At 51.5% G+C, this 52,237-nt stretch carries 47 protein-coding genes, 1 tRNA gene and 1 pseudogene; 15 read left to right on the top strand and 34 right to left on the bottom strand.

The genetic code is table 11. From position 1 onward, the window contains the following. The 3 genes from C162_RS35470 to C162_RS18060 all read right to left on the bottom strand — a co-directional run. A partial coding sequence (locus C162_RS35470; RefSeq protein WP_268748808.1) for an amidase family protein occupies window positions 1-915 on the bottom strand: 915 nt, incomplete at its 3' end. 491 nt (window positions 916-1,406) lie between these two features. After that, a complete protein-coding gene (ggt, locus tag C162_RS18065) occupies window positions 1,407-2,984 on the bottom strand; it encodes a gamma-glutamyltransferase (protein WP_036696177.1) in 1,578 nt (525 codons plus the stop codon). 218 nt (window positions 2,985-3,202) lie between these two features. Further along, window positions 3,203-3,580, bottom strand: a complete 378-nt coding sequence (locus C162_RS18060) for a PH domain-containing protein (RefSeq protein ID WP_036696174.1) — start codon at window positions 3,578-3,580, stop codon at window positions 3,203-3,205. A 457-nt stretch (window positions 3,581-4,037) separates the two neighbouring features. Between C162_RS18060 and abc-f the strand changes: the two genes are divergently transcribed. Together abc-f and C162_RS18050 are read left to right on the top strand one after the other, a co-directional pair. Then, complete coding sequence (gene abc-f / locus C162_RS18055; RefSeq protein ID WP_036696172.1) at window positions 4,038-5,981, top strand: ribosomal protection-like ABC-F family protein; 1,944 nt, start codon at window positions 4,038-4,040, stop codon at window positions 5,979-5,981. Between the two features lie 94 nt (window positions 5,982-6,075). Continuing rightward, window positions 6,076-6,549 carry an ASCH domain-containing protein gene (locus C162_RS18050; RefSeq protein ID WP_036696170.1) on the top strand — a complete coding sequence of 158 codons (474 nt, stop codon included), beginning with the start codon at window positions 6,076-6,078 and terminating at the stop codon, window positions 6,547-6,549. 103 nt (window positions 6,550-6,652) lie between these two features. On the opposite strand, the gene C162_RS36000 is transcribed toward C162_RS18050, so the two are convergent. From C162_RS36000 to C162_RS18040, 3 genes are all read right to left on the bottom strand, one after another. After that, a complete protein-coding gene (locus C162_RS36000) occupies window positions 6,653-6,808 on the bottom strand; it encodes a hypothetical protein (RefSeq protein WP_156949647.1) in 156 nt (51 codons plus the stop codon). A gap of 202 nt (window positions 6,809-7,010) precedes the next feature. Beyond that, window positions 7,011-7,628, bottom strand: coding sequence for an NUDIX hydrolase (locus tag C162_RS18045; RefSeq protein WP_036696167.1), 618 nt, complete (start codon window positions 7,626-7,628; stop codon window positions 7,011-7,013). A 50-nt stretch (window positions 7,629-7,678) separates the two neighbouring features. Then, complete coding sequence (locus C162_RS18040; protein WP_235218463.1) at window positions 7,679-8,641, bottom strand: TRM11 family SAM-dependent methyltransferase; 963 nt, start codon at window positions 8,639-8,641, stop codon at window positions 7,679-7,681. 303 nt (window positions 8,642-8,944) lie between these two features. Here C162_RS18040 and C162_RS18035 point away from each other — a divergent pair, with 303 nt between their 5' ends. After that, window positions 8,945-10,300 (top strand): dipeptidase, encoded by a 1,356-nt coding sequence (locus tag C162_RS18035; RefSeq protein ID WP_036696163.1) that lies wholly within the window; start codon window positions 8,945-8,947, stop codon window positions 10,298-10,300. Window positions 10,301-10,439: 139 nt separating this feature from the next. On the opposite strand, the gene C162_RS18030 is transcribed toward C162_RS18035, so the two are convergent. The 3 genes from C162_RS18030 to C162_RS18020 form a co-directional block, all read right to left on the bottom strand. Continuing rightward, window positions 10,440-10,513, bottom strand: a tRNA-Gly gene (locus C162_RS18030). Window positions 10,514-10,590: 77 nt separating this feature from the next. Further along, complete coding sequence (locus C162_RS18025; protein ID WP_036696161.1) at window positions 10,591-12,714, bottom strand: putative bifunctional diguanylate cyclase/phosphodiesterase; 2,124 nt, start codon at window positions 12,712-12,714, stop codon at window positions 10,591-10,593. A gap of 187 nt (window positions 12,715-12,901) precedes the next feature. Further along, complete coding sequence (locus C162_RS18020; RefSeq protein ID WP_179090501.1) at window positions 12,902-13,861, bottom strand: aldolase catalytic domain-containing protein; 960 nt, start codon at window positions 13,859-13,861, stop codon at window positions 12,902-12,904. Between the two features lie 218 nt (window positions 13,862-14,079). Between C162_RS18020 and C162_RS18015 the strand changes: the two genes are divergently transcribed. The 4 genes from C162_RS18015 to C162_RS37345 all read left to right on the top strand — a co-directional run bounded on the left by C162_RS18015 (window position 14,080) and on the right by C162_RS37345 (window position 16,802). Continuing rightward, complete coding sequence (locus C162_RS18015) at window positions 14,080-14,322, top strand: FeoA family protein (RefSeq protein WP_036696155.1); 243 nt, start codon at window positions 14,080-14,082, stop codon at window positions 14,320-14,322. After that, entirely contained in the window at window positions 14,319-16,331 is a 2,013-nt protein-coding gene (gene feoB, locus C162_RS18010) for a ferrous iron transport protein B (protein ID WP_036696153.1), read from the top strand. The genes C162_RS18015 and feoB overlap by 4 nt, the downstream gene beginning before the upstream one ends. Before the next feature lie 36 nt (window positions 16,332-16,367). Further along, complete coding sequence (locus tag C162_RS18005) at window positions 16,368-16,559, top strand: FeoB-associated Cys-rich membrane protein (RefSeq protein WP_235218462.1); 192 nt, start codon at window positions 16,368-16,370, stop codon at window positions 16,557-16,559. Window positions 16,560-16,670: 111 nt separating this feature from the next. Next, window positions 16,671-16,802 (top strand): hypothetical protein, encoded by a 132-nt coding sequence (locus C162_RS37345; RefSeq protein ID WP_256707444.1) that lies wholly within the window; start codon window positions 16,671-16,673, stop codon window positions 16,800-16,802. A gap of 105 nt (window positions 16,803-16,907) precedes the next feature. Here C162_RS37345 and C162_RS18000 read toward each other — a convergent pair whose 3' ends face one another. The 5 genes from C162_RS18000 to leuB form a co-directional block, all read right to left on the bottom strand. Then, window positions 16,908-18,440, bottom strand: a complete 1,533-nt coding sequence (locus tag C162_RS18000) for a leucyl aminopeptidase (RefSeq protein ID WP_235218461.1) — start codon at window positions 18,438-18,440, stop codon at window positions 16,908-16,910. Window positions 18,441-18,570: 130 nt separating this feature from the next. Then, window positions 18,571-19,674, bottom strand: a complete 1,104-nt coding sequence (locus C162_RS17995) for an ATP-binding protein (RefSeq protein ID WP_036696151.1) — start codon at window positions 19,672-19,674, stop codon at window positions 18,571-18,573. 334 nt (window positions 19,675-20,008) lie between these two features. Next, a complete protein-coding gene (locus C162_RS17990) occupies window positions 20,009-20,416 on the bottom strand; it encodes a hypothetical protein (RefSeq protein WP_036696149.1) in 408 nt (135 codons plus the stop codon). A 321-nt stretch (window positions 20,417-20,737) separates the two neighbouring features. Beyond that, window positions 20,738-21,277 carry a peroxiredoxin gene (locus tag C162_RS17985; RefSeq protein ID WP_036696146.1) on the bottom strand — a complete coding sequence of 180 codons (540 nt, stop codon included), beginning with the start codon at window positions 21,275-21,277 and terminating at the stop codon, window positions 20,738-20,740. Between the two features lie 236 nt (window positions 21,278-21,513). Further along, complete coding sequence (gene leuB / locus C162_RS17980; protein WP_036696145.1) at window positions 21,514-22,596, bottom strand: 3-isopropylmalate dehydrogenase; 1,083 nt, start codon at window positions 22,594-22,596, stop codon at window positions 21,514-21,516. 227 nt (window positions 22,597-22,823) lie between these two features. Here leuB and C162_RS17975 point away from each other — a divergent pair, with 227 nt between their 5' ends. Next, window positions 22,824-23,804 (top strand): aldo/keto reductase, encoded by a 981-nt coding sequence (locus C162_RS17975; protein ID WP_036696143.1) that lies wholly within the window; start codon window positions 22,824-22,826, stop codon window positions 23,802-23,804. Between the two features lie 117 nt (window positions 23,805-23,921). Here the strand turns inward: C162_RS17975 and C162_RS17970 are convergent, their stop codons facing one another. The 4 genes from C162_RS17970 to C162_RS17955 form a co-directional block, all read right to left on the bottom strand. Further along, window positions 23,922-25,013, bottom strand: a complete 1,092-nt coding sequence (locus C162_RS17970; RefSeq protein WP_083678098.1) for a LiaF transmembrane domain-containing protein — start codon at window positions 25,011-25,013, stop codon at window positions 23,922-23,924. A 19-nt stretch (window positions 25,014-25,032) separates the two neighbouring features. Continuing rightward, complete coding sequence (locus tag C162_RS17965) at window positions 25,033-25,530, bottom strand: hypothetical protein (protein ID WP_036696139.1); 498 nt, start codon at window positions 25,528-25,530, stop codon at window positions 25,033-25,035. A 61-nt stretch (window positions 25,531-25,591) separates the two neighbouring features. Then, window positions 25,592-26,062: a zf-HC2 domain-containing protein gene (locus C162_RS17960; RefSeq protein ID WP_036696137.1), complete on the bottom strand. Its 471-nt coding sequence runs from the start codon at window positions 26,060-26,062 to the stop codon at window positions 25,592-25,594. Then, a complete protein-coding gene (locus tag C162_RS17955; RefSeq protein WP_036696135.1) occupies window positions 26,059-26,601 on the bottom strand; it encodes an RNA polymerase sigma factor in 543 nt (180 codons plus the stop codon). The genes C162_RS17960 and C162_RS17955 overlap by 4 nt, the downstream gene beginning before the upstream one ends. 212 nt (window positions 26,602-26,813) lie before the next feature. Here C162_RS17955 and C162_RS17950 point away from each other — a divergent pair, with 212 nt between their 5' ends. After that, the gene (locus C162_RS17950; protein ID WP_051493657.1) at window positions 26,814-27,962 is read left to right on the top strand and encodes a response regulator; all 1,149 of its coding nucleotides are present in this window, start codon (window positions 26,814-26,816) and stop codon (window positions 27,960-27,962) included. Between the two features lie 154 nt (window positions 27,963-28,116). Here the strand turns inward: C162_RS17950 and C162_RS17945 are convergent, their stop codons facing one another. The 5 genes from C162_RS17945 to ilvB all read right to left on the bottom strand — a co-directional run bounded on the left by C162_RS17945 (window position 28,117) and on the right by ilvB (window position 37,546). Continuing rightward, on the bottom strand, window positions 28,117-32,022 hold the full coding sequence (locus C162_RS17945) for a collagen binding domain-containing protein (protein WP_036696132.1): 3,906 nt from the start codon (window positions 32,020-32,022) through the stop codon (window positions 28,117-28,119). A gap of 459 nt (window positions 32,023-32,481) precedes the next feature. Next, window positions 32,482-34,023 carry a 2-isopropylmalate synthase gene (locus tag C162_RS17940; RefSeq protein ID WP_036696128.1) on the bottom strand — a complete coding sequence of 514 codons (1,542 nt, stop codon included), beginning with the start codon at window positions 34,021-34,023 and terminating at the stop codon, window positions 32,482-32,484. Window positions 34,024-34,129: 106 nt separating this feature from the next. Next, window positions 34,130-35,122, bottom strand: a complete 993-nt coding sequence (gene ilvC, locus C162_RS17935; protein WP_036696125.1) for a ketol-acid reductoisomerase — start codon at window positions 35,120-35,122, stop codon at window positions 34,130-34,132. Between the two features lie 187 nt (window positions 35,123-35,309). Then, on the bottom strand, window positions 35,310-35,789 hold the full coding sequence (gene ilvN, locus C162_RS17930; RefSeq protein WP_036696181.1) for an acetolactate synthase small subunit: 480 nt from the start codon (window positions 35,787-35,789) through the stop codon (window positions 35,310-35,312). 5 nt (window positions 35,790-35,794) lie between these two features. After that, entirely contained in the window at window positions 35,795-37,546 is a 1,752-nt protein-coding gene (gene ilvB, locus C162_RS17925) for a biosynthetic-type acetolactate synthase large subunit (protein WP_036696122.1), read from the bottom strand. 623 nt (window positions 37,547-38,169) lie between these two features. Here ilvB and C162_RS17920 point away from each other — a divergent pair. After that, entirely contained in the window at window positions 38,170-38,616 is a 447-nt protein-coding gene (locus tag C162_RS17920; RefSeq protein ID WP_036696120.1) for a GNAT family N-acetyltransferase, read from the top strand. Between the two features lie 22 nt (window positions 38,617-38,638). Here the strand turns inward: C162_RS17920 and C162_RS17915 are convergent, their stop codons facing one another. The 5 genes from C162_RS17915 to C162_RS17895 all read right to left on the bottom strand — a co-directional run bounded on the left by C162_RS17915 (window position 38,639) and on the right by C162_RS17895 (window position 44,019). Continuing rightward, a complete protein-coding gene (locus tag C162_RS17915) occupies window positions 38,639-39,007 on the bottom strand; it encodes a hypothetical protein (protein WP_036696179.1) in 369 nt (122 codons plus the stop codon). Window positions 39,008-39,193: 186 nt separating this feature from the next. Beyond that, window positions 39,194-40,150 carry an ABC transporter permease gene (locus C162_RS17910; protein ID WP_036696117.1) on the bottom strand — a complete coding sequence of 319 codons (957 nt, stop codon included), beginning with the start codon at window positions 40,148-40,150 and terminating at the stop codon, window positions 39,194-39,196. Beyond that, window positions 40,151-41,227 (bottom strand): ABC transporter permease, encoded by a 1,077-nt coding sequence (locus C162_RS17905; RefSeq protein WP_036696116.1) that lies wholly within the window; start codon window positions 41,225-41,227, stop codon window positions 40,151-40,153. Further along, window positions 41,220-42,758, bottom strand: a complete 1,539-nt coding sequence (locus C162_RS17900; RefSeq protein ID WP_036696113.1) for an ABC transporter ATP-binding protein — start codon at window positions 42,756-42,758, stop codon at window positions 41,220-41,222. Before C162_RS17900 ends, C162_RS17905 begins: the two co-directional genes overlap by 8 nt. Window positions 42,759-42,936: 178 nt before the next feature. Next, window positions 42,937-44,019, bottom strand: coding sequence for a BMP family lipoprotein (locus C162_RS17895; protein WP_036696110.1), 1,083 nt, complete (start codon window positions 44,017-44,019; stop codon window positions 42,937-42,939). A 308-nt stretch (window positions 44,020-44,327) separates the two neighbouring features. Between C162_RS17895 and C162_RS17890 the strand changes: the two genes are divergently transcribed. Next, entirely contained in the window at window positions 44,328-44,870 is a 543-nt protein-coding gene (locus C162_RS17890; RefSeq protein ID WP_036696107.1) for an acyl-CoA thioesterase, read from the top strand. Window positions 44,871-44,954: 84 nt separating this feature from the next. Here C162_RS17890 and rplT read toward each other — a convergent pair whose 3' ends face one another. The 4 genes from rplT to C162_RS17870 all read right to left on the bottom strand — a co-directional run bounded on the left by rplT (window position 44,955) and on the right by C162_RS17870 (window position 47,627). Then, a complete protein-coding gene (rplT, locus tag C162_RS17885; protein ID WP_036649386.1) occupies window positions 44,955-45,314 on the bottom strand; it encodes a 50S ribosomal protein L20 in 360 nt (119 codons plus the stop codon). A 31-nt stretch (window positions 45,315-45,345) separates the two neighbouring features. Then, window positions 45,346-45,546, bottom strand: a complete 201-nt coding sequence (gene rpmI / locus C162_RS17880; protein ID WP_036696104.1) for a 50S ribosomal protein L35 — start codon at window positions 45,544-45,546, stop codon at window positions 45,346-45,348. Window positions 45,547-45,603: 57 nt separating this feature from the next. Then, window positions 45,604-46,101: a translation initiation factor IF-3 gene (infC, locus tag C162_RS17875; RefSeq protein ID WP_036696103.1), complete on the bottom strand. Its 498-nt coding sequence runs from the start codon at window positions 46,099-46,101 to the stop codon at window positions 45,604-45,606. Between the two features lie 284 nt (window positions 46,102-46,385). Beyond that, on the bottom strand, window positions 46,386-47,627 hold the full coding sequence (locus tag C162_RS17870; protein ID WP_036696100.1) for a glycosyltransferase family 2 protein: 1,242 nt from the start codon (window positions 47,625-47,627) through the stop codon (window positions 46,386-46,388). Between the two features lie 410 nt (window positions 47,628-48,037). On the opposite strand from C162_RS17870, the gene C162_RS17865 reads away from it, so the two are divergent. Beyond that, the gene (locus C162_RS17865; RefSeq protein ID WP_036696099.1) at window positions 48,038-48,565 is read left to right on the top strand and encodes a phosphatase PAP2 family protein; all 528 of its coding nucleotides are present in this window, start codon (window positions 48,038-48,040) and stop codon (window positions 48,563-48,565) included. 54 nt (window positions 48,566-48,619) lie between these two features. Then, the gene (locus tag C162_RS17860) at window positions 48,620-49,759 is read left to right on the top strand and encodes a UDP-N-acetylglucosamine--LPS N-acetylglucosamine transferase (RefSeq protein ID WP_036696097.1); all 1,140 of its coding nucleotides are present in this window, start codon (window positions 48,620-48,622) and stop codon (window positions 49,757-49,759) included. Between the two features lie 80 nt (window positions 49,760-49,839). Here the strand turns inward: C162_RS17860 and trmB are convergent, their stop codons facing one another. Both trmB and C162_RS36645 read right to left on the bottom strand, forming a co-directional pair. Then, window positions 49,840-50,556 (bottom strand): tRNA (guanosine(46)-N7)-methyltransferase TrmB, encoded by a 717-nt coding sequence (trmB, locus tag C162_RS17855; RefSeq protein ID WP_036696096.1) that lies wholly within the window; start codon window positions 50,554-50,556, stop codon window positions 49,840-49,842. 201 nt (window positions 50,557-50,757) lie between these two features. Then, a complete protein-coding gene (locus tag C162_RS36645) occupies window positions 50,758-50,931 on the bottom strand; it encodes a hypothetical protein (RefSeq protein WP_179090500.1) in 174 nt (57 codons plus the stop codon). Window positions 50,932-51,177: 246 nt separating this feature from the next. On the opposite strand from C162_RS36645, the gene C162_RS17850 reads away from it, so the two are divergent. Both C162_RS17850 and C162_RS17845 read left to right on the top strand, forming a co-directional pair. Then, window positions 51,178-52,134, top strand: a complete 957-nt coding sequence (locus tag C162_RS17850; protein WP_036696094.1) for a TIGR01212 family radical SAM protein — start codon at window positions 51,178-51,180, stop codon at window positions 52,132-52,134. After that, a pseudogene (locus C162_RS17845) lies at window positions 52,134-52,237 on the top strand (SAM-dependent methyltransferase); the annotation flags it as partial. The gene C162_RS17850 and the pseudogene C162_RS17845, both read left to right, overlap by 1 nt.

Raw genomic sequence — 52,237 nt, 5'->3', positions numbered from 1 at the left:
CACCCCGGCTTCAGCAGCCTGTAACGAAGCGCCTGCCTGAAGCTTGTCCAGCCCCCGCCTCAGGTAGTCTGCACAGTCCAGCTCCACAAGCGCCCAGCCTTCAGGCGGGAAGAACATCCGGGATATTCGAAGGTCACCGGCAGACTTATCAACCATCTCACCGCCGCTCTGCTCCATACTATTCTGCATGCCCTGGGCAATGTCGCCTCTGCCCACAGACCCGAGTAGCTGGCCCCACTTCTTCCTATTCTCACCGCCTTGGGCATGACCGCTGCTATCCGCAAATCCGAGCAGATCGCCCGCTTTCTTCTTGTCATCCCCGCCCCGGGCATCGCCGCCGCTGTCCACAGGCCCGAGCAGAACGCGTCCTGTCTTCAGCAGCAGCTCCGTGCTTCCCGCGATCCAACCCACCGTGTCAAAAGCAGGGGCCAGCGGAATAACTCCCTCCAGAGATACCGCGCCGTGAGTCGGACGATAACCGAACACACCGCAATAAGCGGATGGAACCCGGACAGAGCCGCCTGTATCCGTCCCGAGGGCAAAATCCACACTCCCCGAGGCCACAGCTACCGCTGACCCGCTGGACGAGCCGCCGGGAATCCGGTTCTCCCCGTGCGGATTCACCGGTGTGCCGTAATGATAGTTCTCTCCGCCAAGGCTGTACATCAGCTCATCCGTATGGGCAGCCCCCCGCAGCGTAGCTCCGGCTTCCAGCATCCTGCGTACAGCAGTTGCATGGGAGTCCGCCGGTTCGTGGCTGCGCAGCCAGTCCGGGTTACCGGCGGAAGAGCGGTGCCCGGCCACTGCGAAGACATCTTTTACCGTGAAGGTCAGGCCGTGCAATGTCCCATGTCCGCTGCCGGGAATCTCCAGCTCCAGGACCCGGAATGCACCGTGCCGATTATCAAGAACCATGCCGTTCCACCCTCTCCCTCCCGTACAAAACCGGATTATTCTATCCTTATCTCCTTAATCACCCTGCCTTCTCCTCTTCTAGTAGAACAAGTAAGGGATGAAGCTACGTTTAAGCCGAGCATTAGGCGATAGTTGTATTCTGTACATCTAAATACAGTGAAAAGAAAGGTTTTCCTCTTCTAACTGCACTCTGTACAACTAAATCTGCCCGAATGGGTGAAAATCCAAGTACAGAGGTATTTTAATTGTACGAAATACATCTAAACGGAGATTCGGCGGCACATTCGAGGATTTAGTTGTACGGATTACAATTAAGCCTTCTTTAAGCATCCCCTTTACACCCTTACCGGGGCGCGGCAAACCTTCAGTAAGCGATTAGTTAAAGTAATTTTCACAAGCTGAAATCTGTTGCTCTATTAGTCTTCCTGTATTCCTGTCTTCCTAACTTCCTGTTCCCCTTATTTCCTTACTCCTGCCACGAATTCATTCCTCTACCACCCGATAGCCGCTCCATCAGAGCGGGGATCTGTCCCTCCGCTGCGGTAGCCGTTACCGTCAATGGAGATAGCATGGGCGTGCCCCATCACCCCGTCATAGCTCTCTGCCTCACGGACAAGATGCCCCGCCTCCGCCAACTCTGCCCGCACAGCTTCCGCTACCCGGTTCTCGATCCGCAGCTCCTGAGTCGGCTCCCCCCAGGTTCTGCCCCAGACGAAACGGGGTTCACTCACCGCAGTCTGCGGGTCCATCCCGTAGTGAAGCATGCGCGTGAGCAGCAGGGTCTGCGTCTGCGGCTGGCCTTCACCACCCTGTGTGCCATAGAGATAAGCCGGCTTCCCGTCCCGGCAGGCCATCGCCGGCATCAGCGTGTGGAAGGTGCGCTTGTGGGGCTCCAGCGTATTGACATGGGTAGGATCAAGCGAGAAGAAGGACCCGCGGTTCTGGAGCAGAATCCCCGTATTCCCAGCCACAACCCCCGAACCGAATTCGAAATACAGACTCTGGATGAACGAGACTGCATTTCCCTCTTCATCCACCACCGCTGCGTAAGCCGTATCCCTTCCAACCGGTTCGCTGCTGAGAGCAAGCGCCTTACGGGGAGAAATCGCCGCCGCGAGTTGTGCCGCATAGGGCTTACTCAGCAGACGGTCCAGCGGAATGCTGCTGAAGGACGGGTCGGTGAGCACCTGGTCGCGGTCACGGAAGCTCAGCTTCAGCGCCTCCACCATCAGATGATAATACTCATAGGAGCCGTGCCTGATCTCCGCAAAATTAGAATGCTCCAGGATATTTAGCGCCATGAGCGCCGTGAAGCCCTGCGAATTCGGCGGAACCTGATAGACGGTATGCCCATGGTACACCGTCTGGAGAGGCTCTTCCCAGCTACCCTGGTGATCCGCGAAATCATCGCGGGTCAGGTACCCGCCGGAAGCCTGCATATAATCACTGATCTCTTCTGCAATACTCCCTTTATAAAAAGCATCCCGGCCTCCCGCCGCAAGCGCCCGCAGCGTCCCGGCCAGCTGCCGCTGCACAAACCGCTCGCCCGCCGCCGGTATCCGGCCGCCGGGAAGATACACCGCCGCCGCTTCGGGCGACAGCGCGGCTCCGGCCAATACGCTGCCGCCATGCTGGTCCGGCGACAGCGGAAAGCCCCCGGCACTGTAGCCGATAGCCGGCTCCAGCACCTCGGCCAGGGTCAGCCGTCCATACTCCCGCTGGACAGCCTCCCAGCTATCCGCCATTCCGGGCACCGTAATGGCGCTGCGCACCCCCCGCCGGGGAATGGCTTCCTCCCCGGCATAGCAGTCCCGGCGGACGGCGTAGCCCGAGCGTCCGCTGCCGTTGTAAGCCCGCACGCGCCCTTCACTGGCGCTGTACCCCAGCCAAAAGGCGTCGCCGCCGAGCCCGGTCATATGCGGATAGACCACTGCCAGCGCCGCGCTGACTGCAACCGCCGCATCATAGGCGTTGCCGCCTTTGGCCAAAACTTGCGCGCCCGCCGCCGAGGCCAGATAATGCGGGCTGACCACCATCGTTTTCGTTCCGGTCACCGGTCCTCTCCTCATGTTCCGCCTCCCTTCCCTGCCGCTTAAGTTAGTGTCATTTAACAGCAGGCCCGGAGCCCCTGTCAACGGTTTCCGCAGGACCGTACATTTGCTGCCGCTTATTTTGTGAGCCATGCACAAATTTCAGGAAGGAGGCCTAGGCGTGGCATTCGTTCTATCCGTCTGTTATATGGAGCTGCCGCAGGCTATGGCCTTAGTACGCCCTCTACGCACACCCCTTATTTCAGGATATATTGCGACAGCACAGCCTGCACTTCATAGATATCGACCGATTTGTTGAAGGTTTTCTTCAGCGGCAGCCCCGCGCCCGAGATATATAGGCACAGCTCCGCATCCAGGTCGAAATGCCCCGCCGTCTCCACAGAGTAATGGGTGATGCTTTTGTAAGGAACAGAGTGGTATTCGGTTTTTTTGCCGGTCATCCCCTGCTTGTCTACAAGAATCAGCCGCTTGTCTGTAAAAATAAACATGTCCCGGACCAGCTTATAGGCGCGCTCAATCTTTTCATTCGGAGCCAGAATCCGTCCGTATTCCCGCTGCACCTCCCCCAGCTCCACCTGAGTTGCATTGCCGAGCAATCCGTTAAAAATCGCCATAGCTCTCCTCTTTTCCCGTAGCCGTTATAAGGGCAACGCCCCTTCACCACACTCCATACTACTTGCAGTGCCATGTATTTATGTCTCTGCGGGAACAATTCTCCCTTGCTTATTTCGGGATTTTTGGTTACACTAGCTTTAAATTTATCAAAAAGGAGGTGTAGGAGAATGGATCACAATCGGACCAACAGTGTTAGCAGCCGGCTGATTAATATTATGGCGGGCATCGTTCATGTAAAATCGGACAACGGGAGAAGTCTGTCCATTTACAAGAACTTAATAACACTACAACATTGTGAAATGCCTTTCTCGCCTACACTTCAACGGATGTCTTAACCCGAAGAATTCTCAGGCCGCAGGGAAATTTCCCTGCGGCCTTTTTATGTGCTTTTAACCGGATATTTCGGATAAATTGAAGTGGCAGAGCAAAGAGCATTCTAATAAAAGGAGCCTAACGATGATTATCTCATGTCAAAATATCCAAAAATACCACGGTGCCCAGCTCGTCCTGAGCGATGTCACTTTCGATATCCGCCAAGGCGAAAAAATCGGCCTGATCGGCCGCAACGGCTGCGGCAAAACCACCCTCTTCCACCTGCTGGGCGGGGAGGAACGCCCAGATCAAGGGCAGCTCTCCATCCGCCGGGGCAGCGTCATCGGTCTGCTTGCCCAGATTCAAGAGGTGAACGAGAGCGACACAGTCTACGCCGTACTTCAGCGCAGCTTCGCGGAGCAGCTTGGCTGGCAGCGCCGCCTGCGGGAGCTGGAGCAGGAGATGTCATCCTCCGGCGCGGGCGACAACGAGCAAGCCTGGAACCGGCTGCTTAAGGAATACGGCACCCTCCAGGAGAAGTTCGAGGCCGCAGGCGGCTATGAGCTGGAAGCCTCGATCCAGCGTGTAGCCTCAGGACTGGGGATTGGAACGGAGCAATATGACCGCAGCTTCTCTTCCCTCTCCGGCGGAGAGAAGACCAAGGTAGGGTTGGCCGAGCTGCTGCTGCGCCGTCCCGACATCCTGCTGCTCGATGAGCCGACCAACCATCTGGACATGGAGGCTATCGAGTGGCTGGAGCAGTTCCTCCAGAGCTATGACGGCACGGTGCTCGCTATCTCCCATGACCGTTACTTCCTGGATGCCGTGGTGAAGAAGGTCATCGAGCTTGAAGACGGGGAGGCTTTCACCTTCCATACGAACTACAGCGGTTATCAGGTGGAGAAGGAAGCCAGGCTCCTTCAGCAATTCGCTGACTACCAGGAGCAGCAGAAGAAGATCAAGCAGATGCAGGAGAGTATCAAAAGGCTGATTGAATGGGGCAACCGCTCCAATCCGCCGAACCCTTCCTTCCACCGCCGTGCGGCGTCCATGCAAAAGGCGCTGGACCGGATGGTCAAGGTCAAACGCCCGATCCTGGAGCGGAAGTCGATGGATCTGCAGCTCCAGCAGGATGACCGGACCGGCAACCAGGTGGTTATCCTGGACCGCATCAGCAAGTCTTACGGGGAGCGCAGGCTGTTCTCGGCCGCCAGCGATATTCTGAGATACGGCGAGACCACGGCACTGATCGGCGGCAACGGAGCAGGCAAAAGCACCCTGCTGAAGATCATCCTCGGCCAGGAGACACCGGATAGCGGGAGCTATACGCTTGCTTCCCGGGCTGTCGTCGGTTATCTGGCCCAGGAAGCTGTACCGGAGGAGGGCGGCCACTCCGTGTTGCGTTATTTCCGCGAGGAGGCCGGACTTGAAGAAGGCGAAGCCCGCGGCCAGCTGGCCCGCTTCCTTTTCTACGGCAGCGATGTCTTCAAGAGCATCACCAACCTCTCAGGAGGAGAATGGACCCGGCTGCGCTTCGCGATCCTGATGCACAAGAGGCCGAACCTGCTGATTCTGGATGAGCCGACCAACCATCTGGATATCGATTCCCGCGAGGCGCTGGAGGAGGCGCTGGAGGAGTTCCCCGGCACCGTGCTGGCGGTATCCCATGACCGTTATTTCATCAACCGCTGCTTCGGCAAGCTCTGGCATATTGACGGCGGACGCTTCTCCTCCTTCCCGGGCAACTACGAATACTATAAGGAAAAGCAGGCCGAAGCCGCCCAGCGGCAAGAGGCCACGCAGCCGGAATCTTCCGGGGGCAGCACCGGCAAGCCCCGCTCTGTAAGCGGGCGGGCAGAAGCATCCCCATCCGGCCCTGCCAGTCCGAACCGCAAGCCGCGTCCGGCGGCTTCGTGGGAGCAGGACATTGCCGCAGCGGAAGCACAGCTTGCTCTTATCGATGCCGAAATGCTGAACCCGCAGCTGTCGAGCAATGCAGAGAAGCTGGCCGGGCTGCAAGGAATGAGAGATGCTGCGCAGCAGAAGCTCGATGAGCTGTATAGCGGCTGGTTAAGCGAAGCGGACTGATCTGCACTGCTCTCCCGTCCTCGCCCAACTGGAATCGGCTTTGCTTCACAATCAATGAATATACACTTACAAATCTAAGGTAGAGGTGACCGTAATGACATTAACCCCGGAAATTGCAAAATATTGGGAGGGTTATCTGGTAAAGCACCCGGAAGCGGCAGACAAATTCGACAGCGCCTGGGCGTTCGGCGACAATCCCCGGCTGGCAGATGAGCTGCTGGATCTGGTTCTGAGCGGAATCAAGACCGGGACCGCGCAGAATTATGAGCTGATTAAGGCTCAGGGGCTGAGCATGCCTTTTACAGGCGGGTTATCCGTCCTGCTGGATAGCACAGGGCAGCCGCGCGCGATCATTGAGACGACGAAGGTGGAGGTTGTTCCGTTCGCTGAGGTAACCGCTGAATTCGCCTACTCCGAAGGGGAGGATGACCGCAGCCTTGAATCCTGGCGCTACGAGCATGAGGTGTTCTTCACCAGGGAGCTGGAGCGTGAGGGTAAGCCCTTCGACCCGGAGATGAGGGTGGTCTGCGAGAGCTTCCAGCTGGTGCATATCAACAACGAATCGTAAATCAATCCGTATAAAAAGGCTGCTTCTTCACTTCGAAGAGGCAGCCTTCATTGTATATGTGCAGTTAGTAGTAGCGGGACTTAACTATGGCTGCGGACGGGTCTTAGAATTTCCAGATGCCCATCATCCAGCCGATCAACGAGATCCATAAGGGAATACTGATCAGGACACCCCATACCAGGCCCGTGGCGATATTGCCCTCTGTAGGCCGGGTCATCCCCTCCTGCGCAAGCGGGAGTCTTAGCTCTTCTTGTTCCATGCGATCCCCTCCTAAAATTCTTATCGTCAAAGCAGAGGAAAAAATGTAGACCGCCAGGCCCAAAAAGAGATGTTTTCGATAATTTTTTTAGATATAAAGGCTCAGCGGATCATCATTGTAAAGGCTTACATAAATTATATTAACCAAAAAATGTATTCATAAAACTTATATACACTCTTGGTTATCTATAATATGCAGTGCTTTAGTCCAATATTACTTCTTTTTCGGGATGATGTAAATATTGGAATAGGGTGTGCAGCTGCTCGGCCGTGTTGCGTTCTTCAGACAATTCGGGCAAGGCATCCTCGGCAAAAAATCCCGCACCGCTCGTCTCCACGCCACCTGCCGCTTCCCCGCCGGTAATTCTGCACAGGATGAACATTTTATAGGTATGGTACGGCTCCGGCGGATGATGATGGAACTTCTTATCCAGCACGGCAAGCAGACGGACCGCTTCCGCCTGGTAGCCGGATTCCTCGGCAATTTCCTTGACAGCTACCTCGCTTGGTGACAGGCCGATATCTGCCCAACCTCCGGGCAATGCCCATTTTCCGTCGAGCTTCTCGTGTACGAGCAGAATTTTATCATCCTGAAAAATAACTCCCCGGATATCCACCTTAGGTGTGCTATACCCGTCTTCGCCCGCGAAGGAGAGCCGGATACGCTCCTTGCTCTCATACGTATAATTCGCCAAAATATCCACGCTCAGCTCGCGCAGTGCCTGATAACGTTCAATATCATATACATCCTTGGCATACGCCAGCCCTGTCTGGGCAATCCCTTGAATTTCTTTGGCCCAGGTTAACCATTTTGGTTCCATAAGCACACCGCCTTCACTCGGATTTAGTTACGCTCTTCCTTCAAGGTGCTCTACTCGCACAGCATCAGATGACGGGAGAACGCACCTTTTCGTGCCACACAACGGTCTACAATCGTAAAACCGGCCGCAGCAATCATCTCATCCACCGCCTCAATCGCCACAATGACCACTCTGTCCGCAATCCGCCGCGTATGGCTCAGAATCGCAAACTGCTCTTCGGGGGTAATCCGTGAATACAGATTATAAGGCATATCCACGATGGCCGCATCATAATGCTCCTGGGTGTCTGCAATATCTCCGAGCGTAACAACACTCTCGAAGCCGAAATGGGCGATGTTCGTCCGCGCACCTGCCGCTATGAGCGGATTAATATCACGGCCGACGACATCGATTCCCATCGACAGAGCTTCCACCATTACTGTGCCAATTCCGCAGCAGGGATCGATCAGCTTCACACCGGGTATTCGCGGAACTGCCATATTGACCGCTGCCCGGGCTACCCGTGTGCTGAGCGCTATGGAGTAGCTGCGGGGCTTGTGCATCTGCCTGAACCAGGTTGCATTGTTCTTATGATAAGGGCCGAAGTACCAGCGTCCGCCGAGCGTTACAATCCCGTACACGAGCTCCGGATGGTTCACATCCGCCTCTCCCTCAATCCGCAGGCCGATTTCCCGCTCAATCACTCTGCGCTCACCGTATTCAATTTTATCCTCAGGAGCCAGATCATTAGTCTTCACAAAAATAACCTTGAAGCTCCGCCCCACCAGTTCTACCTGCTCTGTCTGTTTGTAGATCTCCGGGAGCGTGTCCCCTTCGTACATCACATCTATCCGTTCTTTGATAAAAGGACTGCGGCTGACATCCACCTCTACCCCGCTTGCGAATATAGCCGGAGGGATCTTCCGGCCGAACAGGCAGCGCAGCTCCATTCCGCATAATGAGGTCTCATCCGGTGAATGGGCATACGTATAAATATATATCGGTTCAACACTTGCAGGTATGTTCGTTGACACTACAATTTCGCTCCTGTCGCTTCCGCCGTGCCCGGCGGTTCCTTTGCTTAAACTAAGTAAGTCTATCACGGTTACTGCCAGTAATCAACAGCCTGCAAGGAACTGTCTCCTAAGCTACGCAGTTCCAGTCACCCTCTGCTCTAGCGATGGACAATCCTTTTTTGATCCCTCGGGATATCTCCAGTATAATGAATGCATTACACTGCCGACCTGAGCCGCAGAGACCCTCCGTTATGCATGTTGCCGCATAATACGGGTAGCTGTGGTATTAAGCAGCGAATTCCAAGGAGGTACATACCTACAATGTCATACGAAACTTACTTTCAGGCTGAGCGTGAAGCCCAGCTTGGCGAACTCAAGCAATGGCTGGCGATCCCCAGCATTTCAGCCCTGTCCAGCCACAAAGAAGATATTAATACCGCAGCCGGCTGGCTGGTAGAGACCCTGAAGCGTGCGGGTCTTGAGAATATCGAGCTGCACCCTACCGCCGGTCATCCGGTGATCTATGCAGATTACCTTCATGCCCCCGGCAAGCCGACCATTCTGGTCTACGGCCATTATGATGTACAGCCGGTTGATCCGCTGAACCTGTGGACTACGCCTCCGTTTGAACCGGAGATCCGTGACGGCAAGCTCTATGCCCGCGGCGCTACAGACGACAAAGGCCAGGTATTCATGCATATCAAAGCCATCGAGGCTATTCTCAAGCAAGAGGGCACTCTGCCGGTCAACATTAAGCTCTGCATCGAAGGGGAAGAAGAGATTGGCAGCGTCAACCTGCCGCCATTCCTGGAAGCTAACCAGGACAAGCTTGCGGCAGATGCTGTTCTTGTCTCGGATACCTCCCTGCTGGAGCGCGGACGCCCTGCCATCTGCACCGGGCTCCGTGGTCTCTGCTCGATGGAGGTTACAGTGAACACTGCCTTGACTGACCTGCACTCCGGCTCCTACGGCGGCGGCGTTCCCAATGCGCTGCATGCGCTGGTCTCGCTGCTCAGCACCCTTCATGATGACAAGGGCCGCGTATCTGTAGAAGGCTTCTACGAAGGCGTGCCTGCCCTGTCCCCGCTGCTGCGCGAAGAATTCGCCAAGCAAGGCGTAGATGAAGACAAGATCCGGGCCGCCCTCGGCCTGGAGCAATTGTACGGCGAAGAAGGCTACACCTTCGTGGAACGGGTCGGCGCGCGTCCAACACTGGAGCTGAACGGTGTATACGGCGGCTTCCAAGGCGAAGGCAGCAAGACGGTAATCCCGAAGGAAGCCCATGCCAAAATTACCTGCCGCCTGGTCGGCGACCAGGACCCGCAGCACATCCTGGATGCCGTTGAAGCCCATCTGAAGGCTAATATTCAAAAGGGTGCCAAAGTTCAGGTGAAGCAGATGGAGAAGGCACGCGCCTTCAACATCGATCCGTCGCACCCGATCCTCCAGACCGCTGCTGATGCTTACGGCAAGGTCTACGGCACCCGCGCCCTCTTCACCAAAGATGGCGGCTCCATCCCGATCATGGAGAGCTTCGCCCGCATCCTGAAGGCACCGGTCGTCCTGATGGGCTTCGGACTCGATGACGAGAACCTGCATGCACCGGACGAGCACTTCAACCTGGAGAACTTCGACAAAGGCCTGCTGACCCTTGTAGAGTTCCTGAAGACCGTCTAACGTCCAAGACAGTCTTACCTGTCATTTCATAAAGCCAGGCCCCCGGAGGATCAGGGGGCCTGGCTTCTTTTTGTTTATTTTTGCACGTGCGATACACAACAAAAAAACCCTTGCGGACAAGGATTTCGGAAGTTAATTATGGAGCGGGTGATGGGAATCGAACCCACGCTATCAGCTTGGAAGGCTGAAGTTCTACCATTGAACTACACCCGCAACTCAAATTGAGTACAAGAAACATTGTAGCATCACTACGAATAAATTGCAACCCTATTAAATTCACATACCGGAGATTACGACGGCATTTCCAGCAGAGGCCTGAGGAAGGACTGCTCGAATTCAGCCGCCTTCACCGGCTTGCTGAACAGATACCCCTGGGCCTCATGGCAATGCTGCTGGCGCAGAAAGTGCAGCTGCTCCTTGTTCTCCACGCCTTCGGCGGTAACCTTGAGCTTCAAATGGTGGGCCATCGAGGTAATCGTAGAGACAATCGCGGCATTGTTGCTGTCCTCCATGACATCCGATACGAAGGAACGGTCGATCTTCAAGCGGTCAATCGGCATATTCTTCAGATAATGCAGCGAGCTGTAGCCTGTGCCGAAATCATCGATGCTGATGCATACGCCAAGTCTTTTGAGACGGTTCAATTGGTCGAAGGCGGTCTCCTTGTCCAGGGTCATGCTCTCGGTAATTTCCAAATCCACGTAGCAGGGATCTAGACCGATATCCTTCAGGATAGCATCAATTTTGCCCGCCAGATTGGGCTGCAAGAACTGGCGCATCGAGAGGTTAATGGACACGCAAATCGGATGATAGCCAGCATCCTGCCACATTTTATTCTGCATACAGGCCGTCTTAAGCACCCATTCCCCAATGGGAACAATTAGCCCGCTCTCTTCAGCGATAGGAATGAAATCTACTGGAGAGACCAAGCCGCGTTTGGGATGGTTCCAGCGCAGCAGCGCCTCCATACCGACAATCTCTTCTGTCTCAAGCAGTACCTGGGGCTGATAGACCAGATAGAACTCCCCCCGCTCCAGCGCCCGGCGCAGATCGTTCTCCAGCTTGAGGCGTTCCTTCGCCTTCATCTGCATAGCCGGAATATAGCGGCGGATCTCCACCCCCTGCTCCTTGGCATTGTGCACCGCTGTGTCCGCATTTTGTATCAACTGCTCAGCCGTATCTCCGTCCCCGGGATAGATGCTTACCCCCAGACTAAGCGAGATATGGTATTCACCCGACTCCAGGCCTACCGGTGTCTCGAACAGGCGCAGCAGCTCACCCGCGCGGACCAGACAGTTCTCCAGCCCCGTCCGCTCCGTCATCAGAAAAGCAAACTCGTCCGCCCCCATACTAAAGAGCTCTTCATTGACTCTAACCTCGTCCCCGATCCGCCGGGCGACCAGCTGCAGCAGCAGATCTCCTGCATAATGACCAAGGGAGTCATTGATATTCTTGAAATGGTTGATGTTCATAATGACCAGCCCGGAGAAGCCGCGGCTTTTGTCCTGCTCACTCTGGAGCACCACCTCTTCCATGCGCTGCATCAGGCGGCGTCTGTTCGGAAGACCTGTCAGCTCATCGTGGTACGCCAGATAATTAATCCGCGCTTCCGCCTGCTGGTTCTCCTGGAACGGCTCCTCAATCGTCAATCTGTAGACTCCCGTCAGCAGAAGATAATACGCCGCTGCGCTGCTGAGCATCCCGAAGAGATAATCCAATTCTCCGACACTGAACAGATTCATGAAGAAGACCTGAGCCAGTGAGAAGAATACAAGGGAACGGATAATAATCAGCAGAGAAGCCGACTTCTCGCTTTTGCCAGGATAGATGATAATCGCAGCGCCAAGCAAATAGACGAACAGTATCGCCATATTCATCAGATCTCTTGCCGTTTCTGCCCATGGTTCGTCCGCCAGCCCGGGGACAATCAGGTTGCCGAGACCAAGTACCGCCAAAGACAGCAGAATCACCACAAATGCATTCCTGAATACCTTCCCCTTGCTGCCGGTTCCAACCAGCTGGTCTTCTCTGCTAAAAATAAGCATAATTCCCAGTGCACTGGCCAAGCGGGAGAACGTCAGGAGCCATAAGGACTGCCCCTGGCTGATATAAGGGGTGATTCCGGGAATACCTACAAACCCGAGTACATGCAGGAAGTCAAAAATACTCACCCCCAGGAACAATGCAGAGGTGTACAGCCTGGCCTTGGATAAACTATTGGCGAACAGCAGCCAGCCCTGGGCGAAAATCGCAAAACCGAATGCGATAGTACAGCAGCCCAAAATAAGGTAAAACGCCATCAGCAAATCCTTGTCCTCTATTTGTCCCAGCGGTGTACGAAAAATCTGGATCAGAAGGAATAGCGCAGCCCCCAGAATAGCCGCATGAATCGTCTTTCTCTCTTCTTGTCTCATAAGTCCCTCGCGTCTAAAAATAATATCTATAAAGTCAGATGGATGTGTATGATGTCCTATGTATAAATATCGGCCAGACGGCTCTGTAAAGTTACATTGATCATCTAGAATATTGCAAGGAAGCAGTTCCGGCAGAAAAAAAGCACCTGCCTACAAATAGAGGCCAGTGCTTTCTCCTTCCAGACGGTTATTTGTCCCCGAAATTGACTTCAGGTGTTGTTAGTGTGTCATAGAAGTCAACCGCCTTATCTTTATCGGCCGAAGATCGCAGCGCCATTGCCGAGCGGGGATGCTCATCCAGCGTTCCTGTAATCATATACGGAATGATGTAGCCCCACTCTTCCTTCTCCCGCAGAGGGATCATCAGGTTCTCAACGATATCCAGCACAGGACGGAGCGTATAATTCGTGTTCTTCAGATGGGTAACCAGCAGCTCTGTAGGACAGTTGCCTGCAGCGCGGCCCATTCCATAGCAGGAAGCATCCAGAAGCTCTACCCCCTTCTCGGCTGCAATCAGCGTATTGGAGAAGGCCAGCTGAAGATTGTTGTGGGTATGCACACCGAGCCGCTTCTCCGGCAGATGTGTCTTGAACTTCTCTACCAGGTAATGAAAGTCATTATGATCCAGGCTGCCGTAAGAATCCACGATATAGACTACATCAACTACACTCTCACGAATCTGCTCGAAGGCTTCCAGCAGCTCATTCTCCATCACGTTGGACAGGGCCATAATATTAATGGTCGTCTCATAGCCCAGGTCATGGAACGTCTGCACCAGTTGAAGGGCCTTGTCCACATCCTTGCTGTAACAAGCCACACGGATCAGATCGAGCATGCTCTCACTGCGGGGCAGAATATCATTCTCGTCCACACGCCCGATATCGACCAGAGCCGACAGCTTCGTATGCCCCTTTTGCGGAATTACCTTGCGCAGGAAGTCATCATTCAAAAAGCGCCAAGGACCTGCACCCTCTGCCCCTTTGAGCAGCTTCGGCGAGTTTTTATATCCGATTTCCATATAATCAACACCGGCTTCATTCAGTCCGGCATATAATTTCTGAACAAATTCAATACTGAAATCCCAGTTATTCACCAATCCCCCATCACGGATGGTGCAATCGACAATTTTACTATGATTAGTCTTCACAATCTGTTCTCCCTTCGGGGTATCTATTAAGTACTATGCTTATATTATCGTTCAATCATACTTTAATGAAGAAGATATTGTAAAGAAAATTTCAGCAATCTTCATATCGATTTTCGCAAACAGAAACAATGACATTAATCACAGAAAAAATGGGAGTAAAATGCTACATTACAAGAAATCATTGAGATTGATTATCAGTCTCTTTCGGAGGGATAACAATGGCTCTAACATCCTGCTCCTTGCTGCGTCTGCAACCAGGCACTACCGGCTCCATTCAAAGAATTGAAGGCATGAATCCTATCTTGCGCCGCCGTCTGGCCGATCTGGGAGTATCTGAGGGTGTAATGATCCGTCTCAAGGGCAAAGGGCCTTTCATGGGTCCGATTACGCTTGAATGCAACGGTCAGTTATTTGCTATCCGGCGTAAGGAAGCATCTATGATAGAGGTGAAGGTGTCATGAGCTCTATCGCACTTGTGGGGAACCCCAACACAGGGAAAACCTCGCTGTTTAATACCCTGACTTCTTCCTACGAATACGTAGGCAACTGGGCAGGCGTTACGGTTGAGAAAAAAATCGGCAGTCTGAAGAATGGAGCCGGCAAGCTGATCGATTTGCCCGGAATCTACTCTCTTCACCCCCTCTCCCGCGATGAGGGCGTAGCCGCACAATATCTGATCGAAGAAACCCCTGAAGCACTTATCAATATTGTCGATGCCTCGCAATTGGAACGAAACCTGCTGCTTACCCTGCAACTGCTGGAGTATGGCAAGCCGACGATCCTCGGACTGAATATGACCGATGTCGCCAAGGCACGCGGCATTCAGGTGGATCCCGACATCCTTAAGGAACGGCTTGGTGTTCCCGTGCTGCCGCTGATTGCACGGACAGGCAAGGGAACCAGTCAGGTGCTTAGCGTGCTGGAGCAGCCCTCCCATATCCCGCCTGTTACCTTCCAGTTGAATTATGGCGACATCGCTGAGGAAGCCATAACCTCCATTGTTGCGCAATTGCAGAAGACCTCTGGTCTACCTAATCTCCGCTGGGTTGCTCTGCAGCTGATGGAGCAGAACCCGGTAATCCTTGAGCTGCTCAAGAAGCGGATGGATATTTCCGGATTACTGTTGATCGCAGAAGCCTGTCAGACCCGGCTGCAGCAGGATAAGCTCGCCCTGACGCTTCCACAGTGGATTCGTTCTGTCCGCATGGACTACATCCGGATGGTATGCGCTGACGCTATAGACTCTACCCTGCAAAAACCGCATAATCTGACCGAACGTCTGGATTCCATCCTTACCCACCGTTTTCTGGGACTTCCCCTGTTCATCGTCTTTATGTATGCCATGTTCAAAACTACCTTTGACTGGATTGGCGGGCCGTTGTCCGATCTCTTGGATGGCTTTATCGGCGGTCAGTTCAGCGATTGGACAAATTCGCTGCTGGGGGCCATCGGGGCTTCTGAATTCACGCACGCGCTAATCGTTGATGGCCTCATCGGCGGTGTAGGCGGCGTGCTCGTATTTGTTCCACAGATCTTCATCCTGTTCCTGATGATCTCCTTCCTGGAGGATTCCGGGTATATGGCCCGTGTCTGCCTGCTGATGGACAGCACGATGGAACGGATGGGACTGAACGGCAAGGCCTTCATTCCGTTCATTATCGGCTTCGGCTGCAACGTACCGGCGATTATGGCAGCCCGGAGCATTGAACAGCCCAAGGACCGGCTGCTGACAACACTGCTAATGCCGCTGATGTCCTGTTCTGCCCGGCTTCCGGTATATCTGCTGTTCGCAGCGGTCTTCTTCCCTGCCCAGCAAGCCACAGCTGTACTCTCTATGTATGTATTGGGTGTTGTATTTGCACTGATTCTGTGTAAGTTCTTCTCCAAGTACCTGTTCAAAAATGAGACGTCTATCTTCATTATTGAACTGCCTCCTTACCGGATGCCGCAGTTCAAGACACTGAGCCGCAGCACCTGGGAAAAGGGCAAAGGCTTCCTGCGCAAAGCAGGGACCATCATCCTGGCCGGCTCGGTTCTGATCTGGCTGATGTCCTATGCCGGTCCTGGCGGTCTCAATGTGGACATGGATCACTCCTTCCTGGCCAAATTCGGCGGCTTCATCGCCCCGCTGCTGCATCCGCTCGGCTTCGGAACATGGCAGGCCGGCTCTACCCTGGTGCCCGGCTTCCTCGCGAAAGAGGTTGTGGTCTCCACCATGAACATCATCTACCATGCCCCGGATGCAGCAGGACTGGAAGGGCAAATTGCTTCAGTCTTTACACCGCTTAGCTCGATCAGCTTCATGGCCTTTATCCTGCTCTACATTCCTTGCCTGGCCACTGTCGGCGTTATCAAGAAGGAGACTGCATCCTGGAAATGGACATTCTTCTCCATGGGTTACTCTCTGGTATTAGCTTATGCGGTGTCACTGGTGATCTATCAAGGAGGACGTTTGCTTGGATGGTCGTAGCCCCGTAGCAAGTCCAAGTTATTTTGAGAGGAAGCGATGACAGCAATGATCGTTAATATTGTGATCGTGACGTTAATATTCGGATATTCCGGCTGGATGATCTACCGCCATGTGCAGAAGGGCAAGCAGGGGGCCTGTGCGGGCTGTGACAAGGGCAAGACCTGTCCTGCAGCAGCGATGGATTCCCCTCTGTCCTGTGGCAGTGCTACACTGGGCAGCAAGCGCTAGGATGCAGTTCTACCTGATACAGATTGGTATTCTTTCGTTTAGAAACCTTGGCATGCGGGTATGTTAGTTATAAGCTTTTAACAACCAGACTAGTGCCAAGGAGGAATAACCATGAACACCAAGAAGACTCTGTTTACAACGGTAGCCTTGGGAGCCGCCTACTTGCTGAAGAATAAGAATACACGGGATAAGATTATGAATGGCGTCCAATCCCTGACTGCCCAGATGAAGGCCCGTAAATAGGCTGTCATTCCGCAGTTATGAGAAGCAGGATTCCAAATGCACAAAGAGCCGCAGGTCTCAGGAAACTGAGATTCTGCGGCTCTTTGTCTGTCAGGACGATTCGGGTTAGGCTTCAGGGGAGCGGTAATCCGGTTCAGCCGCAGCGCTCAGCAGATATTCCAGCAAGGTGCGGACCATTACGCCCGTGGCCCCCTTAGGATTCATTCCACGTTCCGCTGACAGAAAAGCAGTCCCTGCAATATCGAGATGCACCCACGGCAGTCCTTCGGCGAATTCTCCAATGAACAGCCCCGCCGTGCTGGCAGCTCCATACCGCCCGGCAGCATTGCGGAGATCCGCAACCTCGCTTGTCAGCATTTCCCGGAATTCAGGATAGACGGGCAACGGCCAGATCTGCTCCCCCGACAGCCTTGAGGCTGCCAAAAGTTCTTCCAGGAATGCTTGATCATTCGTTACTGCCCCTGTAGCCACATCTCCCAGTATCGACACCACAGCTCCTGTCAGCGTGGCTACGTCAATGATCCGCTGCACCCCCCACTCCCGGGCATAGGTAAGCGCATCTCCCAGAATGATCCGGCCCTCCGCATCGGTATTGATAATTTCAATTGTTCTTCCACTGAGAGTAGTAATGATATCACCCGGTTTAAAAGCATTCGCTGCAGGCATATTCTCTGCCGCCGGAATCAGCATGACCACATTGATCTTGGGACGCAAATGCCCCAGCGCATCCATGACCGCCAGAACGGCTGCGGCACCGGCCATATCGCTGTGCATGCTCTCCATGCCCGGTGCCCGCTTCAGAGAGATGCCTCCGGTATCGAAAGTAATTCCTTTGCCGACTATACCTACTGCGTTCTCCCATTGGTTCGTTCCCTGATAGCGGATAACAATCATGCGGGGAGCATTCACACTGCCGCTGCCGACCGCAAGCAATCCGCCCATTCCCTTAAGCTCCAGCTCCCGTTCATCCAACACTTCAGCGGGAAGACCGTGCCGTTCAGCGATTTCTATAGCGGCCATCGCAAGCCCCGACGGAGTCAGCAGATTCCCCGGACGGTTGGTCAAATCACGGGCAAGGTTGGCAGCCTCCCCGAAAGCCTTCCCCCGCTTGATCCCTTGTCTCCAGGCTTCCCCTTCTGCTGCTTCGCTCTTGCCTTGCATACGCAGAAGTACCGTCTCAATACCTGCGTAGGCTGCCTGTTCCAGTTTATATTGTCTTCTGCGGAACGACCCCAGGACCAGCCCTTCCGCGATGGCCTGGCCGGCCTGCTCTGCCTTCAGATCCCCAGCACGCCCGCCTAGTGCCGACGGTACCTGCACAACGAGCGCAGCAGCCTTCAGCCTGTAAGCCGCCTTGGCAGTCTGTGCCATCAGCTGCCGCAGCTCGTGCATACCCATCTGGCCTTTTCCGCTTCCGGCCAGAATGACCACAGGCTGCTCGGGTTGCTCCATTACGGGCATGATATACAGTTGCCCCTGTTTGCCGCTGAACAGCCCCGCTGCGGACAATAGGCGGACTCGCGCGGCCCAGCCCGCCGGAAGTCCTTCTCCCTGTGCCTGTGCCTCTGAGATCATTAGACATACAGCCTCTCCTCGGGCCATGGCTTGACTGGCATCACTGCTCCATTCAATAATCAAAATTCATCCCTCCGACAGACGCAGATAAGGCTGATCTCCCGCACTTGTTCGTGCATTGCAGGAATCAGCCCTTACATATTGATTATAACCCGTATGCACTCCACCGAGAACAACGGGCTTAAAATAAGCATTAATGAGTAAGCGGAAGTGAAATGACGAATCGGGTTCCTTCATTCAGCCGGCTGCTGACCGAGATGCAGCCGCCATGATTCTTGATGATCCGGTCACTGACGGAGAGTCCAAGTCCCGTCCCATTCTCCTTCGTGGTGAAGAACGGATTGAACAGTCTGTCAAGCGTGCAGATATCCATTCCCTTGCCGTTGTCAGAGATGAAGATGCGCACCTCTGTTCCTTCTTTACGTGCGCCTACCTCAATTCGCCCTACAGAATCATCCACCCGCTCCGAGATTGCTTCCATCGCATTTCTGATCATATTCAGCACAACCTGCTTCATTTGCTTAATATCCCCTGAGATGGCCAGGTCCTCCTGGAGCACCTGCAAGTTGATCTGGCAGCCCTTCATCAGCGCCTCGCTCTCTGTCAGCAGGACTACTTCCTTCAGTAATGCAGAGACAGGAATCATGCTGATCTGCGGCACAGAAGGCTTAGAGGAAGTCAGAAATTCATGAATAATGTCATTGGCACGGTCAATCTCCGCTAATATAATCTTCGCATATTCTTCTTTGCCGAGCAGATGCAGATGGGGATGAAGCAATTGGATGAACCCCCGGATAGCCGTCAGGGGATTGCGGATCTCATGGGCGATGGATGCCGATAACCGGCCCAGCATGGCCAGGCTGTCATTCTGGTAAGCTGTCTGTTCAATTAGCTTGTAGTCGGAGATCTCTTTGAATGTGAACAGGTAGCTGCCCTTCATTTCCTCTCCGCTGGACAGGGTTGCGCGCCAGTACCGTCCATATTCATCCACAAATTCATAGCTTGGCTTACCTTTGAGCACCATTTCACGGTAACTCCTGAGCACCTGCTTCTTCTTGAAGCGGCTAAGCTGAATATGGGATAACAGATGATGCAAGGTGCAACCCAGAAGAGAGTGACGGTTAAGCTCCAGAATGCCATACATCTGCTTGTTGACAAAAGTTAGCACACCCTCATCATCAAAAAGCAGAATCCCGCTGTCGATGTGCTCCAGCACATCCTCAAATGTGGTATCCATCGGACCAGATTGAAACGTTCTTGCCGATAATAGCAAGCTTTCCTGATATTGGCTTATCACGATACGAAGTTCCCCCTTTTACTGCAATTGACGAAGACGCTTAAGCGACATCAAATTACTATGTATCTGAGTATATGACGAAGCCGCCAGAACATTCGAAAATCGTATTGTATTATCCAACCGTTTCAACTATATTCCAATCATATCCAAGAGAAGAAGACAACGCAATCAGAGAATCTGTCGAATGACAAAAATATTCCTAAAATGATTCTAAAGACACATTTAAGTAGGAGGGGAATGATTTATTTCCTGCAAATACATTGAAAAGAGCCCCCGCCATATGGCGGGAGCTCACTAATTTATAACATGATGGTGGCAGGAGCTAGACAGATATTCAAGCCTTCTGCTGGAGCCGGAGACGCCGCTGGCTCATGACAGCCAGACGCTTCTTCAGCTCACGTTCCCATTTGGAGTCGCCGATCTGTTTAGCAACTGCCAGCAGGTCCAGCGACATATCGATCTGGCTGCGTATGATCGCGAGCGGGTCCTCGCTCTCCATATTGATGACGTTCTCGAAGATCGCTTCCTCTTCCTCCATCACATAATCCTGGAAATCCACATCCGTGACGCCGTCGCCATGGGCATATTCTGCCAGAATTTCATATTCATTCTCGACTTTGTAATGTACCTCTACCCGGTGGCATACCGGACAAAAAAGCAGGGGAACATTATGGACTTGCGTGCGATAATGCTTTAGGGTCCCCTTCGTTCCAACCATACTCGCTCCACAGCAAAAGCTCATTTTTGTTCACCCTCCTTGAGTGTTGTCGTTGATTTGAATTCCTATTAGTATATTACAAAGCAGCGGGAGAGATTCCTCCCCTTACAAGCTATATATTAACCTTTATGCCCATTTTCAAACGCCTGCCCTTATCTCAAGTGGAAACGGTTTTGCCGTCCTTTTAAAGGACGGTACCGTTCCAGCGAGAACGATAAGGATAATTATAGCGCGAAGCATATACATTCTTATCTTTTTGCAAAAAACCTCCTTGAAGGGAATAATACTTCCCGCAAGGAGGTCCTCTTAGTATATCAAAGATCGCGGCTCATGAGGCCCGGAAGCTTACAGGTTCTTGTCGCCTGGTTTCCAGTTCATAGCGCACAGCCCGCCGGATTGGAGAGCCTGCAGCACACGCAATGTCTCTTCAACACTGCGGCCTACATCATTATGGTTAACAACCTGATACTTCAGTTCACCTTCAGGATCGATGATGAACAGTCCGCGCAGCGCAATGCCTTCTTCTTCAATCAGGACGCCATAATCACTGGCAACCTTCTTCGTGATATCAGAGGCCAGCGGGAAGTTGACCGGACCCAGACCGTTCATATCCTTAGGTGTGCTCAGCCAAGCCTTATGGCTGTGGATCGAGTCCACGCTCACACCGAGAATCTCTGTATCAAGCTCTGCGAAATCAGCAGCAGCATCACTCAAGGCTGTGATTTCAGTTGGACATACGAAGGTGAAATCAAGCGGATAGAAGAAGAATACAAGCCATTTGCCGCGATAGTCGGACAAGCTTACCTTACCGAAATCCTTACCGTCTCCTGTTACTGTCTCCATGAAGAAGTCAGGAGCGGGTTTACCTACCAAACGTTCTGCCATTGCTTAAATCCTCCTTTTGATTATGTAAGAAAAACAGCTACGGACCGTTGCCGGATGCAATATGCTTTTCTTGATTTTATGGGATGGTTACATTCTTACGGGTACAGACCAAATGTTATCATCGTACAAAATCAAAGTCAATATTACATTGATTACTTTTTTATAATAATTATAAATAAGCAACATTTTGTGAAGTTTTTCTCCGTTCTGCGTCAAAAGGGATACATGTGGTAGAACTAGGCTTTGCGGATAGCTGCTACAATCAGGTCACCCATCTCTGTGGTGCTGATCGCCTTGCTCTTATCAACTGCGATATCACTGGTGCGGTGACCGGCATCCAGTACCTCTGCAACTGCGGCTTCAATGGCAGCGGCTGCATTCTCGTAGCCGAAGGTCATGCGGAACATCAGTGCAAGCGACAGGATCGTGGCGATCGGGTTCGCCAGTCCTTGTCCGGCAATATCAGGCGCGGAGCCGTGAACCGGCTCATAGAGGCCATAGCTGCCTTCTCCCAGTGAAGCGGAGGCCAGCATACCAATCGAGCCTGTCAGCATCGCTGCTTCATCGCTCAGGATATCGCCGAACATATTCTCGGTCACGATGACATCGAAGCTCGAAGGACGGCGCAGCAGCTGCATCGCACAGTTATCCACCAGCACATGCTCAACCTCAACCTGCGGATATTCCGGCGCCACTCTGTTCACCACTTCACGCCACAGACGGGAGGTCTCCAGTACATTGGCTTTGTCTACGCTCGCCAGCTTACCCCGGCGCTTCCCGGCAATCTCGAACGCCTGGCGTACAATCCGCTCAACCTCCATGACATTATAGACACAAGTGTCTACCGCTTCTTCTCCATGCTCGCCTTGACGGCGCAGCTTGTCCCCGAAGTAGATCCCGCCTGTCAATTCACGTACGACCATCAGGTCTGTTCCTTCCAGTACCTCCGGCTTCAGCGTCGAAGCATCCTTCAGACAATCGAAGACCACTGCCGGTCGCAGATTGGAGAATAGACCAAGCGCCTTGCGGATACCCAGCAGTCCAGTCTCCGGACGCAGCTCCTTCGGATTGTTATCCCACTTCGGTCCGCCTACGGCTCCAAGCAATACAGCATCGGCGCTGCGGCAGATCGCAAGCGTATCCTCAGGCAGCGGAGTTCCGCGTTCATCAATGGCGATTCCGCCGAACAGGGCGTGCTCCGTTTCAAATGTATACCCGAACAACTCTTCCGTTCTCTTCAATACCTTTTCTGCTTCTGCCACAACTTCAGGTCCGATACCGTCCCCGGCAATTACGGCGATTTTTTTGACCTCGCTCATTCCTGTCACTCCTTAGGTAGTCCTGCTGGTCGCAGACATAGTTCTTCTGTATATTGTTGTATCATAACGAAGGACAAAGGACAAAGATATAGATTCTATCACGTTCATAGATATAGCCTATAAGTGAAGCGGAGCGTGAATTTGCCCTTGTCCCGCCAATTGATTACAATTAATGGGCAGGTGAAATTATCGGATCTCTAATCATATGGAAGAGGAGTGATCTTAAGATGCAATACGCGAAGCTTGGCAAGTCTGGTATGAAGGTAAGCCGCCTCTGTCTGGGAACGATGAACTTCGGTCCCATCACCGACGAGAAGGAAGCCTTCCGCATTATGGATGCAGCGCTGGACGCGGGAGTCCAGTTTTTTGATACTGCCAATGTGTACGGATGGGGTGAGAACTCGGGTCTGACCGAGACCATTATCGGCCGCTGGTTCAAGCAGGGCGGCGGACGCCGTGAGAAGGTTGTCCTGGCGACCAAGGTCTACGGGGCGATGAGCGACAAGCTGGATGGACCCAATGATGAAGGCGGCCTCTCTTCCTACATTATCCGCCGTCATCTAGAGGGCTCCTTGCAGCGTCTGCAGACCGATCACATCGAACTCTACCAGATGCACCATATCGACCGTAACGTGTCCTGGGACGAGCTGTGGGGCGCCTTTGAGCTTGCGGTCAGCCAAGGCAAGATCGGCTACACCGGCTCCAGCAACTTCGCCGGCTGGGATATTGCCGTTGCCCAGCAGGAGGCGAAGGCCCGCGGGTTCCTCGGACTGGTATCCGAGCAACATAAATACAGCCTGACCTGCCGTCTGCCAGAGCTTGAAGTTCTGCCTGCGGCGCAGCATCTGGGCCTAGGCATTATTCCTTGGAGTCCGCTTGACGGAGGACTGCTTGGCCGCAATGCGTTGAAAAAGATTGAGGGCAGCCGCAGCGGCGGCAACGCGGAACGTGTGGAGCAGCACAAGAAGCAGCTTGAGGCCTTTGCGGAACTGAGCCTGGAGCTGGGTGAGCCGCAGGATAATATCGCTCTGGCCTGGCTGCTGGCGAATCCTGCCGTCACAGCTCCAATAATCGGACCGCGTACCCTGGAGCAATTCGAGAGCGCGCTGCGCAGCCTGGAGGTTGTTCTGGACGAATCCGTGCTGAAGCGTCTGGACGAGATTTTCCCCGGACCCGGCGGCGCAGCTCCGAAGGCATATGCATGGTAATCGGGACTAACTGGCTGCAGCCCGCATAATCTCCCGGAAATCATTTCTTCTCTTACAATAAAGAGCTGTTCACCGGCATAATGTTACCGGTGAACAGCTCTTTGTGCTTGATGTCTTTTATTGCGCCGTATCCACTGTTATAGAACCATTGCTGGTGGACAAGGTGACCTCATGGGTGCCTTTGCCAAGTACAGCCGTTCCATGGTCCTCATCGTCGCCGCCCCAGTCCACATCGCCTTTAAGCGATCCGTTACTGGTATCTGCCGTAATCTTGGCATCCGTTACCGCAGGAAGGCCTAAGACAATCTTGCCGTTGCTGGATTTCAGCTCCCATGCACCCGTGATTGCCGAGTTCACTGTTATCTTGCCGTTACTGCTTCTGGCCGACACAGCGCCGTCAATATTCCCGAGCGTAATCGCACCGTTCGAGCTAACCAGATCTGCTCCGCCCTGTACATTCTTTACCGTCAGCGTGCCATTGCTGCTATGAGCCTTCACACCTCCAGAGACATCATGGATATCCATCGTTCCGTTGCTCGTATCCACATTAATGCCTGCGGCCAGTCCCCCGGCTTCGATGGAACCGTCACTGGTCTCTACCTGAGCGGCCAGATTCTGCGGAATGCTGACATTCAGATATGGCGCATTGTTGTTGAAGCCGATCTGGATATTGGAGAGCCAGCCTGAATCTCCCTCAAGCGCCATCACAAGCGTGTCGCCCTCGGTCGTCACTTTCCATTTACGCTCCAGAGCACTTGCCGCTTCATTGTCTGTATTGCCCGGCAGCTCCAGCTTCCCTTCATACGCCAGCGTGTTCCCATCCACACCCTGAAGCTTAACCTTGCCTTGGGGCAGATTAATCCGCACGTTCTTAATATCCTGCTGCACTTCTACCTTCCCGTTCACCGGCACCAGCTTGGTATTGCCGAAGATACTGCTCAGCGATCCTCCAGCCAACACCGTCTGTGCCCCGCTTGCCGCTATAAGCACAATGATCAGCAGAATGGCCCAGCCGCTTACCCGGCTTTTGACATCGGATTTGATGAAGAGCCTAAGCAGCATCTCCAGGCCGAACAGGATAAGCAGGGCCGGCCAGATATAGCCCAGCACATCGTACGTGATTGCACCATACTGAGCCATGACTACAATAACGCCTACTATTATGCACCCTATTGCGGCGGTAAAGCTGCCGATTTTCCATCTCCCCATCCTTCAATTCCCCATTTCACTATACTTTTGAATTATTCTTCAGCATCCTGAATCCATACCCGATCAAGGCAAGCGACAGTAGAATCGCTCCGATATTCATATCGCTCAGAATTTCCCACAAAGCGGGAAATGCAGTGATAAGCAGCAGCAGGATGCCCGCGATAACACACCCTATACCGACCCACACCGGATTCACATCATCATGCGGGTACATCGGGGGCGCAGACATTCCCATCGACCAGGGTGCTCCAAAGCTGTCCGGATGGAACATCATCCGCTCATGCTCGGCAGCCGATACCTTCATCCAAGCCGCCTTTTGCAGCGCATCGAATAATTGATAGAACCAGAGCGCAGCAAGCGCGAACGGAAACACGGCGGGCATTGACGGAATGAATATAATACAGAGCGATGCTCCAATCATATACTCCAGACCCAATTTTTTAAAGCCCAGATACATGTGGCCCAGTCCTGGAACCATAGCCAGGAGAAACGTGAGCCAGCGTCTTTTCTTAATCATATGTTACCCTCCCAAAAGTTTTGTTGAAATAAAATAGATAACCGGCGAAGCCGCTATGGATTTATTTATTGTTACCTTGCGGGCCGAACCAGGAACTGACCGATGTGGACATATGCCCGTTGATTTCAGTAATGCCATAGGCCAAATTCTCAAATACGCCAAGCTGCAGCAGGAGAAACGTCAGACCAACTGCCACACCGTAATGCATCCAGGAGGTTCCCCGGGTCGTGCGCCGTCTGGTCATGGTGGATTTCACGATTCGTTCTCTGCGCCCGTTCTCCAGCTGGCCGATCCTTGCCATAACATCCCCGGTCAAATCAGGGAAGTCATGCGGCAACACGGGCTCCTGCCCGTTAAGATCAAGCCCGGCTTCCATATCGCTCCACATCGCCGCAAGCCCGCGCGCCTCCTCCAGCCATTCCGCGCAGCCGGGGCAGGTCAGGGTATGCAGATAGATGGCCTGCTGGGCCTCTGGTGACAACTGTCCATCTATATAATGCGGCATCCACTCTTTTACTGTTGAACAATTCATCGCCATTCCTCCCCGCTTTTGCGCATCATCTGTCTGGCCCGATAGAGCTGCGATTCAACCGTTTTAACTGAAATCCCTTTTTGTTCAGCAATCTCCTGATACGAGTGTCGCTGAAAATAGTACAGCTGCACAACCGACCGGTACGGTTCCGCCAGACTATTCAGGTTCTCACCCAGCTCACGGGAGGCCTCCTTGCGAAGCACTGCCTGTTCAGGTGTCTGTGAAGTCACCCAGTCATTCTCTGTGTAATCTGCCGTACTCCGGTGCCGCCATTCCCGGTCATTGGCCCGTTTCCAGTCCAGACAGGTGCGGTAAGCAATCCGGTACAGCCAGGTGGAGAAGGAAGACTGTCCTCTGAAGGTGGGAAGAGCTTTATAGGCTTTGATGAAGACTTCCTGAGCCATATCCTTGGCAGACTCGGCTTCTCCTGTAATTTTGATACACACACTATATACCATGCCTTGATAACGGGTCACCAGATTCCCGAAGGTCTGATGCTCACCGCTTAGCACAGCACTGATCCACTCCGTCTCTTCCAAGTCTTTCTTCCCTCCTTCAGCTACATAACGTTAGACGCCTGGCTTTAAGGTTCCACTGCATGGTTTTTTAATTTATTTTAGAATAACAGTATTTCTATTCAAAAATCAGCCTCAAGCGCAAGCTTAGAGGGAGGATAACCCGCATCCTTGTCGAATTATCCTTAAACAGCCTATGACAAGACAACATTCCTTAATGAAGTGGTGGGATAGATATGATTCAGGCCTTGCTGGTAGATGATGAACGGCTTGCTCTTATGAAGCTGAAAAAGATGCTGGAAGAACTGACAACTATAAATGTAATCGCTGCTTATACTGATCCCTCCGAGGCGGTCAATGCAGCTCCGCTGCTACGCCCTGATGTGATTTTTCTCGACATTGATATGCCTGAGATGAATGGCGTCCAGGCTGCGGAGGCCATGCAAAGGCTGTGCCCGCAGGCAAGCATCGTATTTGTGACTGCCCATAACAGCTACGCCATCGAAGCGTTCGAGCTTTATGCGCTTGACTATGTTCTTAAGCCTGTACAGCGGGGCCGTCTGCTGAAGACCATTGAGCGGCTGGAGGAGCGTGTCAGCCAGGCACAGGATGATTCCCGCAAGCCTGCGCAGACGGTCATGATCCGCAGCTTCCAGTCACTAAGATTCGAACGCAGCGGCCAGCCGCTGCCCAATATCCGCTGGCGCACCACCAAGGCACAGGAATTATTCGCTTATTTATTTCATAACCGCAACCGGTTCGTAAGCAAAGATACCTTAACCGATTTGCTGTGGCCCGATTTCAATCTCAAGAAGGCCTCCACTCATCTTTATACAACGATTTATCAGGTTCGGCAATCCCTGAAGCAGGCAGAGATCGATCTGCAGATCAGCAATGCCAGCGGGGGAGAAGGCTACACCCTGGAGACCGGCAGCCTGCTGATAGATAACTACGAATGGGAGAAGGGCATTCTGACTCAAGATGCCATCAATAAGGACAACTATGAGGAGCATCAGCGGTTGTTCGATTTCTATTCGGGCGACTATCTGAACGATTACGATTACCTCTGGGCTGAAGGGGAACGGCAGCGTCTACGGACCATCTGGCTGCATCACGCAATGAATATCGCCGAATTCTATGTCGACAGCGGCCGGATACCGGAAGCAGTTACCGTGTACCAGAGGGTGGTGCAACTCCAGCCTTATTTTGAACAGGGGCATCTCGGGCTGATGAAGGTCTACGACAGCATCGGGGAGCGTTCAGCGGTAGAGGAGCAATATCATATTCTGACGGATTTACTGAAGCGGGAGCTCGGCGTGAAGCCGCCCGCGAGTATTAAGCGCTGGTATGACGAATGGAAGCATCTTAACCTCAGAAGTATGTGATTCTCCATAATAGAAACGGCAATGCCGACCTTTCAGGGGACGGTATTATTTCAGCGACTTTATATTTGTTACAGCAAAGACACCCGCAACCTGCTGCGGGTGTCTTTGTCTATACTGCCATATTAGCTGTTAATGCTTGATAAGGTGTTCTCTCCTACATTTTCTTGCGGGCATTGAATCTTCTGGACAGTATAACTCCCAGAATAATCAAGCCGCCGCCAGTCAGATACAGCGGGAGAGGACTTTCTTCTCCGGTCTGTGGAAGCTTGCCGGGAAGTCCGCTGTTGTTGCCTTTGTCAGTTGGCTCAGTAACCGTGCCCTTAGGCACTTCATCGACGCCAACTTCAATTGTAATCTCTTCCTCATTGCCGTCTTCATCTGTAACGACAATCGTGAATTTATCCTTGCCGGTGTAGCCTGGATCTGGAGTATACGTCCATTTGCCATCCGGTGTAATTGTTACTGTACCATGCGCCGGCTCATCACTGATGCTAGGGATTCCCCCCAGCGGAATCTCACCATCGATAGGCACTTCCTCAATCGTAGTCACCTGTGTAGCTTGCGGCGTTGGAGTGCTAACCGTTCCAGGCTGGGCCGGTGTGGCTGCTGGCGTAACTGCCGGTGTAATTACAGGTGTTGCTGTAACCCCAGGAGTACTTGAAGCATCCGGAGTCACGGTTGGTGCCGGTGTTACCGACGGTGTCGGTGTTGATGTAACAACTACTCCAGGAACACTTGATGTTTCAGGTGTAGGTGTGTAGTATACCGGTGGTGATGTTGGTACCGTTGTCGGTTCTGTTGTTGGCGCCGTTGTCGGTGCTGTCGTTGGCACCGTTGTCGGTTCTGTTGTTGGCGCCGTTGTCGGTGCTGTCGTTGGCGCCGTTGTCGGTTCTGCCGTTGGCGCCGTAGTCGGTGCTGTTGTTGGCGCCGTAGTCGGTGCTGTTGTTGGCGCCGTTGTCGGTGCTGTTGTTGGCGCCGTTGTCGGTGCTGTTGTTGGCGCCGTAGTTGGTGTTGCTGTTGGCGCCGGTGTTGGTGTTGCTGTTGGCGCCGGTGTTGCTGTCGGCACCGGTGTTGGCGTTGCTATCTTCTGGTTTTTCACAGTCACAGTCGTTTCCAGTGTAGAATTAAAAGTTACTGGATAACGAGTAGGATTAAGGCTATAACCGGCTGGTGCAGTAATTTCCTGCAATGTATATGTCCCCGGCCATAGATTATTAAAGTTTATTTCCCCTTTAGAATCGGTAGTGAGTGTGTTAAAGGCAGCTTCAGTTCCTCCAGCTTTGCGATAAAGTGTAAACGTAGCACCACTTAACTTAAGTGAAGATTGGGCAGAATCCTCTTTAACAACCTTCAGGTTTTTTCTACTGCCTGTTCCTACGCCGTCTGCATCTGACAGTGCAACTGGAACATCCTTGCTGGTTTGCTTGGTGAACGTTGTAGAATTTTCTCCGCTTATTTTCACACTATTGGAAACTGTATCCCCATCGTTGGCCACAATCAGTGACTCATACTCCAAAATATAAGGTTTCTCTATAGGAGCCTTGAAACTGAGTACAAACTGTTGTTTACCAAGATCAGGGTCAGTAGTGATGACCAGATCATAATCCGTTCCCTTAGTTAGCGGCGTAGCCACCTTATTAACAGTACCTCCTGAATTAACTGTAGTACCATACAGTTTGAACGAGTCTGGAAGAAGGATTTGATTGTTACTTGGATCATCTACTATTTTAGCTGACTCAATGTATGACTGATTGTGGTTAATATTCACAGTCCATTTAATGTTCAAATTATTCTGTGTTCCCGACTTTGTAACATATTCGCCGGCTTTGGGAATCGTCACTGAAGCCTTGAGGTCTTTGGACTCCGGTTTTGTACCACTATACAGGTTAGCAGTGTTGTTCAACGTTGATGTATTAGTCAATTGGCCTTTAAGACTTGTTTTAAAAGTAATAACATAACCCGTTGTAATTGTTTTTGTGAAATCTATTTGCAGCAGTTTACTCACTTCATTATAGCTAACATTATAATCTGTACCCGGAGCAAGCTTAATTGATCCTTTGGAGTAACCACCATCTCCATTGACATTCATAGTGTGAATTTCTACAGAAGAAGGCACGAATTTTTGATTATCCAGAAGTACGTCTGTTACTTTAGCATTTACTAGTGTATGCCGGTTAAAATTCACACCAACTGTCCAAGTGATCTCCTTTTCTTTTGCATTGTAGCTTCCACTCTTATAACCGTTGGCTTTCTCTGCAGAAACAAGATCAAAGTTTGCAGTTACAGTTTTTGTTTTAAGTTCCGTGGAGTTAGGATTATTCCATTCTACCGTCGCTTGATTTACGAAATCAGCATCCTTTGTAAGCCAATCATAATTCAGCCATTTATTATCAAAATAAGTATCATAACTTATCGTATAAGGTCCACTAATTGGTGAACTAAATACAACATTAAAACCTGTAGTATTGACTAGATTCTCAATAGTATAACCTGTGGTAATCGTTGATGTACCTTGTTTAACAACAATAGTTTCGGGAATAATCTCCAGACCTTTATTGGTGAAAATATCCTTAACCACTACATTCTCCATCGGATAACTGTCACCATTAATAGCCACTGTCCAAGTAACCTTTTTACTGTTGTAGTTTACACTTGCAGACTTATTAATAATCACTTGATCAATAGTTCTTACTCCAGGTACAGTTGTAGATCCGGATGTAACCGAGTTGTTAATAGTCTCAGGTCCCTCAACTCGCTTGATCGCCTTTGTCTGATACTGAATTTGGTACGCACTGTTGATGTTTTCATTGAATTTCAGTTCAAATCCGTTCTTCTCAGGCTGGGTTGCAGGATTAACCGTATAATTACTAACCTCAGTGCTTCCAACAGTTCCAGCCGCATCTGTCAGGAAATTTACCGGAAATACCTTTACGGAACCCTTTACCAATTCCTGTGAGTCATCAAAATAATCCTTTAAAACGGCATCATCTTTAAGAACCGATGACTCGTTATAGTTATAATTGATCTCCCAGTAGGTTACCTGGGTTGCAGAATGATAATCAGATGATTTTTTGCTCAGATAAGCTCCTCTAGTAACATTGACTGTTGCCGATGCAGGGACAGCCTGTAAGTTTGTTCCACTGAAAGAAGCATTATTTGTAAAGTTTGTTTTGGTTGCATCAGTAATATCGGTAGTGAACTGAATCCGATAAGCGCCAATAATTGGCGATTCATTAAATGCGACATTCAGATTACCCGAAGGAGTTGTAACCGAATACCTGGAGTTTGAAATTTCTGACCCTTGTGTAACTGACCCGTTAAGTTTAACATTCAGATCATATACTTTAACATCCAGTGGATTAGTCAAAGTAAGACCTGCAGGAATAGTATCAAGGAGATTAGCTCCATAGACGCTATCCAATACTTTATTAACGTCGACACTCCAAACAATTTGTTTCGCATTTAGATTACCTGAGTTAGTTCCTTTAGGAACACCGCTTTTGGAGATTGTCAAGTCTACCTTAGGCTTGAAAGTAATTGTAACTGTCTGATTTCCGCCGTCAATAGGGAAGACAATCGTCTGTACTGTTGTTTCGGTGAATTTGCTCATATCAAAAGAGGTTTTAATTGTAAAGGAACCATGCACTCCGAAAAACTTATCTACATCATTGCCCAACGTCATTACAACCTTATTCGGGCTGCCTTTAATTACATCAAAGTATCCCAAATTCATTCCATCCGCCACAAGTGCCACATTTTTAATATCTGAAGCGAGCACAAATTTGTCAGGCAAATCAAAGGAGTAAGTATCTCCCCCTTTAAAATTATGGTTATCGGGAAGCTCCCAGTTATAAGTCAGCTTGACCTCAGCCCCCTGCTTGTAGACAACATCCGTTACAGGAACACCATTATCGTAGACTGACATAGTCACACTCGTAATTAGTGGATCTGTTATCTCCGTCCCATCCGCCTTAACCTTCGTCATGAACCCGAAACCGCTGGCAAACTGTGTAATCAGCATTACAACAACCAGCCAGGCGCCTATCGTCTTTTTCTTCATATAATTATAACCTCTCTCTTTAGCAAAATGATTGTTCCAGCGTCGCCATTACCCGTTCCCGCCTGCTTCTTCCCGATCGTCCCCCTGTCGCTAGTATGTATGTGGGCCTTCAATTTCGCTTGTACTGTACTTTCGTAACTTTACTTCCCGCCTCTGAACAATTTCTGAACAGATTATGAGATAAATCATAGATAACTTAAAAATAAAATATTTTTTATGACAAAAAGAGCGTTTCAAACGCAGGATATGAGGAATCCACACTGGGTTATGAACTTTTTTTCATCTTTCCGACTCATCTTGTTCATTCTTTTCATTCAAAAACTTGTTTCAAATCCTCTTCAGCTGGATTCAAAACCAAAATTCTCAGCGCAAAAAAATTTCTACAGATTTTTGAACAAAAAAAGAAGCCTCCCCGGACCAATCGTACTGGTCCGGGGAAGCTTCTTTTAAATAATTGAATTAGAGATTGGCATGCTCACGCTTGGTGTAGGTCTTGCGCTTCTCAATCAGCTTGTTCAGTGCATCCAGGTAGGCTCTGGCACTCGCTTCAAGAATATCGGTGCTAAGTCCGCGGCCCTGCGCAGCAACCTCGCCTTGCGAGAGCACCACATGTACCTCACCCTGAGCATCTTTACCTCTGCTGACGGCTTTAATCGAGTAATCGCCAAGTGTGACTTCTTCCCCTGTAGCCTGGTCAATGGCATTGTAGATTGCGTCTACCGAGCCGTTGCCTTCGGCAACCGCCACAATCGGCTGCGGGTCCTGGCCGTGAATGATTACCTTAGCGGTTGGAGTAGCCTCATTGCCATACGTAACATAGATCGTCTGCAAGCTGAAGGTCTCCGGCGTATCGATCAGCTTCTCTTCCAGAAGCGCAAGGATATCCTCGTCCGAGACTTCTTTTTTCTTATCGGCGAGATCCTTGAACTTGGCAAAAGCGGCATTGACCTCTTCCTCAGAGATGTCATAGCCCAGATCACTCAGCTTATCGCGGAAAGCGTGACGGCCCGAATGCTTGCCGAGCACCAGCTTGCTTTCTTTGAGACCGATCGTTTCCGGTGTCATAATCTCGTAAGTCGTCTTCTCCTTCAGCATGCCATCCTGATGAATCCCGGATTCATGGGCGAAGGCATTGGCGCCGACAATCGCCTTGTTGCCCGGCACAACCATCCCTGTCAGCTTGCTGACGAGACGGCTGGTACGGGAGATTTCAGACAGGACCAGAGAGGTCTTAGCACCGAAATACTCACTGCGGGTCTCAAGCGCCAGAGCGACCTCTTCAATCGCTGTATTGCCGGCACGTTCCCCGATCCCGTTAATCGTACCCTCAATCTGGTCTGCACCATTCTGAATGGCAGCGAGGGTATTGGCAGTAGCCATCCCCAGATCATTATGACAATGGGCGCTAAGCTGTACCCGCTCGATATCAGGCACCGTATCCTTCAGGAATTTGAAGATGTCTCCGTATTCCGCAGGATTCAGGTAACCGACCGTATCTGGAATATTCACCACATTCGCACCCTCGCGGATCGCCATCGCCACCATTTCGGCCATGAAATCACGTTCGGTACGGCCGGCGTCCTCCAGGGAGAATTCCAGCTTGGGAAAATACTTCTTAGCATAGCGGATCGCCGATTGTGCCGTTTCCAGCACCTGTGACTTCTCCATGCGCAGCTTATGCTGACGGTGTATCGGCGAGGTTGCCAGGAAAATATGAATACAAGGGTCCTGTGCCCCCTGCAGCGCTTCCTTGACCGCATCAATATCGCTCTCTCTGGAACGGGACAGACCGATTACAGTGACATTCTTAACCGCTCTGGCCACTGCGTTCACCGCAGCCAGATCTCCCGGCGAAGCGGCAGGGAAGCCTGCCTCCATCCGGTCAATTCCCAGCTTTTCCAGCTGATAAGCGATTTCTACCTTCTCACGCGTATTGAGGTTCACACCCGGCGACTGCTCCCCGTCACGCAGCGTCGTGTCGAACACATAAATTTTCCGCATGCTGAGCACCTCCTGAAGATTGTCCATAAACCCTCAAATGCGGCCCGCAAAATTACGGCCGCATCTGAGGGTTACCTATGGTTCATTGCAATTGTAAGTATACGACCTATTTCTTAATCCAGTGCATCATTTCACGCAGCTGGCTGCCGACTACTTCTACCGGATGAGCAGCTTCGTTGCGGCGGGTAGCGGTCAGGAAGGCACGACCGGATTGGTTCTCAAGGATAAAGTCGCGGGCGAATTTACCTTGCTGAATATCAGACAGTACTTCTTTCATAGCTTTCTTAGTCTCAGCAGTAATGATGCGTGGTCCAGTTACATAGTCACCGTATTCCGCAGTGTTACTGATGGAATCGCGCATGCTGGACAATCCGCCTTCATATACCATGTCAACGATCAGCTTCAGCTCATGCAAGCACTCGAAGTAAGCCATCTCAGGAGCATATCCGGCTTCAGTCAATGTCTCGAAGCCAGCCTTGATCAGTTCGGACACACCGCCGCAGAGGACAGCCTGTTCACCGAACAGATCCGTTTCAGTCTCTTCACGGAAGGAGGTTTCGATAACTCCCGCACGAGTACAGCCGATGCCTTTGGCATACGCCAGACCGATAGCCTTGGCATTGCCGGTTGCATCCTGTTCAATAGCGATCAGGCCGGGAACGCCGAAGCCTTCAACATAAGTACGGCGTACCATGTGTCCCGGGGATTTAGGAGCTACCAGCAGCACATCGGCATCCTTAGGAGCTACGATTTGTCCGAAATGTACATTGAAGCCGTGGGAGAACATCAGAGCCGCACCATTCTTAAGGTTCGGTTCGATATCGTTCTTATATACAGATGCCTGTGTTTCGTCCGGCATAAGGATTTGTACCACATCTGCACGGGATACCGCTTCTGCTACAGACAATACTTCAAAGCCGTCATTCTTGGCAGTATCAAATGATTTACCTTCACGCAGACCGATAACCACCTGAAGACCACTGTCACGCAGGTTCTGTGCCTGGGCATGTCCTTGGCTACCGTACCCGATTACCGCAATTGTCTTTCCTTTCAATACGCTAAGCTCTGCATCCTGTTCATAGTACGTTGTAACTGCCATTGTCAAAATCCTCCTTTAATTTGGGACCCATCGTAAAGAGCGGGTGCTTCAAAAACACGTTGCATATTAGTCTTACTATATAATGACGCGTTCCTCAAGCCCCCGCTCTTTCGCGGGCAAGTCTAAGCTAATCTTAATAAATTAATGCACGCAAGCAGTAATTCGTTAAAGCTGTAAAATGTGACGATTAGGCATTCCCGCGAATCATCGCCGTTACTCCAGTCCGGGACAGCTCCTTTATACCATAAGGCTTCAGCAGCTCGATCATTGCATCAATCTTGGTGGTATCTCCAACTACCTGTACTAGCAGGCTGGTTGAGCCAATATCTACTACAGAAGCACGGAAGGTTTCGACTACGCCCATAATCTCCGGCCGTTCTGACGGCTCTGCCTTCACCTTAATTAGTGCCAGCTCCCGGGCTACCATTGGTTTTGCGCCCAGATCAACTACCTTGATTACATCGATCAGCTTGTACAACTGCTTCTCAATCTGCTCCAGGGTATGCTGGTCGCCCAGTGTTACAATTACCATCCGGGACAATCCGACCTCTTCGGATTGTCCAACCGTAATACTCTCAATATTGAAGCCGCGGCGGCCGAATAATCCGGATACCCGCTGCAACACACCAGGCTGGTCATTTACGAGCACAGCAATCGTATGTCTCATCACTGTTATTCATCCCCCATCAGCATTTGATCAATGGTAGAGCCTTGAGTTACCATCGGGTAGACATTCTCATCCTTTGGAACAACGAATTCTACCAGGACGGGTCCAGGTGTTTCCATGGCTTCTTTCCAGGCCGCGCTGGCTTCTTCCTTGTTGGTTGCCCGCAGTCCCTTCACGCCGTAAGCTTCAGCCAGCTTTACAAAATCCGGACTTCCCGCGAGATCAGTATAGCTGTAACGCTTCTCATAGATCAGGTTCTGCCACTGGCGGACCATTCCGAGCACCTGATTGTTGATGACAACAATTTTGACCGGAATCTTATTGATCGCACAGATGGCAAGCTCCTGGGAACACATCTGCATTCCGCCGTCACCATTAATGGAGACTACGAGCCGCTGCGGATGGGCCATTTGCGCCCCAATCGCCGACGGGAAACCGAAGCCCATAGTTCCAAGGCCCCCCGAAGTAATCCATGAACGCGGATGGTTGAACTTGTAATATTGGGCAGCCCACATCTGATGCTGGCCTACGTCTGTAGTCACAATCGCTTCACCATTAGTGGTGTCATTAATCATCTGGATAACCCATTGCGGCTTCAGCTCTGTCTCCGAATCCTTGTAGCGATACGGCTGGTCCAGCTTCCACTGGGCAATCTGTGTTCTCCAGGCATCGGCCTTCGAGGCGCGCTTCACATCCGGGATCAGCATTTCCAGAACAGTCTTCACATCGCCGACAATGGGGATATCAGTTGCAACATTCTTGCCGATCTCGGCAGGATCAATATCAATATGCACGATCTTCGCTTTGGGAGCGAAGCCGTCCAGCTTGCCGGTTACGCGGTCATCGAACCGGGCACCGATGTTAATCAGCAGATCGCATTGCTGAATGGCATTATTGGCTGTGTACGTGCCGTGCATCCCCGGCATTCCCATCCATAACTCTTCGCCGCTCGGGTAACACCCCAAGCCCAGCAATGTAGTTGTAATTGGAATCTCCGTGCGTTTCACGAATTCATACATAGACTCATGCGCTCCAGAGTAGATGACTCCGCCGCCTGCAATAATAATCGGACGCTCCGCTGCATCGATAGCCTTCACCAGCTTATCCAGCTGCAGCTTATTGGGAACCGTGCGCGGATTGTAGCCGCGAAGGTTAACCCCCTGCTGTTCTGCCGGAGTGAACAATGTCATCGCCGCCGATACATCCTTTGGAATATCGATCAGTACCGGACCTTTACGTCCTGTATTGGCAATATGGAAGGCTTCATGAATAATCCGCGGCAGGTCCTCAACATCCCGTACCAGATAGCTGTGCTTCGTAATCGGCATCGTAATCCCGGTAATATCCGCTTCCTGGAAAGCATCTGTACCGATCAGGCTGGAAAATACGTTACCGGTGATCACTACCAGCGGCACGGAGTCCATAAACGCTGTAGCTATTCCAGTCACCAGATTGGTTGCTCCCGGACCTGAAGTGGCAATACATACGCCAACCTTACCGCTTGCTCTGGCATACCCGTCAGCCGCATGGATCGCTCCCTGCTCATGGCGGGTCAGAATATGGTTGAAATCATCGAATCCATAAAGCGCATCATAGATATAGAGTACAGCCCCGCCGGGGTATCCGAATACAGTATCTACACCTTCCAGTACAAGACTGCGCAGGAGGACTTCGGAACCCGAAACCACCTCTGGATTTTTCCATTTCTCACGTAACTGTTCTATCGACCGCACTTCTTCCGGTAATTGCGCGCTCATCAGTATTCCTCCCTTCGATCATTCACATGCATTATTTAGAGTGACAGGACGCCCTTATCAACAACCTTTAATATTAGCGAACAGGCCGTATTTTCTCCCTATTCAACAAAAAAACCTTTCGCCTCCCACGCGCAGAAGAAGCGCGTGAGGGACGAAAGGTTTAGCTTCCGTGGTACCACCCATGTTTGCATTACATCTCGCGATGAAATGCCTTATCAGGATACAAAAATCCATCGATGTAGGCAGGGCCCAAATCTTCGTAACCTGAAGTCCCTAACGCGGACCAAACGATTCCCCCTAATAATTCCACCGCTCTTGCTGATGGACCTTTCAGGAAAACAGCTCCGAGGTGAGCTCGTATATAAGGGATTCTGGTGGAGGTTGCAGCAATTCCTCTCACTCTCTGAACAAAAGAGCCCTTAAAACTTCGTCCTCATCATCGCCGATACATGTATGCTCGTTAAATGTTTAGACACATTATATGATTCCTCACACGGTTAGTCAATACCCCTTCGCAGGTTATACATTAAATTCTTCATAAAATCCTGTTCTATTCTTGCCGGAACGCCCACACCGCCCGGGGCATATGATGTACAACAATGCGTGGAAAGGGGGCAGTATTTATGATTCGTTACCGCAGACCCAGGCAGGATGACACGATTATTTATGACTTGATTGAAAAGCAGCTTGTCCCGTTATCTCATCTTCCGCAGACGATCATTAATCAGGTCAGGAAGGATCTGCCGCGCCGCCTGGGACAGGGAGTCACACTTGTTGCTTGTCCCGACTACGACAGCGATCCGCTGGGGTTCGTGCATTTTCTGCTGCATGGCGATCTGTTATACATTGATATGCTCGCTATTGCCCCGGGAGCAAGGCGTAAGCGCTACGGTAATATGCTTATGGATAGAGCGGAGCGGTTTGCACTATCCCGTGCATGCCATAGAGCGAAGGTCTCTGTAGATACCGGAAATACCGCCGGTTTGGCTTTTTATGAAAAACTGGGCTACAGCGTAGCCCGTTATCAACCGCAAAATTACTGTTATGAGCTTGAAAAGCAGTTCCGCTGATGGAGCAGGCAAGCTCTATGGCTTAAAAAAATCCAATCGGCGGAATGCCATAACCAGGACCTGGACCGTAGCCGCCATATGGACCAGGAACAGGGCCAGGGCCAGGTCCATGGCCATAACCGTAACCGCCCCCATACGGGTTACCACCGTAGCCTCCGCCATAACCCCCGCCGTAAGCGTAAGGGGCCGTACCGATGGCCAGCAAATCAAACAACACGAGCGGAATCAGTGCCTTGGTTTGTACTTTTTTACCACTGATGCGCTGCAGGATTAACCGGTTGCCTGAGATGCGGACCAGTTTGCCCGTCACTCTGGACCCGTCTTTTTTTACCGCCACGATATGTTTACCTATCAGTTTGATCACCTGTTGTTTCGTTACCGGGTGTGCCATAATATCCCTCCTATATTTGTTTCTTAACAGTCTATTCGCCTCACCCGGTAATTGCCTGTACATCCGCCCGCCTCCGGACTGGAAGTATCCGCAGCAGCAGCCTGCATATTTGCAAAAAGAGCGCATTCCCGGAATCCGGAAATGCGCTCTGTCTGTAATGCACTAGAAATGGTATTGCTGATCACCCTAGCGTTTGCTCGGGTCGTAAGGCTCACCAAGCGCCTTAGGTGCCGAGGAGCGGCCTACTGCACTCACCAGAACAATAATGGTTAGCACATAAGGAATCATGAAGATGAACTCCTGCGGAATGCTCTTGGACCATTCAAACAATTGTACATAGTTGCGGATCGCCTGAGAGAAGCCGAAGAATACAGCTGCCCCGAATGCACCAAGCGGGTTCCACTTTCCGAAGATCATCGCCGCAATGGCAATGAAGCCTTGGCCCGAGATCGTATTGTGGGCAAACGTACCGGTAGTGGTCAACGTAATGGTAGCTCCGCCGATACCCGCCAGAAGTCCGCTCAGCATGACACCGATATATCTCATCTTGTTAACGTTGACCCCCAGGGTGTCAGCCGCACTCGGATGTTCTCCGACTGCGCGCAGACGAAGCCCAAACGGAGTTTTGAACAGGATGAAATAAATGACAATGACTAAGATAATCGCCAGATAAGTGGTTGGATAGGAGTTAAATATCCCCTCTCCGATGACCGGAATCTTGGAGAGGCCAGGAATAGCCACTTTGCTGAAGCCGTCGATCAGTGGAGTTTCGCCTGATCCTTCGAAGAACAGCTTAACCATGTAGAGCGTGCTGCCTGCAGCCAGGAAGTTAATAACCGTACCACTTATCGTCTGATCCGCCTTGAAGGTAATCGCAGCCACAGCATGGATCAGTGAACCGATTATGCCTACAGCCATGGCACAAAGCACACCAACCCAAGGAGCCCATTCGCCCATACCTGCATCTTGAGCATAATAACCGCCTACGGCAGCTGCAAAGGCACCAAACATCATTAAGCCTTCAAGTCCGATGTTCACGACACCGGATCGTTCAGAGAAGATGCCACCGAGGGAGGCAAATATTAGCGCTGTGGAAAAAACAAGCGTCGTATTGAGCAGTTGGCCTAAGACTACGAAGTCCATCTATAACACCTTCTCTTTCTTGCGCTTGAAGTAAAACGGTTTGAGCACCCAGCGTACAATGCCTTGCGCAGCAATGAAGAATATAATCGAACCGATTACAATACGGATCAGCTCCGGCGGCACATCCGCACCAAAGCTCATCCCTGCCGAGCCGTACGTCAGCGTGCCGTATAGAATGGCAGCAAGAATGACACCCAGCGGATGGGTCAGTCCGAGCAAGGCAACAGCGATACCGTCGAATCCATAACCAGGTGAAGCTGCGAATACCGATTGATAATGGAATACGCCCAGCACTTCACCGGCGCCTGCGAGGCCTGCGAACACGCCGCTGATGAACATGGCCTTCACCACATTGCGTCCGACATTCATTCCCGCATATTCGGCAGCATGCGGATTTAAGCCTACTGCACGCATTTCGTAACCCTGCTTGGTCTTCCACAGATAGACATAGAAGAAGGTGGCTGCCGCCAGGGCAATCACAGTTCCCCAGTGCAAGCGGGCATTATCAAAGGTGGAGAAGAGGAAGGTCATGGAGAGAGAAGCCGGATTATCCTCCGACCGGTTCTGCCCTTGGAGAAGCAGGAAGGTCCGGACAATATAATTCGACAGGAAGAGCGCAATCCAGTTCAACATGATCGTTGTAATAACTTCATTAATTCCGCGCTTGGCCTTCAGATATCCGGCAATACCGGCCCATAGCCCGCCGCATACAGCAGCCGCTATGACCGCAAGCGGGACTAACAGGAAGCTCGGTAATACCCCGCCAAGCTTAATGCCGACAACAGATGCAGCCGTCATCCCGATCATGACCTGTCCGTCCGCACCGATGTTAAACATCCCTGAACGGAAGGCAAAGGCTACGGCCAGACCCGTAAGCATCAGCGGAGTCATCTCGCGGATCGCCTCACCGAAATCGTACGGGCTGCCGAACACACGCTTGAACAGCGCAGAGTAGGCTGCGATAGGATCGTAACCGCCAAACAGCATGACAATAGCACCCACCAGGAAGCCCATTAGAATCGCTACAAGCGGAACGATATAGACGTCTGTTGCGAATATTTTCCGGAGTCTAGACATCCGCATGACCTCCCCGCTTCAAACTGCCCGCCATCATCAGACCCAGTTCCTGGTCATTCGTATCCTGCGGGAATACTTCTCCGACAATCTGGCCTTCATAAATAACGGCAATCCGGTCAGACACATTCATGATTTCATCCAATTCAAAAGAAATAAGCAACACAGCCTTGCCTTGGTCCCGCTGGGCAATAAGCTGCTTTTGTACAAATTCAATCGCCCCGACATCCAGACCGCGTGTTGGCTGTGCGGCAATCAGAAGAGTCGGATTCTTGTCTATTTCCCGCGCAATAATCGCTTTTTGTTGATTACCGCCGGATAAGGAGCGGGCTTTGTTCTCTATGGACGGTGTACGCACATCGAACTGCCTTACCAGGTCTTCAGCATGCTTGTTAATCACATCTGTGTTCAAGAATCCGTTCTGGTTATATGGACTCTTATAATACGTCTCCAGAACCATGTTCTCACTCACAGTGAAGTCGAGCACCAGACCATGCTTGTGACGGTCCTCCGGAATATGGGAGACATTCATTTCAGATACCTTACGCGGTGACAGATTAGCAATCTCCTTGCCGGAGACCTGGATCGAACCCGAGTCAATCTTGCGCAGCCCGGTAATGGCCTGAATCAGCTCACTCTGGCCGTTACCGTCCACTCCGGCGATTCCGAGTATCTCCCCTGCCTTCACTTCGAAGCTCAGGCCATTCAGCACAGGCACGCCATCCTTGCTCTTGCTGCTCACATTAGACAGCTTCAGGATGCTCTCGCCAATGTGAGGTGTCTGCTTGTCCACTTTGAACGTAACCCCGCGTCCGACCATCTTCTCAGCCAGCTCATTAGGATTGGTCTCGGAGGTCTTCACAGTATCAATTACCTTGCCGCGCCGGATAATGGTGACACGGTCGGAGATCTGCATAATTTCCTTCAGCTTATGCGTGATCAGGATAATGGATTTACCTTCAGCAACGAGCCGCTTCATAATCGCCATCAGTTCCGTAATTTCCTGCGGCGTAAGTACAGCGGTAGGCTCGTCGAATATAAGTATATCCGCTCCGCGGTACAGGGTTTTCATAATTTCTACCCGTTGCTGCATGCCTACCGAAATGTCATGAATTTTGGCATTTGGATTGACTTGGAGCCCGTACTGCTCAGATAGCTTACGAACCTGCTCCGCAGCGGATTTATAGTCAATTTTAAGACCTTTCTTCGGTTCCATACCCAAAACAATGTTCTCGGTGACCGTAAAAGGATCAACAAGCTTGAAATGCTGGTGAACCATACCAATGCCAAGCTCAATAGCTTTATTGGGGTTATCAATAATAACCGGTTTCCCGTCGATTTCGATGCTGCCTTCATCGGGCTGGTACAGTCCGAATACGATATTCATTAAGGTTGATTTGCCTGCCCCGTTCTCACCAAGCAGCGCATGGATCTCCCCTTTTTCCAGCGTCAGACTAATAGAGTCGTTCGCAACGATACCGGGAAAGCGTTTTGTGATTTGCTTCAACTCTACGACAGGAGCCGCAGCACTCATGGAATCACCCTCATCACAGAATAGATATAATATTGCCTTCAAGACACGGCTGTACCGCCCCACACAAGGACGGTACAGTTGTGATTGTCTATAACAGATGCTGACAGAGAACAAGGCCAGTACTTGAACCGGCCCTGCTTCGTCGTTATGTTAAATCGGGTAAAGCTGAAGCAATGAATTACTCGGCAGGAACAACGATTGTTCCATCAATTATTTGCTTGCTGTATTCGTCAACCTTAGCCAGAATATCTGCGCTAACGTTAGCTTTGGATGTTTCAGGAAGGCCTACACCGTTGTCTTTCAGACTAAGAACAGTTGTAGTACCGCCTTTGAAAGTACCATCAACAACCTGCTGGGAAACCTTCTTAACCGCTTCGTCAACACGTTTGATCATGGAAGTCAGCGTTACATCATCACCGAATTCCAGGGATTGGTCTTTGTCAACGCCGATAACCCATACTTTGGAACCGCCGGCTTTGTTGCGGGACTTCGCTTCGTTAAATACGCCGTTGCCTGTTGCGCCTGCAGCAGGGAAGATGATGTCATTGCCATCATTATACAGGGTAGCTGCCAAGGATTTACCAGTATCAGGCTTGTCATACGCACCTGCATAAGTGATTTTCACAGTTGCATTAGGGTTAACCGCTTCTACGCCGGCTTTGAAGCCCACTTCGAAACGTTTGATAACCGGGCTTTCCATACCGCCGATGAAGCCTACTTTGTTGGTTTTGGTTGTCAGACCTGCAACTACACCTACCAGGAAGGAGCCTTCGTTCTCGGCAAAGGTTACAGATTCAACGTTAGGGGCATCTACTACACTGTCGATGATCGCAAGGTTAGCATTCGGGTTCTCTTTGGCAACCTTCAGCACTGCATCGCCAAGGTCGAAGCCGATTCCCCAAGTCAGGTCATAGCCGCCTTTAACGAACTGGTTAAGGTTAGGCTCATAATCTGCATTGGATTTACTCTGCAGGTATTTGATCTCAGCGCCAAATTCCTTCTCCATAGCCTGCAGTGCTTCCCAAGAAGACTGGTTAAAGGACTTATCGTTAACTCCGCCTACGTCAGTTACAAGGCCCAGCTTGACAGCCTTAGGAGCCTCGGTTGGTGCCGGTGCTTCTGTTGCAGCTGCGTCTGTTGGTGCATTAGTTGATGTTCCAGCATTGGAGCCGGAGTTAGCGCTGTTATTGTTACCGCATCCTGCCAGAATGACAGTGAAGGCCATAACCATAACCAAAGATAGTTGGTAAAACTTCTTCATCGAAAGTGATCCCCCTTAGTAAATTGGATGTCTTCTGTGTTCTGCTTTGGACATACCATTAGTACAAATTATACCTGCAAAAAAAGCTAAAATCCAGTCTATTAATGACCTCAGGTCAATAATAATTTGCATTTTTCAACAAGAAATCGCTTACCTTGACACGATATGTCACTTTTATGTCTGTTATGTGTTAGAAAACCTAAAAATGTAGCTTATGGCTCCAAGTGCATTAACATTATTATTGCACAGGGAAGGCTTTTCTATTATCATGTATGATTACATCTTGTACGCAAAGGGAGTTACTGAAAATGGAACAAGAACACACACCACAAGCTGCACCCGACTTCAAATACTGTCACGAATCCCGCGTATTCAAAACCGGCCGTGTCTTCCCCAATGATGTGAACAATCACAAGACACTGTTCGGCGGCAAGCTGATGAGCACCATTGATGAAGTGGCCTCCATCTCGGCTATGCGCCACTGCCGGGTCAACGTGGTAACAGCCTCCGCTGACTCTGTAGACTTCCTCCTGCCGATCCGGCCGACGGACTCCGTCTGCTTCGAATCCTTTGTCTCCTGGACGGGCCGCACCAGCATCGAGGTATTCGTCAAGATTATCTCTGAGAATCTCTATACAGGCGAACGCGCCGTTGCCGCTACTTCCTTCTTGACCTTCGTAGCCATGAATGAAGACGGCACTACAGCCCCTGTTCCGGCCATCGTGGCCCAGACCGACGAAGAGAAGTTGATCTGCCAGTCTGCGGACGAGCGGTCCGCCTTGCGCAAGCTGAGACGCTCCAGCAGCAAGAAGCTCGCTTCGCTGCTCAGCACTACGAAATACTGGGAATAGCTGTCCATCCTGCGGTTCCCACCGCGCAAAAAAGCACCGTCACACGGGAGAACCCGCAGGCGGTGCTTTTCGATTTATATCGTCTTACGCGTTGATCTTCTCTTTGGCAACTACAGCCAGGGAGTTGAAGGCGTTCAGATCGTTCACTGCCAGATCAGCCAGCATCTTACGGTTCACTTCTACACCAGCCAATTTCAGGCCGTATACAAGCTTGCTGTAAGACAGACCGTTCAAACGGGCTGCAGCATTAATACGAACGATCCACAGTCTGCGGAAGTTACGTTTAGTCTGACGACGGTCACGGTATGCGTAAACCATCGATTTCATTACTTGCTCTTTAGCTGTTTTGAAAATGCGGTGCTTGGAACCGAAGTAACCCTTTGCCAGCTTCAATACTTTTTTATGTCTACGACGAACTACAAATCCGCCTTTAACTCTTGCCATATTAATAAACCTCCCAAAAATGTGTGATTAACTATTTCAAGTTAGCGAGTCCTTGTTTCAAACGTCTTACATCCCCAGGGGCCATTACCGGATTGCCGTTCAATACGCGTTTTGCACGTTTCGATTTGTGGGACAGCAAGTGGTTCTTGTGAGCTTTGTAACGCAATACTTTACCAGTTCCAGTGATCTTGAAGCGGCCTTTCAGGCTGCTATGTGTTTTCATTTTAGGCATGGTGTTTCCTCCTTGAATATTATGCGGCGCCAGATTGCTATGCAAGTGACTCCATGATTATTGGGGCTTCGGAGCCAGAATCATAATCATGCTGCGGCCTTCCAGCTTAGGCTGGCGCTCTACAACAGCAATTTCTTCTACTTCGCTCTTCACGCGCTCCAGGATCTTCTGGCCGATACTAGCGTGGGTAATCTCACGGCCGCGGAAACGGACGGAGCACTTCACTTTATCGCCTTCACCCAGGAACTTGATTACATTGCGGAACTTGGTCTGATAATCATGTTCCTCAATGTTTGCACGGAACCAGACTTCCTTGAGATCCACGATCTTCTGGTTCTTACGGGCTTCTTTCTCTTTCTTCTGCGTTTCATAACGGAACTTGCCGTAATCCATGATGCGGCATACCGGCGGCTTCGCCTGCGGTGCTACGTTGACTAAATCCAGATTAAGATCGATCGCCATTTGTAACGCCTCGCGGATCGGCTTGATCCCGATTTGTTCACCCTCTGCTCCGACCAGCCGAACCTCTTTGGCACGAATTTCATCATTGATCATATGTTCCTTACTGATAATCCTCCACCTCCGAATAATTTTCAGATAATATATTACGGTTCTCCATAAAAAAGGGATGCCGGTAATTCCCCGACACCCCGTTTGATCAACGTTCATGAATTGTAACCATTCATAAAGCATTGAGATCAAAACCAGCAGGCTGTTAGCCAGTCAGGTGAGAAGCCGGTGCTTCTGCTTGCAATCCCTATGTTTTGCACACTTGAATACTATACATCATCAGACCGAAGGTGTCAACACTTTCGGAAATTATTAATTTACAGTGCGAATTATGAAACCTGCTTGCTCTGTACTTCTTCCAGCCGGACTACGCGCGTATGTTTGGTATGACTCCACTGCTTGTTGTTCTGCGTGAAGAACGCATAGAACGTAATGGGATACCACGAGAGCAGATAGACCGGGAATACCAGCAGGTACAGATAGACCTTCTTGAACTTCACCCGCTCCAGCGCCATAGCCAGCAGGAAGGTCAGAATGTTCGCCCCAACCGCAAAGTACCCGAGCCACAGTGGCAGATGTCCGTAAATATTCGCAATATGCGGACCGTCGAACACAGCATTATCCACAAACATTACGGCAGTCATCAGGAACGTAAGCAACACAATGTATACGTTCGCTCCGTACAGTGCCAGGTCGAACTTCGTCAGGCTGCGCTCCTTGATCCCCTGCCACAGCAGCGGGAAGAAGTAACGGCGGGCCACGGTGAAATGACCCTGCATCCAGCGCAGACGCTGTCTGGAGGAAGCCTTGAAGGTAAGCGGCTTCTCATCGAATACTTTGGCATCATAATTAAATCTTGGATATACGCCTTTGGAGGCGCTGCGCATGGTGAACTCCAAATCCTCCACCAGACTGGTTGCGCCCCAGCCCATTTCCTTCAGCAGGTTCGTCTCGAAGCACATGCCTGTTCCGCCGAGGAAGTTAGCCATCTTCAGATTATGGCGCGACAGCTGCCACAGCCGGTTGATGTACCAATAGGATACGCCGTAAGCAGCCGTGATCCACGAATCCTCCGGGTTCTTCGTATCGATGTACCCTTGAATGACCTGTCCGCCTGAACACAGATCGTTGTTCATCTCTGTCAGGAACTCTGTATGTGCAAGGTTGTCGGCATCGAACATGACAACAGCGTCATACTGGCGCGGCAGCGCCCACAGTTCCTTCAGCATCCACTCGATAGCATAGCCTTTACCGCGCAGGTTACTGTTGGTACGTACACAGGCATTCATGCCGTGCTCCCGTACAATCGCAGCTGTATTATCCGTGCAATTGTCACAGATGACAAATACATCGTACAGTTCCTGGGGATAATTAAGCTGCTTCAGGTTTTCCATCAGGGCGCCGACCACTTCTTCTTCGTTATGCGCGGCAACCAGCACGGCAAATGACTTCTGCGGCGCATGCTTAACCTTATTCTTCTTCTTGCGCAGTCCAAACAGTGAGAATGCAAACTGATAAACTGCAATTGCCGCCAAGATCACTTGGAGCGAAACAAATAATGCGTCTGTCATGATCTTTTGATGCCCCCTTTTTCCAAGTCTAGATGTTCTTTCTCTCTCTGGCTTGTTAACGTTCTATCTGACCCTTTTGTTGCATCCCTTACTGTAGACTTAGGAATTTCCCCTTAGTTTCGGGCAGGATTCCGATTTTGTTATGTCACGTTACACAAGATATGAATATGGATTCCAGTGTACTGGCTGGCTCCTTATTTCTCTGTTACCTTATAAACGCGATCTTCCTGCTTGAATCATTGTAGTCGCTTTGGGGCTCCCAAGTCAAAAGAGACATTTTTCGAGCGGACCTGAGCTTTTTCTTGAACGGGCTACCTTAAAAAAGTATGATAAAGACAGCTTCAGGCCGTGAAATCTGCTGCTTAAGCTGCGCCAGAACTCTTTTAGCCGGACTATCGGAGGGACATGATATGAGACCTTTATTCAAGAAACTGCATCTCCTGGAGCAGCGGGTGTTTCAATGGATTAACGGACGGATGCATAATCCGTTTCTGAACTTCTGGCTCTTCTACCTCACTCATCTCGGAGGTGCAACAAGTGCGATCGGTATCAATCTTCTGGTCTGGGCAGTATGCCCGCAGCCATGGAGAACTACAGGACTGCAAGCGCTGGCCGCGCTGGCGATAAGCCATGTGCCCGTCGCTATCGCCAAAAAGCTCTACCCGCGCCTGCGGCCTTATCTGGCCCTGCCGGACACCAATACGTTCCGTAATCCGCTTAAGGATCATTCTTTTCCTTCAGGCCATACGACCGCTATCTTCGCCTCAACGGTTCCTTATATGATAGCCTACCCTGTCCTGACTGCGGTTCTGCTTCCTCTGGCCTGCACAGTCGGCTTCTCCCGGATCTACCTCGGGCTGCATTATCCGTCTGATGTCCTGGCTGGAGCGGTCATTGGGTCTGGAGTCGCAGCCGGTACGCTTGCCCTCTGGATATGATGCCTGAGGGGCGTCCGGCTAGTGAATACCTCTAGGGAACAGGTGAACTATACATTGCGCAAAAAAAGAATATTATTGCTGTCGGAGGGCTTCGGTGCCGGGCATACCCAGGCTGCATATGCGCTGTCGAGCAGCCTGCGGAAGCTGTCTCCGGAGGTGCAGACCAAGGTGCTGGAGCTGGGAAGCTTCCTGAATCCCAAGGTGGCCCCGCTCATTGTCTCGGCCTACCGCAAGACGGTCACCTCCCAGCCCCGGCTGATGGGCTACGTGTACCGTCACCAGAAATCATTCAATCGTCTTACCACACTTGCCCTGCACCACTTGTTTTATACGCATGCCCAAAATATTGTAAAGCAGCTGAAGCCGGACATTATCGTCTGTACCCACTTCATTCCCGGCGCTGTTATCTCACGCCTGAAGCGGCTTCATCCGTCGCTGAAGGCCCCGCTGATTACGGTTATTACGGATTATGACGCCCATGCCAGCTGGATCAGCCCGCAGGTGGACCGCTATCTGGTATCCACCCCTGAGGTCAAGGCGAAGCTGCGCCGCCGCGGCGTTGCCGCCTTCAAGATCCGGGTAACCGGCATCCCGGTGCACCCGAACTTCTGGGAGCAGCACGGCCGGGAAGACATTCAAGAGCAGTTCAAGCTGCAGCGTATTCCGACGGTCATGGTCATGGGTGGTGGATGGGGCATGATGAACGACGAAGTAGTGAACGCAGCTCTCGCCGGATGGCGGGACAAGGTGCAGATTGTGTTCTGCCTCGGCCAGAATGACAAGCTGTTGCAGCTGATGAAGCAAGATACGCGGTTCAGGCACCCTAACATCCGGCTGCTGGGCTTCACCCGGGAGATTGACAAGCTGATGGAGGTATCCGACCTGCTGGTGACCAAGCCGGGCGGCATGACCTGCAGCGAAGGCTTGGCCAAGGGCATTCCAATGCTCTTCCACTCTCCCCTGCCGGGCCAGGAAGAAGAGAACTGCCGGTACTTCACTGCCGCCGGCTTGGGGGAGCCGATCAGCTCCCTCGAAGTAGTTGACCGGTGGATGGAGCGGCTGCTGAATGATTATGGGAATGTCCGTGCGGCGCGCAAGGCTCATCTGGAGGCCATCTCCAGGTACAACCCGCTGCAAAGCGCCCAAAGCATTATTGATATGCTGGATAAACCGCGCGCAGAACAGGGAAAGTAGAGAACTCAAGTTAGAACGCAAAAGGCAGTCCGGTATGAACGAACCGGACTGCCTTTTGCTGTAATAACCGGTAATGCAGTCTAGAGCCGGTACTTGTCCAGACGGGTGGCCTGATATTGCTTCAGCGCCTCATCTCCGACAATCGCCTCGCAGCGGTGAATGTTCACGCCGCGTCCATAGAACTTGGTCTCGTATTCGGTCATTACATTCTCTTCGTTGATCACGCCGCCCTCATGCAGGTCAAGGGAAATATTCTTCATCTGCAGACCGTAGTCCGCAAAGGCATTAAGCGAGAATTCAAACAGGCTGCGGGAATCCGTCTTCAAATGGATTTCGCCGAGCGGACTGAGCAGTCCGCGGTATTTATCAAGAAAACGCGGATGCGTCAGACGGCGGCGGGCATGCTTGCTTTTCGGCCAGGGATCACTGAAGTTGAGATAGATCCGTTCCAGCTCCCCCGGAGCAAACACTTCCTCTGCGTAATCGATATTGGCCAGCGCCACTCTCACGTTCGGCGGTGTCTCTTCGCCTGCCGGCTCCCATACATTCCGGGCCTTCTCGGCTGCGCGCCGTACCAGCTCGTCATACATATCTACGCCGATGAAATTAATCTCCGGGTATTTGAAGCTCATTTGACTGATAAACTGCCCCTTGCCCATTCCGAATTCCACATGAATCGGATGGTCATTGCCGAACAATTCGGACCAGCGCCCCTTCAGGCTGCGTGGTTCCAGGATGACCAGATCGGTCTGCTCCTCAAGACTTTCACGTATTCCTTTTCTTCCGCGTAAACGCATAGGTATTCCTCCGCTTATCTCTTATTGCCTTATCTGTGAATAGGATAAATGCCACTTGCAATATTGTGCCGAACTTACCGGCAAAAGTAAAGGGATTTCAACAAAAGAAAAGGAACCTCCATCCCGCCCCTGCTTGGACTGGTCGAAAGTTCCGTGCGTCTTGTATCTGCATTACCGGCCCGCCGTTCAGCGGACTGCCATTTATTTATCGAACTCGAAGGTCTTCTCGAACGCATTGCGGATCTTCCGCTGCGCTTCTGTCTTGATCTTGTGGTTGCCGTTGAATTCTACGCCTGTCAGGGCGAGAGCTTCATCGGGAGTCAGCTGCACATCAATCGAACCTTTGTTATCAGCAAATACCGTTGGAGAATTCATCGTTATCACCTCTAAGGTTTAGTATGGACCGGACGACACGAAATTATGAATTCAAGCAGATGATTGTGGTTGCTGCAGCGGCTTTTTTAACACTTTAAATATAACATAATGTGTAAGCATTTTCAAGCCAATTCGCGGTAAATCACAGCCTATTCTCAGCTTTTTTTTCGGCGGAATTCCGGGAGGGATTGTTACGTTCATCACGGATTTTTGATACAATGGGAAGGTTAACGAAAGGAGCTGCACATGTCTAATCTTCAACAAGCCTCCTCTCCGCTTCTGTGGGGGGATAAACGGTTCCATACCTGGAACTACGAAATGCGCGGGCAGATGGATACCAAGGTGTTCAAGGTCATGCTCGATGCGGGCTTCACCTGTCCGAACCGTGACGGTTCCATCGCCAAAGGAGGCTGTACGTTCTGCAGTGCCAGAGGGTCAGGCGATTTCGCCGGAAGCCGACGGGATGATCTGGTCACCCAGTTCAACCATATCCGCGACCGCCAGCATCAGAAATGGCCGAATGCCAAATATATCGGCTACTTCCAGGCCTATACCAATACGTATGCTCCAGTCGAGGAGCTAAGGGAATATTATGAAGTCATTCTGCAGCAGCCCGGGGTTGTCGGCCTAGCCATAGCCACCCGCCCGGACTGCCTCCCGGATGATGTAGTGGAGTATCTCGCGGAGCTGAACCAGCGCACCTATCTATGGGTGGAGATGGGGCTTCAGACCATTCATCAGTCCACTTCGGATCTGATTAACCGCGCACATGATACCGCCTGCTATACTGAAGCTGTTGCCAAGCTCCGCCGTCACGGCATCCGGGTGTGTACTCACATCATTCACGGGCTGCCTCAGGAAACACATGAGATGATGCTGGAGACTGTAGCTGCTGTAGCCAATATGGGGGTTCAGGGAATCAAAATTCACCTGCTTCACCTCATGCGCAAAACGCCGATGGTGAAGCAGTACGAAGCCGGGCTGCTGAGATTCCTGGAGCAGGATGAATATGTGAAGCTCATCGCCGATTCGCTGGAAATTCTGCCGCCGGACATGATCGTCCACCGGCTGACTGGTGATGCCCCGCGCGATGCCCTGATCGGCCCGATGTGGAGCCTCAAGAAATGGGAAGTGCTGAATGCCATTGACCAGGAACTGGTTGCCAGGGACACCTGGCAGGGTAAGTACTGGAGGAAGGGCTGATGGGCTTCCTGTCTGTCCTTAGCTTCGCCCATAAGCTGACCGCTGAGCGGCTCTCGACGGGCGGACTGGCTATAGACGCCACCGTGGGAACCGGCGCCGACAC

It is taken from the genome of Paenibacillus sp. FSL R7-269 (assembly GCF_000517865.1).
GTDB lineage: Bacteria > Bacillota > Bacilli > Paenibacillales > Paenibacillaceae > Paenibacillus_AQ.
The sequence above is the reverse complement of the archived record's forward strand: the minus strand, read 5'-3'. Positions and strand labels throughout refer to the sequence as shown.

Excerpts from the sequence above, each read along its gene's own strand:
- ggt (WP_036696177.1), bottom strand. The coding sequence starts at position 2,984 with ATGAGGAGAGGACCGGTGACCGGAACGAAAACGATGGTGGTCAGCCCG.
- C162_RS18060 (WP_036696174.1), bottom strand. The coding sequence starts at position 3,580 with ATGGCGATTTTTAACGGATTGCTCGGCAATGCAACTCAGGTGGAGCTG.
- abc-f (WP_036696172.1), top strand. The coding sequence starts at position 4,038 with ATGATTATCTCATGTCAAAATATCCAAAAATACCACGGTGCCCAGCTC.
- C162_RS18050 (WP_036696170.1), top strand. The coding sequence starts at position 6,076 with ATGACATTAACCCCGGAAATTGCAAAATATTGGGAGGGTTATCTGGTA.
- C162_RS36000 (WP_156949647.1), bottom strand. The coding sequence starts at position 6,808 with ATGGAACAAGAAGAGCTAAGACTCCCGCTTGCGCAGGAGGGGATGACC.
- C162_RS18045 (WP_036696167.1), bottom strand. The coding sequence starts at position 7,628 with ATGGAACCAAAATGGTTAACCTGGGCCAAAGAAATTCAAGGGATTGCC.
- C162_RS18035 (WP_036696163.1), top strand. The coding sequence starts at position 8,945 with ATGTCATACGAAACTTACTTTCAGGCTGAGCGTGAAGCCCAGCTTGGC.
- C162_RS18025 (WP_036696161.1), bottom strand. The coding sequence starts at position 12,714 with ATGAGACAAGAAGAGAGAAAGACGATTCATGCGGCTATTCTGGGGGCT.
- C162_RS18015 (WP_036696155.1), top strand. The coding sequence starts at position 14,080 with ATGGCTCTAACATCCTGCTCCTTGCTGCGTCTGCAACCAGGCACTACC.
- feoB (WP_036696153.1), top strand. The coding sequence starts at position 14,319 with ATGAGCTCTATCGCACTTGTGGGGAACCCCAACACAGGGAAAACCTCG.
- C162_RS18005 (WP_235218462.1), top strand. The coding sequence starts at position 16,368 with ATGACAGCAATGATCGTTAATATTGTGATCGTGACGTTAATATTCGGA.
- C162_RS37345 (WP_256707444.1), top strand. The coding sequence starts at position 16,671 with ATGAACACCAAGAAGACTCTGTTTACAACGGTAGCCTTGGGAGCCGCC.
- C162_RS17990 (WP_036696149.1), bottom strand. The coding sequence starts at position 20,416 with ATGAGCTTTTGCTGTGGAGCGAGTATGGTTGGAACGAAGGGGACCCTA.
- C162_RS17985 (WP_036696146.1), bottom strand. The coding sequence starts at position 21,277 with ATGGCAGAACGTTTGGTAGGTAAACCCGCTCCTGACTTCTTCATGGAG.
- leuB (WP_036696145.1), bottom strand. The coding sequence starts at position 22,596 with ATGAGCGAGGTCAAAAAAATCGCCGTAATTGCCGGGGACGGTATCGGA.
- C162_RS17975 (WP_036696143.1), top strand. The coding sequence starts at position 22,824 with ATGCAATACGCGAAGCTTGGCAAGTCTGGTATGAAGGTAAGCCGCCTC.
- C162_RS17970 (WP_083678098.1), bottom strand. The coding sequence starts at position 25,013 with ATGGGGAGATGGAAAATCGGCAGCTTTACCGCCGCAATAGGGTGCATA.
- C162_RS17965 (WP_036696139.1), bottom strand. The coding sequence starts at position 25,530 with ATGATTAAGAAAAGACGCTGGCTCACGTTTCTCCTGGCTATGGTTCCA.
- C162_RS17960 (WP_036696137.1), bottom strand. The coding sequence starts at position 26,062 with ATGAATTGTTCAACAGTAAAAGAGTGGATGCCGCATTATATAGATGGA.
- C162_RS17950 (WP_051493657.1), top strand. The coding sequence starts at position 26,814 with ATGATTCAGGCCTTGCTGGTAGATGATGAACGGCTTGCTCTTATGAAG.
- C162_RS17945 (WP_036696132.1), bottom strand. The coding sequence starts at position 32,022 with ATGAAGAAAAAGACGATAGGCGCCTGGCTGGTTGTTGTAATGCTGATT.
- C162_RS17940 (WP_036696128.1), bottom strand. The coding sequence starts at position 34,023 with ATGCGGAAAATTTATGTGTTCGACACGACGCTGCGTGACGGGGAGCAG.
- ilvC (WP_036696125.1), bottom strand. The coding sequence starts at position 35,122 with ATGGCAGTTACAACGTACTATGAACAGGATGCAGAGCTTAGCGTATTG.
- ilvN (WP_036696181.1), bottom strand. The coding sequence starts at position 35,789 with ATGAGACATACGATTGCTGTGCTCGTAAATGACCAGCCTGGTGTGTTG.
- ilvB (WP_036696122.1), bottom strand. The coding sequence starts at position 37,546 with ATGAGCGCGCAATTACCGGAAGAAGTGCGGTCGATAGAACAGTTACGT.
- C162_RS17920 (WP_036696120.1), top strand. The coding sequence starts at position 38,170 with ATGATTCGTTACCGCAGACCCAGGCAGGATGACACGATTATTTATGAC.
- C162_RS17915 (WP_036696179.1), bottom strand. The coding sequence starts at position 39,007 with ATGGCACACCCGGTAACGAAACAACAGGTGATCAAACTGATAGGTAAA.
- C162_RS17910 (WP_036696117.1), bottom strand. The coding sequence starts at position 40,150 with ATGGACTTCGTAGTCTTAGGCCAACTGCTCAATACGACGCTTGTTTTT.
- C162_RS17905 (WP_036696116.1), bottom strand. The coding sequence starts at position 41,227 with ATGTCTAGACTCCGGAAAATATTCGCAACAGACGTCTATATCGTTCCG.
- C162_RS17900 (WP_036696113.1), bottom strand. The coding sequence starts at position 42,758 with ATGAGTGCTGCGGCTCCTGTCGTAGAGTTGAAGCAAATCACAAAACGC.
- C162_RS17895 (WP_036696110.1), bottom strand. The coding sequence starts at position 44,019 with ATGAAGAAGTTTTACCAACTATCTTTGGTTATGGTTATGGCCTTCACT.
- C162_RS17890 (WP_036696107.1), top strand. The coding sequence starts at position 44,328 with ATGGAACAAGAACACACACCACAAGCTGCACCCGACTTCAAATACTGT.
- rplT (WP_036649386.1), bottom strand. The coding sequence starts at position 45,314 with ATGGCAAGAGTTAAAGGCGGATTTGTAGTTCGTCGTAGACATAAAAAA.
- rpmI (WP_036696104.1), bottom strand. The coding sequence starts at position 45,546 with ATGCCTAAAATGAAAACACATAGCAGCCTGAAAGGCCGCTTCAAGATC.
- infC (WP_036696103.1), bottom strand. The coding sequence starts at position 46,101 with ATGATCAATGATGAAATTCGTGCCAAAGAGGTTCGGCTGGTCGGAGCA.
- C162_RS17870 (WP_036696100.1), bottom strand. The coding sequence starts at position 47,627 with ATGACAGACGCATTATTTGTTTCGCTCCAAGTGATCTTGGCGGCAATT.
- C162_RS17865 (WP_036696099.1), top strand. The coding sequence starts at position 48,038 with ATGAGACCTTTATTCAAGAAACTGCATCTCCTGGAGCAGCGGGTGTTT.
- trmB (WP_036696096.1), bottom strand. The coding sequence starts at position 50,556 with ATGCGTTTACGCGGAAGAAAAGGAATACGTGAAAGTCTTGAGGAGCAG.
- C162_RS36645 (WP_179090500.1), bottom strand. The coding sequence starts at position 50,931 with ATGAATTCTCCAACGGTATTTGCTGATAACAAAGGTTCGATTGATGTG.
- C162_RS17850 (WP_036696094.1), top strand. The coding sequence starts at position 51,178 with ATGTCTAATCTTCAACAAGCCTCCTCTCCGCTTCTGTGGGGGGATAAA.